The sequence below is a fragment of the Oscillibacter ruminantium GH1 genome, assembly GCF_000307265.1.
Taxonomy (GTDB): domain Bacteria; phylum Bacillota; class Clostridia; order Oscillospirales; family Oscillospiraceae; genus Oscillibacter; species Oscillibacter ruminantium.
Genome location: NZ_DF158898.1, coordinates 329719 through 387152, shown reverse-complemented (window position 1 = coordinate 387152; position 57434 = coordinate 329719). Strand labels below are relative to the sequence as shown.

Genomic DNA, 57434 nt, shown 5'->3' with positions numbered 1-57434 from the left:
CTTATCAGCCGCGCCATCGCCGCGGTATACACCGCGATGATTAACCTGCTTTATTGAGGTGAACGCTTTTTGGAAAGTCCTGTATTTAAACTGGAAAAAGTGGTCCGCGCCAAATCCCAGACAGAGATGCAGGACTTTGAAGGGCCGCTGGACCTGATCTTGTTTTTGCTCGGCAAGAACAAGATGGAGATTCAGGATATCTCCATCGCCATGATTTGCGACCAGTATCTCCAATGGCTGGAGGTACGGAAAAAGATGGATTTAGAGGTTGCCAGCGAATTTATTTCCATGGCGTCCCATCTCATCTATCTCAAGACCCGGATGCTTTTGTCCATTGAAGACGAGGAGGCCAAGGGCGAAATGGACGCTCTGATCCAGTCTTTGGAAGAGCGCCGCCGCAACGAAAATTACGGCGTGGTAAAAGCTGGAGCCAAGCGCTTGGAGCCTATGGGCGAGTTTGGACGCAACATCGTCACCCGCCACAGCGAGTCGGTGGAGCGAGGAAAAATCTATGAGTACGATCAGAATTCTGAAGATCTCATCTCTGCCATGATGGAGATTCGGGACCGGGCAGAGCGGGCGCTGCCTCCGCCCAGAACCGCCTTTGCCAACATTGTGCAGCATGAGCCCTATCCCGTTGAGAACAAGGCGAAGGAGATTGTCCGGCAGCTGAAAGAGGGAGGGATTACCCGGTTTTTGCTGCTGTTTAAAGGCAACCGGACCCGCAGCGAGGTGGTGGCCACGTTTTTGGCTGTGTTGGAACTGTGCCGTGCCCGTATCATTCATCTGGCGGGGTCTGAGACGGACTGCACTGTGAAGCAGGAGCAGGAGCTTCCGGAAAATTTGACACTGTAAGGAAACAACATGGAAAGTATCGACATGAAGGAGATCGAGTCCGCTATGGAGGGCATTCTCTTTGCCTCCGGCGAACCCATTCACATCGACCGCATCTGCATCGCTCTGGACATGGACCGTTCGGTGGCGGAGCGGGTGCTGCAAAATCTGATGGATCATTATGCCTATGACCGCCGGGGAGTCCGGCTGCTCCATGTGGAAGATACGTGGCAGATGTGCTCATCGCCGGACTATGCGGATGTGATCCGTAGGGCATTTGAGATTCGAAAGCCCGCCAAGCTCAGTCAGCCCGCGCTGGAGGTACTGACCATCATCGCGTATTACCAGCCGGTTACCCGAGCCTATGTGGATCAAATCCGGGGTGTTGACAGTTCCTATACCGTGGGACTGCTGCTGGATCGAAAGCTGATCGAGGAATGCGGGCGGCTGCAGGTTCCGGGCCGGCCCCGGCAGTACCGGACCACGAAAAACTTCCTTCGTTCGTTCCACCTCCACTCGCTGGACGATTTGCCGGAGCTGCCGGATTTCGGCGGCACGGGGCAGATGCGTTTGGGCGACAACGGGGAGATTGTGGACTCCGACAGCGAGAAGCGCGAGAGCGCAGAATCCGGCGAAGCGGAGGACGAGAAATAATTTCTGCGCACAGGGAAAACTACGGAAGGAGGAAGGCGCTGTGCTCTGGCTGAAGATACTGGCGGGCATTGTGGTTCTATTTATTTTGTTCTGTCTGACGCGGCTGGGTGTTCGCGTGACGTTTGGCGACGTGGTTTCGGCGGACGTGACCTTTGGATTTCTGCGTTTTCGGGTAGCGCCTTCCAAATCGCGGAAACCGGTAAGGGAGAAGCCGAAAAAGGAACCCGAGAAAAAAGAACCGAAGGACCTGACCAAAATACTGAAAAAATTTCCGCGACCTACAAAAGAAGATCTAAAGGCCGCGTACCAAATGCTGATGCCTGCCTCAAAAAAAGCGCTGCGCCGGTTTGGCCGCGGTATCCGCGTGCATCCGCTGTCCTTATCGCTGACCTTGCGCGGACGGAATGACCCCGCGAAGGCCGCGGAGCGATACGGCGATATCTGCGCCGTGATGTGGACGGTGATGCCCCCTCTGGAGGAGCTGATTGATATCCCGAAGCCATCCCTCCATGTGGGCGTGGACTATGATGCGGCGGCCCTCCGCATCCGGGGCGAGGTTGGCGTGTCCCTGCGAATCGGAACGATGCTGGCTATGGGCTTTGGCCTTATGATTCCCGGAATCCGCTGGATTCTGCAATTCCAAAAAGGACATAAAAAGGATAAACCGCAGCCGGACGAACAGACTGAGACGCCAAAAGCTGCCGCGTAGAAAGGAAATTGATATGGACAACAATGTTGAAAAAAAGCATCCGCTGAATGACCTGATGCGTTCCACCATGGAGAAAATCCATGAGATGGTGGACACCAATACCATCGTGGGCCAGCCCATTACCACGCCGGACGGCGTGACTCTCATCCCCATCTCCAAGGTCAGCTTCGGTTTTGGCAGCGGCGGTGGAGACTACGGGACAACGCAGCCCCAAAACTTTGGCGGTGGCAGCGGCGCAGGCGTGAAAATCGACCCAGTGGCATTTTTGGTGATTAAGGAAGGGACGACGCGGGTTCTTCCGGTATCCGTGCCGCCGGTTTCCACCGTGGACCGTGTGGTTGAAATGGTCCCGGATATTCTGGATAAAGTGGAAAAATATTTCGACAAAAAGCAGGAAAAAGAGGAGTTCTAACAGGGGTATACTAAGATCACCTGAGTAGAAAGGTGATCGTAGATGCAAACTCACTTCAAAAGATTCCTGACGCTGTTTTGCGCCATATTGACACTGTATAGCATTTTTCCTTGCCAAGTGTCTGCTGTCAGCACTTCCGCTACATCTGCGGTGCTGATTGATGTGGATTCCGGGCGGGTGCTGTATGCCCAGAACGAAAATGCAAAAATGCTGATTGCCAGCACCACGAAAATCATGACCGCGCTGGTTGCGCTGGAAAACGGCAACCTGAACGGCATGGTAAAGGTCTCGGCGGAGGCCGCCAATACAGAGGGGTCTTCCATGTATCTGAAGGCTGGGGAGAAACTGTCGCTGGAGACGCTGCTATACGGCTTGATGCTCTGCTCCGGAAATGACGCGGCCGTGGCCGTGGCACAGGGCGTGGCAGGGAACACAGACAAATTTGTGAAGCTGATGAACCAAAAGGCGAAGGAACTGGGCATGACCCACACCTCCTTTGCAAACCCCAACGGGCTGGACGATGAAAAGCACTACTCCACCGCCATGGACATGGCGGTGCTGGCTTGTGCAGCCATGAACAACGAGACGTTTGCCCGTATTGTATCTACCCGCACTGTGAACGTGAATGGGCGGACGCTGACAAATCACAACAAACTCCTGTCCTATGTGGATGGCTGCATCGGCCTGAAGACCGGGTATACAAAGGCTGCGGGCCGCACGCTTGTCTCCTGCGCCCGGCGCAACGGACAGCGGCTGGTGGCGGTGACCTTGCAGGACGGCAATGACTGGGCGGATCACGCTGCACTGTATGACTACGGCTTTGCCGCCTATCCCGCCCGGCGGGCCATGACCATAGGTGAGACGGTGGGGACGCTGGCGGTGATCGGCGGACTGACGACCTCGGTGCCGCTGGTGGCAGCGGACAGCTTTTCTTGGCCGCTGGCTCAAGGGGAAAAACTGGACATCCGTTTTGACCTGCCGGAGAGTTTACAGGCCCCGGTATCGGCGGGAACCTCTGCCGGACAAGCTGTTTTCAGTTTGGCAGGCAAGGAGGTGGGACGGGTCGAATTGCTGTGCGGCAGTGATGTGCTGCTGGCGATTCAAACACCGCCCAGTCTGCTGCGCCGTCTGCGGTCACTGCTGGGAAACGGCTGAACACGCGTGGAGAGATAAAAGCCGCGCCTCAAGGGCGCGGCTTTTATTGTTTCAATTACGAAAGGAGGGAAGCTGCTTGGAAGAACGATTACAAAAGTTGTTGAGCGCCGCGGGCCTATGTTCCCGCCGCACAGCGGAGGATTGGCTGGCGGCAGGACGGGTGCGTGTCAATGGCCGCACGGCCCAAATCGGAGACAGGGCCGATCCGGACCGGGACGATGTGCAGGTGGACGGTGTGCCGCTCCGGAAAAAAGAGAACAAAACCTATATTTTGTTGAATAAGCCTCGGGGATATGTGACCACGCTTTCCGACGAAAAGGGCCGTCCCACGGTAGCGGAACTGGTGCGGGATGCAGGGACCCGGGTTTTTCCTGTGGGGCGGTTGGACATGGATTCGGAGGGGCTGCTTCTGCTGACCAACGATGGGGAACTGATGCAGCGGCTGATCCATCCCAGCTTTCAGATTGACAAGACCTATCAGGTGGATGTGAACGGTTTCCAAGCGGATTCCGCTGTCAAGCTATCTTCCATCACAGAACTTGATGGAGAAGCAATCCATCAAGCAACGGTAGAAGTGATTTCTAAGGCAGCGGATCGCGCTCGGCTATCCGTGGTCATCCACGAGGGAAAGAACCGTCAGATTCGGCGTATGTGCGCCGCCTGCGGTCTTACAGTCCGCCGCCTGCGGCGGGTGCGGGAGCACACGCTGGAACTGGGGGACCTGCCGGTAGGGAAGTGGCGGCATCTGACGGCGGCGGAACTGACTGCACTGCTGGGCGAATAAAATACATCGACAGAACCGTCTGCATTTGTGCTGGACGGGTTCGTTTTGCGGCGCAGTAGTCCGCTGCCATTTTGTCGGCATTAAGCGCCTGTCAAGTTGGAAGTTGACAGATCACACAGCGGGAAATTTCAGTTCTCGGAGCGGACGGAAAATTACGGCGTCAGGCAACTAATGAAAACGGCGGAATATCTTTTGACGGGATGAATTGCAGGATTTTTATAAATCCTGCAATTTTTATATTGTCTTAAAGAAGCAGACGAGCACATTGAAAACCCAATGTTTTTTATAAAAAAATTAGAAATTTTACATCTATTGCTGCAAAAAAAACAGCAGATTTGTATTGAAAAATGCAGGAAATGTGGTAGACTATTCAAAGCAAGCGCGTAGTGCGCTGAATCGGAAGAGCAACGGAGGAAAAGAATCGTGGCTAAAAGCATTCTATATACCTTGGAGAGCGGCATGAGCGGCTTTTCAAAGGGACAAAAGCGCATTGCCTCCTATATTGTGGGGAATTACGACAAGGCCGCGTTCATGACGGCCAGCAAATTGGGCGAGCTTTCTGGCGTCAGCGAGTCCACGGTGGTTCGTTTTGCCTATGAGTTGGGATTTGAGGGTTATCCAGCCATGCAGCGGGCACTGCAGGAGATGATTCGCAGCCGTCTCACCTCAACCCAGCGCATTCAGGCGGCGGGCAGTATGTTGAGCGGACAGGATGTACTGTCCTCTGTGATGAGGTCTGACATTGATAAACTTCGGCTGGTGGCGGACAAGGCAGACCGCAGGGACTTCGATCAGGTGGTGGACGGACTGGTAAAGGCGCGCCACATCTATATTCTCGGTGTGCGGTCCTCCTCGTTTGTGGCGGGGTATCTGAACTTTTACATGCATCTGCTGCTGGAAAACGTGACGCTGGTGCAGTCCAACGCTGCGGGAGAGATTTTTGAGCAGATGTTCCGCATCGGTCCCGGCGACGTGATGCTGGCTATTAGCTTTCCCCGGTATTCCAAGGTCACCATCAACACCGCGAAATTTGCAAAGGACCGGGGCGCGACGATTATGGCCATTACGGACAATGAACTGTCTCCTCTGGGGCAGATGGCCAGTGCGTCTGTTCTGGCGCCCAGCGAGATGATTTCCTTCGTGGACTCCATGGTGGCGCCCATGTCTATGGTCAACGCTTTGCTGGTGGCGCTCGGTTTCCGGATGGGGAAGGACGTGTCTGCCACATTCTCCGAACTGGAGGATATCTGGGATGCCTATGGTGTGTTTGGGAAGTCGGACGATGACTAAAAAGATTGTAGTAGTCGGTGGCGGAGCCGCCGGCATGATGGCGGCCATTTCCGCCGCGGAGCGGGGGGCATCTGTGACGCTGCTGGAACCCAACGAGCGTCTGGGTAAAAAGCTGAACATCACCGGTAAGGGCCGGTGCAACGTCACCAACAACTCGAATACGGAAGAGCTGCTGGCAAACGTACCCCGCAATGGAAAGTTCCTGTACAGCGCCTTTTCCCGGTTTGAGGGACAGGATGCCATGGCCTTTTTTGAGGAGCTGGGTGTGCCGCTGAAGGTGGAGCGGGGGAAGCGGGTCTTTCCCGTGTCTGACCGGTCCTTTGATGTCAGCGGCGCGCTGGAGCGGCGGCTGAAAAAGCAGAAGGTCATCTTGTCCCGCAAGCGGGCAGTCCGGCTTTTGATTAAAGACGGTGCAGTCCGTGGCGTAGAGACAGAGCAGGGGACCCTGCCCGCCGATGCGGTGATCTTGGCCACCGGAGGCGTGTCCTATCCCGCCACCGGCTCTACCGGAGACGGGCACCGCCTTGCAGCGGAGGCGGGCCACACAGTCACGCCCTTGCAGGGTTCCCTTGTTCCGCTTCAAGAGGAAGAGGGTGGTGTCTGCCGGGACTTACAGGGCCTGTCTCTGCGAAACGTGGGTCTGACGGTTTTTGAAAACAACAAGAAAATTGAGACGGATTTCGGCGAGCTGCTGTTCACCCATTTTGGCGTCAGCGGCCCCCTGGTGCTGTCCGCTTCGGCTCACATGCGGTATTTTGGGAAAAAGACATATCGGCTGGAAATTGACCTGAAACCGGCGCTGGACGAGGGTCAACTGGATAAACGGCTGTTGAGCGACTTTGAAAAGTATGCCAATAGTGACTTTTGCAATGCGCTGAACGATCTGCTGCCGCAAAAGTTGATTCCGGTGATGGTGGCGCGCAGCGGGATTCCCAAGCATCAGAAAATTCATGATGTCACCCGGGAGCAGCGGCAGGGCTTTGGACGGCTTTTAAAGCATTTTTCCATTAATATTGCCGCACCCAGACCTGTGGAGGATGCCATCGTCACGTCCGGTGGAGTCAAGGTATCGGAGATTGATCCCCATACCATGGAATCAAAGTGTGTAAAGGATTTGTACTTTTCGGGCGAACTGATTGATGTGGACGCCTATACCGGTGGATTCAACCTGCAGATCGCTTGGGCTACCGGGCGGGCCGCCGGATTTGCGGCGGCGGAGAACAAGGAATAAGGAGCATTCCAATGAAAAACGTAAGCATCGCCATCGACGGACCCTCCGGCGCGGGGAAAAGCACCCTTGCCCGGGCGCTGGCGAAGGAAAAAGGATATTTGTATGTGGACACCGGGGCCATCTATCGGACTTTGGGCTATTATGTCCGGCGCAGAGGCGCGGACCCAAAGGATGAGGTGGAGGTGTTGGAGTTGCTGCGGTCGGCAGAGGTGGAGCTGCGCTATGGCGAGGACGGCTTGCAGCACATGTTTTTAAACGGAGAGGACGTGTCGAGAGAAATCCGTCTGCCGGAAGTTTCTAAATACGCCTCCATTGTCTCTGCCCACGCGGGTGTTCGAGCGTTCCTGCTGGAAATGCAGCGGGAGCTGGCCCGGAAGCACAGCGTGGTGATGGACGGACGGGACATCGGTACGGTGGTGCTGCCTGACGCGGACGTAAAGATTTTTCTCACTGCCTCGGCAGAGATGCGGGCGAAGCGGCGGTGCTTGGAGCTTCAGCAGCGGGGAACGCCGGAGCCGCTGGATCAGGTGCTCAGTGAGATCGTTCAGCGGGACTGGGACGACACACACCGCGCTGCCGCGCCGCTTCGGCAGGCGGAGGACGCCGTCGTGGTGGACACCACGACGCTGAATTTTGAGGAGAGTCTGACCGCTCTTCTGCGCGTGATTGAGGAGAAGATCGGATGAAGCCGTTGAATCGCTTTTTTGTATTTATTTACTATTTTGTGGGTCTAATTGCGGGCCTCCTCCACCCGGTGAGTGTGGAGGGGATGGACAAGCTGCCTTCCGGCGGCGCACTCCTCTGCCCCAACCACTCCAGCGACTGGGACCCGGTGCTGATAGCGCTGAATCTGCCGGTGAATTACCGACTGCACATCATGGCGAAAGAAGAGCTGTTCCACAATCCGGTCTTGGGCTGGATTTTACGGAAAGTGGGGGCGTTCCCCGTCAGCCGGGGGAACAACGATATCCAATCCGTCAAGACCGCCATGCAGGCTATCAAGTCGGGCGACAATTTGCTGATGTTTCCGGAAGGAACCACCATCCGCAACGGCGTGGGCTATGCCGATGGGCTTCCACCCCACGCACACGGCGGCGTGGCCATGATCGGAATTCGCACCGGAGCCACGCTGATCCCGGTGTTCGTAGATGGGGAGAAGAAACTGTTCCATCAGACTCGCATCATCTTCGGCGAACCGTATCAGCCCCAGATTACCGGGCGGCACGGCACGGCGGAGGAGATTCAGCAGGTTGCCGACGGCGTTTTGGCGGCGGCCTATGCACTGGGCGGCCAGACCGTGGGAGGAAAACCGCTGTGCGAGTGATTTTGGCAAAAAGCGCCGGATTCTGCTATGGGGTCGAACGCGCGGTGGAGTTGGCAAAAAAAACCGCCGCAGAGTGCGGCGGCTGCGTCATGCTGGGCGATCTGATCCACAACACCCACGTCATTGCGGAACTGGAGGATTTGGGCGTTCGAAAGGCCGCTGTGCCTCAGGACGTGAGGGAAGGAGAGACGGTGGTGCTCCGCTCTCATGGAGAGCGGCGTGAGGTGGTCGCCGCACTGGAGGCGCGGAATATTCACTGCGTCAGCGCGGCCTGCCCCAATGTACAGCGCATTCAATCCCTTGTGGCGCAGGCGGAAGCGGAGGGACGGCAGAGTATCATTATTGGCGAGCCGCACCACCCGGAGATTCTGGGCGTGGCCAGCTATTGCTCCCATCCGCTGATTTTCAGCGGGCCGGAAGATGTCTGGGCATGGCTGGCGGAGGACTCCGGGCGGCGGGAGGTTCCCGTCACCGTGGTGGCGCAGACCACCTGTATTCGTGAACTTTTTGAAACTTCTGCAAAAATCTTAAAAAAAGAGTGTACAAACTCGAAAATATTTGATACAATATGCAATGCTACGCATAAGCGTCAATCCGAGGCGGCATTCATTGCCGGACAGGTCGACGCGATGGTGGTGGTGGGAGACCGTAAAAGTGCAAACACCAAACATTTGACGGAAATTTGTATTGAGAGATGCCCGCGCGTCCTTCAAATCGAGAAGGCGGACGAGCTCTCGCCGGATTTTTTCAATGGTTGCTCTGTTGCAGGTCTTACGGCCGGCGCCTCTACGCCTGCGGGCATCATTAAGGAGGTATATGCAACGATGAGTGAAGAAATCAAGACCGCTGAAAACGGCGAGGAATCCTTCGAGGAACTGCTGAATCAATCTTTTAAGACTTTAAATACAGGGGAAAAGGTAACCGGCATCGTCACGGCCATTGGCCCCACTGAGGTTCAGGTGGATGTGGGCGCGAAGCAGGCCGCGTACATCAAGTCCAGCGAGCTGAGCGACGATCCCAATGTCAAGCCTGAGGAGATTCTGAAGGTTGGCGACGAGATCGAGGCCTATATTGTCCGCGTCAACGACGTGGAAGGCTTTGCCGAACTGTCTAAGAAGCGTCTGGACGCTGTCAAGGTCTGGGAGAACATCGAGCAGGCCGTTGAGGACAAGACCGTTATGGAAGGCATCGTTACCGAGGTCAACAAGGGCGGTATCGTGGTTTCTGTCAAGGGTGTGCGCGTGTTTGTGCCCGCCTCTCAGAGCGGCATGCCCCGCGGCGCTGATCTGGAGACCATGGTCAAGTCCAAGGTTCAGCTGCGCGTTACCGAGGTGAATCGTGCCCGCCGCCGCGTGGTGGGTTCCATTCGTTCTGTGGCGGACGAGGCCCGCAAGGCTGCGCAGGAGGAAGTTTGGAACAGCATCGAGGTCGGTAAGCACTATACCGGCACCGTGAAGTCCATGACCGCTTACGGCGTGTTTGTGGACATCGGCGGCGTGGACGGAATGGTTCATATCTCCGAGCTGAGCTGGAGCCGCATCAAGACTCCCGCCGAGGTCTGCAAGGTGGGCGACACTCTGGAAGTGTATGTCATTTCCTTTGACCCCGAAAAGCACAAGATCTCTCTGGGCGTGAAGGATCGCAGCGTCAATCCTTGGGATATGTTTATGAGCAAGTATCATGTGGGCGATGTGGCCACTGTTCGGATCGTCAAGCTGATGACCTTCGGCGCGTTTGCCGAGGTTGTTCCCGGCGTGGATGGCCTGATTCACATCTCTCAGATCGCTGACCGGCGCATTGAAAAGCCCGGTGACGTGTTGAGCGAGGGGCAGGAAGTGGATGCTGAGATCATCGCTGTGGACGAGGAGAAGAAGAAGATCTCCCTGTCTATTCGTGCGCTGCTGGCTCCTGCTGCTGAGGAAAATGCTCCCGTCGATGCTGAGTAAGCAGACCTTCACTGTTTAATATGCAACATGAGCGCTGGGAATGCGAAAGCATTCTCAGCGCTTTTTTGTAAAGCGCTGTGGGTTTTGTCAAAAAACAATCAAAAGGCGTTCGGCAAATTGCTGAAAATTTTCGGGGTTTGAAGCGGAACTGACGAGGATCTGCGGTGCTGCTCGGGTTTCCTCCTGCTTTTTAATGAATAAAAGCAGGGGTTAAGCAGTGTTTCTTCTTCTTTTCATGCAGTTTTGCGTTGTCTGACAACGCACTGCGAAAAATGACAACAAATCCCACAGATTGGATTGCATTTCAAAAATGAATATGTTACAATATTGACAATCTTACAAATACAGGCTGGTATCTACGAAAAAACGGGGAGGAACTTTTCATGAGCTATCAGGAGATATACAAGCAGAAGCTGACCACGGCGGATGAGGCCGTCAAGGTCATTAAGTCCGGAGACTGGGTGGACTATGGCTGGTGCGTATGCACGGTGGACGCTCTGGACAAGGCGTTGGCGAAGCGCATGGGCGAGCTGACCGATGTGAAGGTTCGCGGTGGTATTCTGACCCGCCGTCCCGCCATTGCGGACATACCGGATGCGGCGAAGCACTTTACATGGAACTCCTGGCACATGAGCGGCATTGAGCGGAAGATGATCAAGGAGGGGCTGGCATTTTACTGCCCGATCCGCTATTCCGAGCTGCCCCGCTATTATCGGGAGAATCTGGACGATATTGACGTTCTCATGATGCAGGTTAGCCCCATGGACAGCCATGGCTGGTTCAACTTCGGCCCCAACGGAACCCATCTGAAGGCTGCCTGTGAGCGGGCCAAGTGCATCATTCTGGAGGTGAACACCTCCATGCCGTACTGCTTCGGCGGGTTTGAAAACTGCGTTCACATCGACGATGTGGATATGATCGTGGAAGGCGACAACAAGCCGCTGGACGAGATGGGCGGTCCTGTGCAGCCCAGCGATACAGACATGGCTGTTGCGAAGCTGGTGATGGAGGAGATCCCCAACGGGGCCTGCCTCCAGCTGGGAATTGGCTCCATGCCCGGCGCTGTGGGCAAGATGATTGCTGAGTCCGATCTGAAAGATCTGGGCATCCATACGGAGATGTACGTGGATGCGTTCGTAGATATGGCCAAGGCCGGCAAGATTACCGGCATTCACAAGCCCTTTGACAAGGGCCGTCAGACCTATGCGTTCGCCGCCGGCACCCGGAAACTCTATGACTTCCTGGATGGCAACCCTGAGTGCATGGTTGCGCCGGTGGACTATGTCAATGACGTGGCGCGCGTCTCTCAGATTCCCAACTTTATCTCTATTAACGGCGCAGTGGATATTGACCTATTCGGACAGGTGTCCTCCGAGTCCTCCGGTACCGGCCATATTTCCGGCGCGGGCGGTCAGCAGGACTTTGTTTTGGGCGCATACCTGTCCAAGGGCGGCAAGAGTTTCATCTGCTGTTCCTCGGCCTTTAAGGACAAGAAGAGCGGCGAGCTGAAATCCCGCATCCGTCCTACTCTGTTGGAAGGCTCTATCGTTACCGCAACCCGCACAAACCTGAACTATCTGGTTACAGAGTACGGCAAGGTGAACGTAAAGGGTATGTCCACATGGCAACGGGCAGAGTCTATCATCAATATCGCCCATCCTCAGTTCCGGGATCAGCTGATTGCTGAGGCAGAGAAAATGCACATCTGGCGTCAGTCCAACAAGAAATAAGATTCTTCTTTATTCAAGAACCCGTCTTTCACGTTTGTTTGAAAGACGGGTTCTTGTTATTTCTTGCTTCTTAAAGAACATTTTTTGGAAAATACTTGTAAAAACAATAAAAATGTGCTATAATTCATTTGTGATTCTTTGAAATTTAAACAAATACGGGGAGATATACAGGGGCAGGAAAGGAGACTGAAATGTTCAGTGTCGGAGATATGGTAGTCCATCCCATGCACGGTGCCGGAGTGATTGACAGTATCGTCAACGAAAAGATCGGCGGTGCGGCGCAGGATTATTATGTCTTCAAGATGCTGGTGGGCGGCCTGCTTTTGAAAATCCCAACGGCAAACAGCGATGTGATTGGTCTTCGCCCTGTGTCGGACCGAAAAACGGTGGAGGATATGCTCAATGCGCTCCCCACTATGGAAACCGACAACAACACCAACTGGAACAAGCGCTATCGGGAGAATCTTCAGCGGCTAAAAAGCGGGGATCTCTATGAACTGGCCCGGGTCATCAAGAGTCTGACACGCAGGGACAAAGAGCGGGGGCTTTCTACCGGAGAGCGAAAGATGCTTCACAACGCCAAGCAGATTTTAATCTCCGAGATCGTGCTTACCGGAGTCGGAAATTACGAACAGGTGGAGCAGCGGCTTGACGGAGCCATGGAAGGATAAAACCGACATAGGAAAGGGGACCGGCATGGGCCGTTTCTTTCATAAATTCAGGGACGCACAGCGCCCCTTTTGCACGGCGATTGTCGCCGCTGCGGGAAGCTCCTCCCGGATGGGAGAGGGCATCAACAAGCTGCTGGAGGAGCTTGACGGCGTCCCCGTTCTGGCTCGGACGCTGATGGCTTTGCAGCAGGCGCAGTGGGTAGACTCCATTGTTGTCGCCGCCCGGGAAACGGACATTCTGCCGTTTTCCGATCTGTGCCGTACATATGAAATTACAAAGTGCGCCAAGGTGATCCGGGGTGGTGAGTCCCGGGAGCACTCCGTTCTTTTGGCGGCGCTGGAAGCGGACGAGAAAACGGAGCTTCTGGCGGTGCAGGACGGGGCCCGCCCACTGGTCACGCCGGAGCTGATTGACGGTGTGATTGAAAAAGCGGCCCGGTGCAATGCCGCGGCACCGGCAATTCCCGTGAAAGACACTGTAAAGACAGTCCAAGATGGGCTGGTCACGCAAACGCTGGACCGCAGTGCGCTGATGGCTGTGCAGACGCCTCAGGTGTTTGAGGCAAACCTATTGAAGGCGGCGCTTCAATCCGCGCTGGAAGCCGGCGCGGCGTTGACGGATGACTGCTCCGCCGTGGAGCGGCTGGGAAAGGCTGTGTACTTGATTGACGGCGACGAAGAGAACCTGAAGATCACCACACCACTGGATTTTATTGTGGCGGAGGCGATTTTGGACGCGAGAGAGGATCGGATATGACAAGGCTGCGAATTGGACAGGGCTACGATGTCCATCGGCTGACAGAGGGACGAAAGCTGATTTTGGGCGGCGTGGAAATCCCTTGGGAAATAGGGCTGCTGGGCCATTCCGACGCGGATGTGCTGACCCACGCAGTGATGGACGCTCTGTCAGGCGCGGCAAAGCTGGGGGATATCGGAAAGCTGTTTCCCGATACCGATCCGCAGTACGCAGGGGCAGACAGCCTTGATCTTTTGCGCAGGGTTGCGGCACTTTTGAGGGAGCGGGGTTTCGCGGTTGTTAATGTGGATGCCGCGCTGATTGCCCAGCGCCCGAAAATCGCCCCGTACCGGGAGCGGATGGAGGAAAATCTGGCCGCCGCTTTGGGTGTGGATCGGGAACAGGTGAATGTGAAGGCCACCACGGAGGAAGGCCTCGGCTTCACGGGGGACGGCTCCGGTATGGCGGCGCAGGCCGTGGTGCTGCTGGAAAAGGAATAGAGATTGCTCACTGGAGATCCGTCTGAGAGGACGGATCTCTTTTTTCACGTCGTTAGATCCTTTGCATAAGATATTTGGAGAGGAGGAGTGTCCGTGGAACAATACTGGATTATCGCCCGTTCTGTGACCTACGCCCAACGGATGGAGAGAGTGCTGACAGCAGCGGGTATCCGGACGCGCATCTTCCGCGCGCCCCGGGAATTGAGCGACCGGGGCTGCGCGTATGCTGTGGAGTTGACCGGTGGGGTGGTGCGTCCCGCGTTGGCGATTCTTCGCGGCGCGGGATTTTACCCTACGAAACTATATCTGCTTCAACACGGAAAGTACGTGGAAGTGCCCCTGTAAACCCGGCCCGGCGGCATTGCCGCCGGGCTACGGAGACCGCCTGAATTTGGAATGGCGGCCCCTGCTTAAAAATTTATGAGGAGGTTGACTATGATCTATCTGGACAGCGCGGCCACCAGCTTCCAAAAACCAGTGGCGGTGGGCCGCGCGATGGAGACGGCCCTGCGGGAGATGAGTTCTCCCGGACGGGGTGGCTATCCCGAAGCCATGCGGGCGGCGGAAACACTGTTCTCCTGCCGCACAGAACTGGCCGAGCTTTTTCACGTATCGGAGCCGGAGCGGGTGGTGTTCACCATGAACGCTACCCACGGACTGAATATCGCCATTAAAAGTCTGGTCCCCTACGGGGGAAAGGTTGTAATCTCCGGATATGAGCATAACGCCGTCACCCGTCCGCTGGCGGCGTTGGGCGCGGATATTCGCGTGGCGAGCGCGCCGTTGTTCCAGCCAGACATGACGGTGGAGGCATTTGAAAAGGAGATTACGCCGGATATCGACGCGGTAATCTGTACCCATGTGTCCAACGTTTTCGGAGCTGTTCAGCCGGTGGAGGCCATAGCCGCCATCTGCCGGAAAAATGACGTCCCCTTTATCATCGATGCATCCCAGTCTGCCGGAATGCTGCCGCTGGATATGACGGCACTGGGGGCTGCATTCATTGCGATGCCGGGCCACAAAGGACTTTATGGCCCACAAGGTACCGGCGTTCTGCTCTGCTGCGAAAAGACAGAGACAAGTCCCCTGATAGAAGGCGGTACCGGCAGCGTATCGCTCCAGCAGGATATGCCGGAGTTCCTGCCGGACCGGCTGGAGGCCGGAACCCACAATGTGCCGGGCATTGCGGGGCTGCTGGAAGGCGTCCGCTTTGTCCGCAGACTGGGAGAGGACACCATCTGTATGCACGAGCGGCAGCTGGCTCTGCGTGCGTCCGAGGGATTGCGGCAGATTCCCGGCATCAGTGTGTGCGCACGGCGGGATCTGTTCTCCCAGACCGGTGTTCTCAGCTTCGTCCCAGAGGGACTGGATTCCGAGCTGGTGGGCAACGCTCTGGCGGAGGAAGGTTACGCGGTTCGCGCCGGAATGCACTGCGCGCCTTTGGCCCATCGCACCGCTGGGACGCTGGAAAGCGGAACGGTCCGTCTCAGTTTCTCCGTGTTCAACCGGGTAGAAGAGGTAAGCCAATTGCTGACTGCTCTCCCCGAAATTCTGAAGCGCCTTTCCGCCTGATTTCGACAAAGCCTCCCACGCCCTGAAAACCGGGCGCGGGAGGCAAGGCCGCGTTTGGAGGAAAAAACCTGAAAAGCAGTGAACATACTATGAATTTTGGCGTAGTTTACCTTGCAATCTCTCACTATTTTTTATATAATATAAGCATTCTTGTAATTTGGGCGTTCCCTGTGCGCCGCGGTCCGCGCCGCTTACCGGGAGCCATCCCGACCAGGGAAGGAAGCTGATGCAATTATGAGCGCGAAGCTCTCAGTCCTGCTGGGCGAGATCGTCCGATATCTGATGACCATTGAGATCACGGATATTCTGGATGTCCTGCTTATGGCTATTGTTTTGTACAAGCTGTTAAAATTCGTCAAGACCTCTCGGGTGGCAAACCTCCTGAAAGGCGTGCTGATCTTTTTGGCGGTGCTGTGGCTGTCTTCCATTTTCCATCTCAACGGTATCAGCTATATCATGGGCCGCATGGTGGAGTGGGGCGTTCTGGCCCTTATCATTCTATTCCAGCCCGAAATCCGCCGGGTGCTGGAGCAGGTGGGCAGCCGCCGTCTGGCGTTGTTTTTCACAAAGGGAGAGACGCAGAGCGCTCTGGAACGCATGGTCGGACAGACCGTTCTGGCCTGTACAGAGATGTCCAAATCCCGAACCGGTGCGCTCATCGTGTTCGAGCGGGAGATCATGCTGGACGATATGGTTCGCAGCGGCACGATTCTAAACGCGGACGTATCCAACGAACTTTTGAAAAATATCTTCTTTGTGAAAGCCCCCATGCACGATGGCGCGGTCATTGTTCGCAAAGGCCGTATTTTAGGCGCGGGATGTATGCTTCCGCTGAGCAAAAACGTGAATCTGTCCCGTGACCTTGGTATGCGGCATCGGGCAGGTATCGGCATGAGTGAGAATTCCGACGCTGTGGTGGTGATCGTCTCGGAAGAAACGGGGTCCATCTCTGTGGCCATCGGCGGGATGCTGAAGCGGCATCTGATGCCGGAGACATTGGAAAATCTCCTGCGCAATGAGTTACTGCCGCAGGAGAAAGAATCATCAGACCGGAAGCTGGGGATTTTGAGCCTTCTGCACATCCGGAAGGAAGGAGGCGAGGATCATGGAGAATAATCAGTCCAAGTGGAGCAGACGCAAGATTCTGCACATCCTTCTCTCCGTTGCAATTGCATGTGCCGTCTGGATGTACGTGGACAGCGCGGACAATTCCGAGGGCAGCGAAAAAGAAAAGATCATCAGCGACATTCCCATTGAATACGCAGGGGAAGATACGACGCTGGCGGATCGGGGGCTGATGCTTCTGCCGGACAGTGACCAGACCGTCACACTGGAGATTAAGGCCCGCCGCCGCATTCTTGCCCGGCTGGACCCCAGCAAAATACGCATTCAAGCCGACCTGTCGGATATCACCTCCACAGGAACTCACAGTGTCAGCTACACGGTCTATTACCCCGACGGCATCACCAGAAACTCCATTACCATCGTGAACGCCAGCTCTTATACGGTGCAGGTGGAGATCGGTGAGCTGTACAGACGGAGTGTTGGTATCCGTTGTGCGCTGGAGGGTACGGTTGCCGAAGGGTATATCGCCGGCGAACTTCAGTACCAGCCGGGGATGCTGGAGATCCGCGGACCGCAGGAAGAGGTTGACAAGGTGTCTTACGCCAAGGTGAACCTCTCGGTGGAAAATGCCACGCAGACCGTTTCTCAGACGCTGGATTACCAGCTCTACGATGAAAACGACCAGCTGATTCAAAATACCGGCAATCTCCACGCCACTGCCGATCAAATTCAGGTGACGCTGCCGGTGAACGTGGAGAAGGAACTGCCTCTGAAGGTGAACTTTATCGAGGCAGACGGCGCTCGAATCAGCAATTTGGAATACAGCATCACGCCCGCCAGCGTCACCGTTTCGGGAGATGCAGAACTGCTGAAAAATATAGACGCGATCACCTTGGATGACTTTGAGCTGGAGGATTTCTTCGTCCCCACCACCTATCGGTATACCATTACCGTCCCGGAGGGGTGCGAGAATCTAAGCGGGACAACCCGGGCCACCATGAACGTCAAATTCAAGGATATGGCCACAGCCACTGTCAACGCCGTGAATTTTACGTGTGAAAATATACCGGAAGGGAAAACTGTAACAGTATTGACCACAGAGCTGCCGGTTTCCCTGCGGGGAACCTCGGGAGCGGTCAAATCTGTGACGCCGGAGGACATCACGGTTATCGCGGACCTGACGGACGTTACTGCCGCCAGCGGAAGCTATACGGTTCCTGCGCGGGTGCAGATCGGCAACGGTGCGGATGTGGGTGTCCGGGGAAATTATCAGGTGCGGGTCACCATTTCCGAAGGCACAAGCCAGCCGGAGGAACCTCTGCCTGAAAACAATGAAAATACGCCTACCGATGGGACAGCGTAAAGAAATTTAGGAGCGTTATCATGACACAAGTTGCAACGATTGAAAAACTGTTGGACGCGGACCACGCGGAAATTGCCGTAGCTCGGCAGTCCGCCTGCGCACACGACTGCGCGGAGTGCGCCGGGTGCGGATCCACCGGAGCGTCGGTTTATGCCCGGGCCAGCAATCCCATTGGGGCACAGCCCGGTCAAAAGGTTGTGGTGGAGAGCAGCACCAAAAACATGATGGGAATCATTCTTTTAGTTTATATGGTGCCGGTAGTGCTGTTTTTCCTGGGGTATTTCCTCACCATGCCCTTTTTCTCCACGACGATACAGTATGTCGTCGCTGCGGCGGCATTTGGGCTGGGTTTGATTCCGGCAGTGGTCTATGACCGCCGTCTCCGGCGGCGGGGCGGGATGGACTTCACCATCGTCAGACTCTTTTAAGAAAACCAGCCCATGTTTGGTTACGTGAGGCCGCCTCTCGATCAGCTGCCCGAAGAAGAAAGGGAGCGATTCCGCCGGCTCTACTGCGGACTGTGTCACACTCTGCGCCGCCGCTGCGGACTGCCCGCCCGGTTCATTTTAAACTATGACTTTGCGTTTTTGGCCATCCTGCTCTCAGGCGGGGAGGAGCCGGAGACGCTCTGCGCCCGGTGCGTGGCAAGTCCGGTGAAAAAGCGAACCTATTGCGGTGGGAATCCGGCGCTGGATTTAGCGGCGGACGAAAGCGTGATTCTGGCCTATTGGCAGGCGAAGGACGGCGTAGCTGACCACGGCTTTCGCAAGGGGCTGAAATATCGCGGCGTGGCGTTGGCCTTGGAGAACAGCTACCGGAAAGCCGCTGCGGCCAGACCTGAGTTTGACCGCGTGACCCGAGAGCAGCTAAAGCGTCTTGCGGCCATGGAAGAGGCAAAAGTTCCCTCGTTGGATGAGCCTGCGGACGCATTTGCCCAGCTGTTGGCGGCCGCTGCGGACGAAGCGGAGGGCGAAGCCCACCGCCGCATTCTGCGCCAGATGCTCTACCATCTGGGTCGGTGGGTTTATTTGATGGATGCTGCGGACGACCTGAAAGAGGACGCAGTCAGCGGAAATTATAACCCATTGATCTACCGATACGGTCTTGCGGACGGGGTTTGGACACCGGAGAGTCGCGCGTCTTTTACCCAGACCGTGGACCATTCCATCCGTTTACTCGCCACGGCTTATGAGCTGTGGGATTTTGGGTGCTGGGCGCCTATTTTGGAAAGCACCGTGTATGCGGGGCTGTTTCAGGTCGGAAAAGCTGTACTTTCCGGCACGTACCGGGCGGAACGTCCGGCGCGGAAGAAAGATAGAAATGTTGAGGAGACCACATGAACGATCCCTACAAGGTTCTTGGCGTTCCCGAATCCGCAACAGATGCGGAAGTGAAAAAAGCATATCTGGAGCTGGCGCGGAAGTACCATCCCGACAACTATCACGACAACCCTCTGGCGGATCTCGCGCAGGAGAAAATGAAAGAGATTAACGCCGCTTATGAGGAGATCAACAAGCGTCGGGGCAGCAGCCGGGGCGGCGGAAGCCGCAGCTCTGCGAGCTATGGCGGTTCCTCTGCCGGCTATGGATATGGTTATGGCGGCGGTGGGTCTGCCCAGCAGTCCGGCAGCTCTGTTTTGCAGCAGGTGCGTATGTCCATCAACGCCGGTGACCTGAGTCGGGCTGAGGCACTGCTGGGCAATTATGCGGACCATAGCGCGGAGTGGAACTTCCTCAAGGGGGCTGTCTGCTACCGCCGGGGCTGGCTGGATGAGGCCAAGCGGTATTATGAGACTGCCGCGCAGATGGACCCGGGCAACCGGGAATATCAGCAGGCGCTGGATTTCATGGACGGCGCGGGCCGCTCGGCCTACAGTCCTCACGGCAGCTTTGGAACGGATTTGTGCGGCGGCAGCAGCCTGTGTCAGCAGCTTTGCTGCACGTATTTGCTGTGCAACGGATGCGGATTTATGGGGTTCCGGTGCCTGTGAGATTTACTGTCCCTGCTGAACAGCGGAACCAAGCAGGGATTTTATTTGGGAGGGGTCAAAGTTGATTAAAAGCATGACCGGCTACGGCCGGGCAAGAGAGACGCTGGAAAAGCGGGATATCACTGTGGAGGTTCGATCAGTCAACAACCGGTATTTGGACTGCACGGTGAAGCTGCCGAGAGCTTATGCTTTCGCGGAGGATACGGTGCGCAAGCATGTGCAGCAGACCGTCTCTCGGGGTAAAGTGGATGTCCTTTTCACGATTGATTCTACCGGCGCGGACACCGCAAAGGTGATGGTGGATCGCGGTCTTGCGGCGGGCTATGCCGCAGCGTTGCGGGAGTTGGCAGAGGTCTGCGGCACAGAGCCGAAAATCACGCCGGAGGTGCTGGCCCGATTCCCGGACGTGTTGAGCGTGACCAAGGCGGAAGAGGATTTGGATGCGTTAGGCGCGGATATCTGCACGGTGCTGGATAAAGCACTGGCGGCTTATAACACCATGCGGGCTGTGGAGGGTGAAAAGCTGGCCGAGGACATTGGCGGTCGGCTCACCACCATCGAGACTCTGACGGAAAAAGTGGAGGCGCGTTCTCCGGAAACCGTTTCCGAATACCGCCAGAAGCTGACGGCGCGAATGGAAGAGGTGCTTCAAAGCACCACCATCGACCCCCAGCGGATTCTTACAGAGGCCGCGATTTACGGCGACAAGGTGGCCGTGGACGAGGAGACTGTCCGGCTTCACAGCCACGTTGCCCAGCTGCGGGAAATGCTGAAGGCCGACGAGCCTATGGGTCGAAAGATGGACTTCCTCATTCAGGAGGTCAATCGCGAGTCCAATACCATTGGTTCTAAATGCTGCGATGTCTCCATCGCTCAGATAGCAGTGGACTTGAAAGCGGAGGTCGAGAAAATCCGCGAACAGGTCCAGAACGTGGAGTGAGGCCGTGAAATTGATTAACATCGGCTTTGGGAGCTTGATTTCTGCCGACCGTCTGGTGGCGGTGGTCAGTCCGGATTCCGCGCCGGTGAAGCGCCTGATTCAGGAGTCCCGGGAACGGGGCATGCTGATCGACGCCACCTATGGGCGGAAGACCGCCTCTATTTTTATCATGGACAGCGACCATGTGGTGCTCTCCGCGCTGCCCAGCGAAAAGCTGGCGGGGCGCCTGGGGACTGAAATCATGGGGGAAGAGGAAGAATAGGATGCAAAAGGGAAAGACTTTTATTATTTCAGGCCCCTCGGGCGTGGGAAAGAGTACGGTTTTGAAGGCACTTTTGGAAAAGCGGCCTGATCTGTACTTCTCCGTCTCCGCCACCACGCGGGACCCCCGTCCGGGTGAAGTGGATGGCGTTCACTATCACTTTATGGATGTGGACGCATTCCGTCAGCGGATTGCAGAGGATGCGTTTTTGGAATATGCGGAGTACGTAGGCAATTTTTATGGAACGCCGAAGCGGTACGTGGACGAGGCCATGAACGCGGGCCGGGATGTGATTTTGGATATAGAGATTCAGGGTGCGCTTCAGGTCTGCGGCAAGCGACCGGAAACGGTCCGCATTTTCATCTCACCGCCCTCTTGGTCGGAGTTGGAGCGGCGCTTGACCGAGCGGGGCACCGACTCTCCGGAGAAGATTCAAAAGCGTCTTCTGCGGGCCAAGGTGGAATTCCAGACGGCACATACCTACGATTATTTCGTCATCAACGACACCGTGGAAGATGCCGTGGAGGAACTGGACGCCATCATGACGGCAGAGCACTGCAAGCCTGCTGAACGCATGGAGATTATCAGCGGACGTTGACACACAGCGATCCATTCATTTATTTTAAGCCGAAAGGCAGATAGGAAGATAACTACTATGATGCTTTATCCTGCAATGAGTAAGCTGAACAGCTACATTCCCAACCGCTATATGCTGGTGAACGTGGTGGCTCGCCGGGCACGGCAGATTTCTGAGGCCGCCGAGGAGATGGGTGAACCCCTGAACGACAAGCCGGTGACATTGGCCATTCGCGAGGTTGCGGAGGGCAAACTGGACGCCCGGGGTATGGACCTGACCATTGAGGAAGATGTCGTCGATCAGGAGACGGAACAGCTCTAAGCCGTCAATCGGGGAGGGATGCAGATGGAGTGCGCAGAAATTGCAAAGGTCGCCGTCAGCGCCGCGACATATTCCATCGACAAGCCTTACGACTATCTGATTCCTGAACCGCTGCTGGAAAAGGCACAGGTGGGTGTGCGGGTAATGATTCCCTTCGGCATGGGAAACCGCAGCTGCGAGGGTGTGATTCTGGCTCGGGAAACGGGCGCAAAACGCGCCGGTGTGAAAGCGCTGGAATCCGTTTTGGACGATGGGCCGGTGCTGGACGGGTGGGGCGTGTCCTTGGCGCTGTGGATGCGCCAGCGATATTTTTGCACCATGTACGAGGCGGTGAAGACCATTCTGCCCGCGGGCCTCTGGTATCAGATGAAGGAGAACTTCACCGTGGCGGAAGGATTGGACCGCGCCGCCGCGGTCGTTCTTGCCGGAAAAATTCGGGATGCGGACTGCGCACTGAATGCGTTGTTCGCCGCCGGAGGCAGCGCAGAGTTGTCTCAGCTGAAGGCCAGCTGCGGCGACGGGGTGGAACCGACGCTGCGGGCGCTTTGCAAAAAGGGCGTCCTGACTTCGGATATCACCGCTATGCGGCGCATCGGAGACAAAAAACGCCGTATGGCGGAGCTGACCATGGATGCGTCAGAGGCTCTGGCTCTGGTGGAGCCGCGAAAAAAATCCGCACCGATGCGCTATGAGGTGGTTTTGCTGTTGTCCGCCACCGGTCGCGCCTCGGTGCAGGACATCTGTTATTTTACCGGAGCTTCCGCCAAGACCCTGAAGGGACTGGAGAAGTCCGGTATTGTGGCGTTTTCAGAGGAAGAACAGCTTCGTGTCCCGGAGCCGAAAACAGTGCAGCCCGGAGTGCCCATCATTTTAAATGAGGAACAGCAGTCTGCGTTTGCCCACCTGTTGACTCTGACGGAATCCGCAAAGCCGGAGGCAGCACTCTTACAAGGTGTTACCGGCAGCGGAAAAACCCAGATTTACATCCGTCTGGCGCAAGAGGTTTTAAAACGCGGAAAGTCCGTGATTGTGCTGGTTCCAGAAATTGTGCTGACACCGCAGATGATGGAAAAGTTCTCCTCTTATTTTGGCGCGCAGGTTGCCATGCTCCACAGCGCTTTGCGCATGACGGAGCGATATGACCAGTGGAAGCGCATCCGCCGGGGCGAAATTCGGCTGGTGCTGGGAACCCGATCTGCTGTGTTCGCGCCGATGGAGAATCTGGGACTCATCATCATGGACGAGGAGCAGGAGGGGAGCTATCAGTCGGAAAACGCGCCCCGGTATCACACCCGCGACATTGCCAAATTTCGCTGTGCCCAGTGCGGTGGACTGCTGGTGCTCGGTTCTGCCACCCCCACGGTGGAGACTGCGTGGAACGCGAAACAGGGTACGTATCGCTACGAGTTGCTCCGTAGACGGTACAATGAAAAGAGTCTGCCGGAGGTTACCATCGTGGATCTGCGGCAGGAGATCAAAGCTGGGAATGCCAGCGCGATCAGCAGCCCACTGGAGCGGGAACTGCGGGAAAATCTGAACCGGGGTGAGCAGAGCATCCTTTTTCTAAACCGGCGAGGTAACAGCCGAATGCTGGTATGCGGCGAGTGCGGCAACGTCCCTACCTGTCCCCGATGCAGCGTCTCCATGACCTATCATTCTGCCAATGGACGGCTAATGTGCCACTATTGCGGCCACTCCCAGAGAGCCAGCGACATCTGCGCGGAGTGCGGCGGAATCATGAAGCACATTGGGGCAGGAACCCAGCGGGTGGAGGAGGAGCTGCGGGATCTGTTTCCCGGCGTGGGCATTTTGCGAATGGATGCAGACACCACCGGAGGAGATCACGAAAAGCTGCTGAATCAATTTGAAAAAGAGAAAATCCCCATTCTTTTGGGTACCCAAATGGTGGCAAAGGGATTGGATTTTGAAAATGTGACGCTGGTTGGTGTGCTCAGCGCGGATTCGTCTCTGTATCTGGACAACTACCGCGCTGCCGAACGGACTTTCAGCCTGCTGACGCAAGTGGTGGGGCGGGCCGGAAGAGGTGAGAAGCGGGGGCGGGCGGTTATTCAGACCTACACCCCCGGGAACGAGGTCATTCAAAGCGCAGCGCAGCAGGATTATGAGCGGTTTTACGAAGGCGAAATTATTATGCGCCGCTTGCGGCGCTACCCGCCCTTTGCCGACTTGATTACTCTTACCGTCTCTGGTGGGGACGAGGGAACGGTGCTCCGGGCGGCAATGGCCTTGCGAGACGAGCTGCGGGAGCTGATGGCGGACGAGACGATGTGCGCTTCAGAACCGGAAATTCTCGGTCCTGCCCCCGCGCCAGTGCTGAAGGTGAACAACCGCTTTCGATACCGAGTCTTTCTCTCCGGCAAAAACGACAAACCCACCCGGGACCGGGTGGCATGGCTGCTGCGCCAGTTCGGCAGGCGGCGGGAAAACCGCGGGCTGAACCTGTTCGCGGACTGCAACGCGATGGATTGATCGCAATTTTCAATTGGGAGGTCAACACAAATGGCTTTAAGAAAAATCGTGGAGGTAGGCGAGGAGTGCCTGCTGAAAAAGTGCCGTCCCGTGACGGAGTTTAATAGGCACCTCAGGGAACTGCTGGACGATATGGCGGAAACCCTGACCGACGCTAGCGGCGCAGGACTCGCCGCGCCGCAGGTGGGCGTGCTGCGCCGGGTGTGTTTGGTGCTGGACGAGGGGACGGAGGAGTATCTGGAGCTTATCAATCCGGAGATCATCGCCCAGAGCGGAGAGCAGACCGGAATTGAGGGCTGCTTGAGCCTGCCGGGAAAGTGGGGCATTGTCTCCCGTCCCAACGTGGTGCGTGTCCGGGCACAGGATCGGGACGGCAATTGGTTTGAGGCGGAGGGCGAGGGTCTGACGGCCCGGGCATTTTGCCACGAAATTGAGCACCTGGATGGACATCTCTTCTCTGAGCATGTGGACCATTTCCTTTCCGATCAGGAACTGGAGGACTATATGGAAGCCGAGGCGGAGGAATCCTCCGAAGAAGGCGAAGAGACGAAGGAGTAATGTCCATGCGCATTTTGTTTATGGGGACCCCGGAGTTTGCCGTGGCGTCCCTGAAACGTCTGGTGGAGGATGGACACGAACTGTGTGGCGTTCTCACTCAGCCGGACAAGCCAAAAAATCGAGGGATGAAGCTGATTCCAACACCTGTAAAGGAATATGCTTTGACAAAAAATCTGCCCGTTTTTCAGCCTCAGAAAGCGCGGGACGGGGAGGCTATGAGCATCGTTCGTCAGCTGGATCCGGAGCTAATCGTGGTGGCGGCCTACGGTAAGATTCTGCCGGAAGAGCTGCTGAACTACCCGAAGTACGGCTCCATCAACGTCCATTCGTCCCTTTTGCCGAAGTACCGGGGTGCAGCTCCCATCAATTGGGCGATTCTCAATGGAGAGGCGGAAACCGGCGTTTCCATCATGTATATGGCCGCCGCGTTGGATGCAGGGGATGTGATCGCGCAAGCGCGCACACCCATCGGACCGGACGAGGACGCGCAGACGCTTACCGCCCGCCTTGCCGAGCTGGGCGCGGTGACGCTGTCCGAGACGGTGACGGCCTTGGAAAACGGCTTTGCCACCCGGACACCGCAGGACGAGAGCGCGTTTACCTACGCGCCGATGCTGTCCCGAGAGCTGTCTCCCATTGACTGGACCCGCAGCGCTCACGCCATCAACTGCCAGATTCGGGGCCTGATTCCATGGCCGGCCGCGTCTACCGACGCAGTGAGCGGAGAGGCGATGAAGGTTTTCCGTTCGGTAGAGACGGGAGAGCAAACCGCAGCCAAGCCCGGCACCGTTCTTACCGCTGACAAGCGGGGAATTGCTGTTGCCTGCGGAGATGGCAAGGTTCTTTCCTTGACGGAAATACAGGCCGTCGGCGGCAAGCGGATGTCTGCCGCGGATTATCTGCGGGGCCACCCCATCCAACTTTGAAACGAGGGATTCGATGCACTACGACTACGCTTACTTTTTCGCGAACAATCTGTACTGGGTTCTGCTGATTCCGGTATTCATCCTGTCTTTGTATGCACAGATGCAGGTTTCCGGCAGCTTCAGCCGGTACAGCGCCGTGAATAACCGCCGCCGCATGACCGGCGCTCAGGCCGCCGAGGCGGTTCTGCGGGCCCACGGTGTCTCCAACGTGGCGATCCGCCCCACCCGGGGCCGTCTCACCGACCACTATGACCCCCGGGACAACACCATCTATCTCTCCGAGGATGTATACGGTGCGCCCACGGTGGCGGCGGTGGGCGTGGCCTGTCACGAGGCGGGACACGCGGTGCAGTACGCCCAAGGGTACGGTCCCGTGCGGCTGCGCAGCGCAATTATCCCAATCACCAATCTGGGTTCTAAATTCTCCTTTATTCTCCTGATTATCGGTCTGTTTCTGTACAGCCAGATGCTGTTTCTGGTTGGAATCATCTTGTTTGGCGTTACTACTTTTTTTCAGTTGGTAACGCTGCCGGTGGAATTTAATGCCTCCGCTCGGGCGATTGAGACAATTGAGGGGCAGGGGCTTTTGGAGGATGACGAGCTGCGGGGCGCGAAAAAGGTCCTTCGTGCGGCGGCGCTGACTTATGTGGCCGCGCTGCTGACCAGCCTTTTGCAGCTTTTGCGGTTTGTGACGATCTTCGCCTCTCGGGGCGACAACGGAAACCGCCGGGGAGGCGGACGATGAGCGCCCGGGACACCGCCCTGCGGGTGCTGAGTGCTGGACGGACGGCCTCTGCTTGGGCAGATGCCAGCCTGAAGGCCCAGCTTCAGCGGGACGGTCTTTCCGGCGCGGAGGCGGGCCTTGCTACGCGCATGGTGTACGGCGTTTTGCAGAATCGGGCATTGTTGGACTTCTATCTGGGGGCCTACTGCACTCAAAAGGTGGGCCATTTGCAGCCGCCGCTGGCGGATATCCTTCGGCTGGGTGCGTATCAAATCCTGTTTTTGGACAAGGTTCCGGATCGAGCTGCGGTAAATGAGTCCGTGGAACTGGCAAAGCGGAATAAGCGGGGACAAGCCGCAGGGCTGGTCAACGCTGTTTTGCGAAAAGTTTCTCTGAATAAAGATACCTTACCTCCCATCCCACGCCGGGACGAGGCCCAGTATCTCTCCGTGCGGTACAGCCATCCCAAGTGGCTGGTAAAGCGGCTTTTGACCCTGCTGGGCCGAGAGGAGGCAGAGGCATTCCTCGCTGCTGATAATGGCATCGTGCCGCTGACCGTGCAGGTCAACACGCTGAAGACTACTGCGGAAGATTTGGCGGCAGAACTGACCGCCGCAGGCGTAACCGCGGCCCCGCACCCTTGGGTTCCGGATTGTCTGGAGTTGTCCGGCTCCGGCGATCTGACGGCGCTGGAGGCGTTTCAGACCGGGAAATTCTTTGTGCAGGACCCTGCCGCCAAGCTGGTGAGCCTGATTTCCGCGCCTAAAAAGGGCCAGCGTGTCATCGACGTGTGCGCCGCTCCCGGCGGAAAGTCCTTTGGCGCGGCCATCGCTATGGAAGACCGAGGCGAAGTTCTTGCCTGCGATCTCCACGAAAATAAGCTGAGTCGTATCGAGGCAGGGTCCGCGCGGCTGGGCCTGAAATCCATCTGGGCCTTTGCCGCTGACGGAACGGTTTTCCGCCCCGAGTGGGCGGAAAGCGCCGATGTGGTGCTGGTGGACGCTCCCTGCTCAGGTCTTGGAATTATCCGAAAAAAACCGGATATTCGGTATAAATCTCCCGATGATCTGTTTACACTTACCGTGGCGCAATCCACCATTTTGGAAAACGCCGCGCGGTATGTAAAGCCCGGCGGCACGCTGATTTACTCCACCTGCACCATCCTGCCGGAGGAAAATGGTCAGGTTGTGGATGGTTTCCTCTCCGGGCATCCGGAATTTTCCCGGGAAACCTTCACGCTGCCCGCGCCGATGGGCGAGCAGCCGGGAGAGTTGACGCTCTGGCCCCACCGCCACGGAACCGACGGCTTTTATATCTGCCGTCTGCGGCGGAATTAAGAGGATCTTTGTATGACCGATTTGAAATCACAAACGCCGGAGGAACTGACCAAGACCTTGAAAGCTATGGGAGAGCCCGCTTTTCGCGGAAAACAGGTGTTTACATGGCTCCACAAGGGCGTTGGCTCCTTTGACGAAATGACGAACCTGTCCAAGGCCCTCCGGGAAAAGCTGGCGGGTACCTGTGCCTTCACGCCGCCAAAGGCGGTGCGTAAACAAGTCTCAAAGCTGGACGGTACGATCAAATACCTCTGGGAACTGGCTGACGGAAACTGCATCGAATCCGTTTTGATGCAGTATCACCACGGAAACACCGTATGCATTTCCTCTCAGGTGGGGTGCCGGATGGGATGCGCATTCTGCGCGTCCACTATTGCTGGAAAGGTTCGGGACTTGACGCCCGGAGAGCTTTTAGATCAGGTGATCTTCACCCAGAAAGATTCGGGACTCCCCATTTCCAACATCGTGCTGATGGGGATTGGAGAACCGATGGACAATCTGGACAACGTGCTGAAGTTCTTGGAGCTGGTGAATCACCCTGATGGACTGAATATCGGGATGCGCCACATCAGCCTGTCCACCTGCGGCGTAATCCCCGGGATTGAGCGCTTGGCGGAGCTGGGTTTGCAGCTGACGCTGTCCGTATCCCTTCACGCGCCGGACGGGGAGACTCGCTCCAAAATCATGCCGGTGAACCGGGCGTATCCTGTAGAGGACCTGTTTGCCGCATGCCGCCGATATTTTGAGCGGACCGGACGGCGCATCTCTTTTGAATACGCCATGATCGACGGGGTGAACGATCACGATTGGCAGGCAGATCTCATCGCCGAGAAGGTTCGCGGGATGCCGGGCCATGTGAACCTCATCCCGCTGAACGATGTGGTGGAAAGCCCGTTCAAGCCGTCCAAGCGGACGGCTGCGTTTCAAAAACGGCTGGAAACCCACGGACTCACCGCCACGGTACGGCGGAGTCTTGGTGGGGATATCGACGCTTCCTGCGGACAGCTCCGCCGGAAGGCCATGGAAGAACAGAAAGGGGAGTGATCGACATGCAGGTCTGGGGCATCACGGATATAGGTCTGGTCCGCAGAGACAATCAGGACGCTTACGCCGTACGTGAGCGGACAGATAGCGGCCACACCGTTTGTGTGGTCTGCGACGGCATGGGCGGCACCGCCGGCGGCAGTCAGGCCAGCCACATCGCGGTAAATACCTATGTAGGGGAGCTTGAAAAGATCCTCGTACCGGACATGACGCCGCAGCAGCTGCGGGAGGCATCGTCCTTTGCAGTGAGCCTTGCCAACCGGGCCGTCCGGGAGGCGGCGCAGCAGAGCGAGGAATACGCCAACATGGGCACAACGCTGGTCTCCGCCATCAGTTGCGCGGAGGGCGCGGTGGTCAGCAATGTGGGCGACAGCCGAGCCTATCACATCACGCGGTCGGCCATCACCCGCGTGACACGGGACCACTCTCTGGTAGAGAGCATGGTGGAGCGGGGCGACATCACCGCTGAGGAAGCCCGCCGCCATCCCAACCGCAATCTCATTACCCGGGCGCTGGGGCCGGACGCACAGATCGAATGCGACGGTTACATATGCCCGCTGGAGCCGGGAGAATTTCTCCTGCTGTGCAGCGACGGACTGGTGGACACCGTGACCGATCAGGAGATGCTGGACGAGGTGAATCGCGCCCAAACGGGAGATGTCTGCCTTGCAAGGTTGCTGGAAATTTCAAAGAGCCGGGGGGCCAAAGACAACGTGACTGCGGTTTTGATGCGCAGGACGAACGAGAAGGAGGCGATGTGACATGGTAGATCCCTATATTGGAAAAATGCTGGACAACCGCTATGAGATTTTAGAGCGGATCGGCACGGGAGGCATGGCCGTCGTCTATAAAGCCAAATGCCATCGTCTGAACCGACTGGTGGCGGTGAAGATTCTGAAGAGTGATCTGGCGCAGAACGAGGAGTTCCGCCGTCGGTTCCACGCGGAGTCCAAGGCAGTTGCCATGCTGTCCCACCCCAACATCGTCTCCGTGTACGACGTGTCTCAGAGCGACGATGTGGAGTACATCGTCATGGAGCTGATCGACGGTATCACTCTCAAGCAGTACATGGAGAAGCGGGGCAGACTGGATTGGAGAGAGTCGCTGCACTTCACCACACAGATCATGCGGGGCCTTTCTCATGCCCACAGCCGTGGTATCGTCCACCGGGACATCAAGCCCCAGAACATTATGGTTCTGCGGGACGGCAGCGTGAAGGTAGCTGATTTCGGCATCGCGTGTCTGGAAAACTCCGCCCAGACGCTAACGCAGGAGGCCCTTGGTTCCGTCCACTATATTTCGCCGGAGCAGGCCCGGGGCGACCGTACCGACGCCCGTTCCGATATCTACTCCGCTGGCGTGGTTCTCTATGAGATGCTGACCAATCGCCTGCCCTTTGAGGGGGATTCCGCTGTCTCCGTAGCGATCCAGCATCTCAGCTCTATTCCGCTGGCTCCCCGGGAGATTGATCCCAACATTCCAGAACCGTTGGAGCTGATCTGCATGAAGGCCATGGCCCCCGACCGGGACCGGCGGTACGATTCTGCCGAGGCCATGATCGCTGATTTGGATGCCTTTCGCAAAAATCCGGGCGTAGAGCTGGATATTGACCCCAAGGATCTGCATCCGGAGGAAACGGACGAACCAACCCGCCTGATCCACACCGGTGCGGTGGCAGCGGCCACCGCCCAGCACCATTCGTCTCGAGAGCTGCAGAGGGAATCCTCGCGGGATTATGACCGGGGCTATGACCGAAATTACGACCGGGACTACGACCGGGAGAACCCCCGGAAACCGGCCCAGCAAATCTCTTCTGGAAAGCGCACAGCTATGATCGTCGGGGTCGTGGTGGTCGCGCTGGTGGCAATCTTCTTCCTTGCCAGAGCGGTATTCAGCTCTATGGAAGCGGGGGAGACTTATACCGTTCCCAGGGTTGTTGGCTATACCGTGGACGAGGCACGGAAGCTGCCCGAAGTAGCCGGGATTTTTGAGATTACGGAGACGAAGTCTGTATATGACAATTCCGCCGTTGGCACCATTCTTGAGCAGGATCCGCCGGAGAATATGCCAAAAAAGAGCAACCTGATCATCAACGTTACCGTGAGTGCCGGAGTGAAGACGGACAACATGCCGGACTTGACCGGAAAAACAGCGCAGGAGGCCAAGATTGCTCTGAAAAATTTAATCCGTGATTTGGACCTAAAGGTTGAAACCAAGGATGAAAGCAACGACGATGTGACGACGAACTGTGTAATCCGCACGGAGCCGGAGGTGAATGCCCCACTGAAAAAGGGCGATACCGTGACGCTGATCATCAGCACCGGTCCAAATAAAACTCCGGTTACTGTGATTTCATTCCTCTCTCTGCCTATCGACAAGGCAAAGGAGCAGGCAACAGCGATGGGCCTCAAGGTGACGCAGAAAGACGTGGAAAGCGGCGAGGCCGCCGGAACTGTGATAGATCAGGACATTCCTGCGAATTCAAAGGCCTATGTGGGCGATACAATCACCCTCTCTGTCAGCAAGGGGCCTGCCGATACGCAAAGCCCTGGCAACGGCGCGGTGGTTACCAAACCCGCAACCTTTTCTCTGCCGCAGGACGGACGAGAGACGGTTCATATGGTGGTTCTGGTAAATGGCGTCTCCAACTATGAGGGCAATGTGAATTGCAGTGATGGGTCCGCCACCGTGGATGTGTCCGGCACTGGTATCGGATCGGTGCAGGTTTATTACGACGGTGTGCTCTTTGAGACGCGGCAGGTGGACTTCAATGCGTGAGGGCCGTATTAAAAAGGCGCTCAGCGGATTTTACTATGTGGAGGGCGATGGCGAACTCCTCCAGTGTCGCGCCAGAGGAAAGTTTCGCAAAGAGGGGATTTCTCCTCTGGTGGGGGACTGGGTGGAGGTTCGGGAGCTGGGAAATGGCGAAGGCTATGTGGAGGCTGTAAAGCCCCGGAAAAATGCCTTTCTCCGTCCCGCCGTGGCAAATGTCGATCAGATCGTCATCATTGCGTCGGAGGCCATTCCCAAAACCGATCCATATCTCATAGACCGGCTCTCCGCCATCGCGGCACTGAAAGACTGTGGTGTGGTGGTGGTGCTGAATAAGTGCGATCTGAACAGCGCGGAGGACCTCTATCATATTTATCGCGCCGCCGGGTTTCCCACCATCCGCGTCAGCGCGGAAACTGGGGAGGGCCTTTCGGAACTGAAGCCTCTGATTTGTGGCAAGCTATCTGCCTTTACAGGGAACTCTGGCGTAGGAAAATCCAGCATTCTAAATGCGCTGGATTCGGAATTTCACCTGCAGGTGGGCGAGATCAGCGAGGCTCTGGGCCGCGGGCGGCACACCACCCGCCATATTGAACTTTACCATCTGGATTGCGGCGCGGACGTGGTGGATTCTCCCGGCTTTGCCTCCTTTGACTCGGAGGAACTGAATCTGGAGTTAAAGCGTCGCCTGCCGGAGACATTCCCGGACTTTGAGCCGTATTTGTACAGCTGCCGGTTTGTGGGATGCAGCCACACGAAGGAAAAGGGCTGTGCAGTGCTGGCGGCACTGAAAGACGGAGTGCTCCAACGCAGCCGCCACGACAGCTATCTCCGGCTTTACGAGGAATTAAAGCCCCTGAAAGAGTGGGAAGAAGCAAAAAAGTAAGTCTCATAAAAACAAAAAGTGCGGATACCGCTTGATGGTATCCGCACTTTATATATTTACCGCCCTGTCCCGAAATTTCTTCGCTATTTTTTTCCCTGTGGCCCGCACGCTTTTTCCCTTCTGCGTATATACTGAACTATGAGAGGGGGTGCGGCGGAGATGTGGTGTGGCCGCGGCGGTGGAGGCTGGCTGGGCGTATGCGCGGTGGCGCTGGGCGTGGGAATTTTGATCGCGGTGATCTTTCCGACGGGATGTCTGCTGTTTCTCGTCGCCTTCCTTTTGATCGCCTGCGGAAGCGCCTGCTTGCGGCGCTGATACGATGCTAATATGAAAAAAGGGGTGCATTTTTTATGAAAATCGTCGTTTGGAAGTCGCCCAAAGCGCTGTGCGGTCTGCTGCGCCGGTTGTTTGGGATCAAGGAATAACCGCCCGTTTCCCGGCATAGGATACGCCAGAATCACAATGGCCGGGAAAGGATGGTCTGAATGGAACTGGAATTGAAAAAAGCCCGCTTCGACGCCTATGATGTGGGCGGCGAGCTGACGCTGACGCAGGAGGAGACGGCAGAGACGATTGTGCCGGATTACTGTCCCGACATCGCCCGCATCATCGACACGGAGGGTAAGGTTTATCTCCACAGCCGAGAGCTGCGGGAAGGCAAGGCAGAAGTCTCCGGCACTGTGCGGGTTACGGTGCTCTATACTCCGGATGGGGAGAGCGGTGTCCGCACGCTGGATTTTGCCATGCCCTTTTCCGCCGAGTCGGACGCTAAGGCCATGCCGGATTGCGTGGCACTTTTGGCGGAGACAGAGCCGGAATTTCTGGAGACGCGGGCACTAAACCCCCGCAAGGTCTTTACCCATTGCAAGCTGGTGACTCGTCTTACCGGCTACCGCCGCGCGGCAACAGAGTTTTGTACGGACGCAGAGGCGGAGGCGCCGCTGTGCATCGAAAAGCGGCAGGAGGTCCAGCATACCACCGCCCTGACACATATTATTGAGAAGGACTTTACATTTTCCGATGAGTTGGACCTGTCTCCGGGCAAAGACGGCGCTGCCGAAATCCTGTCCAGCCGGGTATCCAGCTCCGTGACAGAGACAAAAATCGTGGGCAGTAAGCTGATTTTGAAGGGCCTTTTCACGGTGGCCCTACTGTACCGTTCCCCGGAGGGAAAGTGCTGCTCTTCCTCCGGTGAGCTTCCATTTTCTCAGATTATGGAGGTGGATGGGGCCGCCGAAGGCTCCGTTGCCACGGTTCGGCTCCAACTTACCGGAACCGACATCCAGGTAGACGGAGATCACGACAACCGGAAGATTGCCGTGACACTCTATCTTCATGCCGCGGCGCTGCTGCGTCAGGAACAGGACGTGACGCTGCTGTGCGATCTGTACAGCACGGCCTATGATCTGAATTTCGACGCCCAACCTCTGCAATTCTGCGATTTTGCGGAGACACTGACCCGCCGTCAAACAGTGCGGGAGGTGCTGGAGATCGGCGTAGTGGCGGATTCCATCCTTTCTCTTTCCGCCATTCCCGGTGCGGTATCCGTCAATCGAGAGGGCGGCAGCATCACGCTGCGCACTGCAGTCGCTATTCGTGCGCTGTATCTGGATGAAGGCGGCGCAGCACTGGTGGCGGAGCGGAGCATCGACGTGAGCTGCCAGTTGGAACTGCCGGAGGAGTGCCGCGTTTCCGCCCATGCCTTCTGCGCAGAGGAAGCGCAGGGAAGTCTGGGCGACCGGGGTATCGAGGTTCGCTTCCCGGTGGAATTCCGGGCAGAGGCCGTTTCCCGGAAAAAGCGGGTGTGCGTCTGCGGCGCAAAGGTCAACAGCGACACACCCAAGGATCTCACCGGCGCACCGTCTCTTGTGCTGCGGTGCAAGGGAAAGCAGGAGACGCTGTGGGATCTGGCAAAGCGGTATAACACCACCATTTCCACCATCCTCGCTGCAAATGAACTGGAAGGGGAGGATGGCGCGTCGGAGGATAAGCTGCTGCTGATTCCCCGAAAGCGGGCGTAACACAGTCAAAAAACAAGGAGCGTTCCGGCATCGCCGGAACGCTCCTTGTTCTTATGGTCAAACGACATGCGCTCCTGCGTGTGGAGACGAGGCGTTAGTTAGAAAACCGGGATAGGAACTGCTTTGTACGCTCCTCCTTTGGATCGCCAATGACACTTTTAGGGTCGCCTTGCTCCACGATGACGCCGCCATCCATGAAGATCACACGGTCTGCCACATCCCGGGCAAACGCCATCTCATGGGTCACAATTACCATGGTCATTTTTTCTTCGGCCAGCTGCCGGATGACCTTTAGAATCTCGCCGGTCAGCTCCGGGTCCAGCGCGGAGGTGGGTTCGTCGAAAAACAGAATTTCCGGTTTCATGGCCAGCGCACGGGCGATGGCAACCCGCTGCTGCTGCCCACCGGAGAGCTGGCAGGGGTAGCAGTTCGCCTTGTCGGAAAGGCCCATCTTCATCAACAGGTCCCGCGCCGCGGCCTCCGCCTCCGTCTTGTTTCGGCCCGCCACGCTGATGGGTGCGTCTATCAGATTTTTCAGGACGGTGTAATGGGGAAAGAGATTAAAATTCTGGAAGACCAGACCAAAATAGCTGCGAATTTTCTTTAAATCCTTGGCGTAGACTGTTTTGCCGTTTTCATCGTTCCATGCGGCTCTTTCCCCGGAGTAAGACAGCTCACCGCCATCCATCTCCGTCAACAAAGTGGCGCAGCGCAGCAGAGTGGACTTTCCGGAGCCGGAGGGGCCGATGATGGCCACAACCTCGCCCTTGTCCACTTCGATGGAAATGTCTTTCAAAACCTCTGGTGCGCCGGCAAAAGATTTGCGGACGTTGTTTAGTTCCATAACTTTCATTTCCGACGCCTCCTCAGTCATAATAATTCATGCGCTTTTCGATGCGTTCCATGATCCAAGCCACCACGCTGTTGAAAAGGAAGTAAAACACTCCCGCCACGAACAGAGGCATCACGGTGGTTTTGGCGGCGGAAATCTGCTTTGCAATGGTAAACAGCTCCTGATAGGCAATGACAAATGCAAGGGACGTGTCCTTCACCAGTGTGATCACTTCGTTGGTGACGGAGGGGAGGACCCGCTTTACCATCTGCGGCAGGATGATCTTAAAAAAGGTTTGGCTCCGGCTGTACCCCAGTACCTGCGCCGCTTCATACTGCCCCTGCGGAATAGACTGGATGCCGGAGCGGTAAATCTCAGCGAAGTAGGCGGCGTAGTTAACAGAGAACGCGATCACCGCTGCCAGCAGCCGGGAGTATCCGGAAAGGCTGACGTGGAATACGTAATACGGCCCAAAATACACCACCATCATCTGAAGCATCAGCGGTGTGCCCCGAAGGATGGAGATAAAGAGTTTGACGATTAACTGCACGGGCCGAAAATTTCTCAGCGCAAGCACGAGTTTGCCGTTTGCTTTTCCGGCGAGTTCCTGTTCTGTTCCCAGATGGCGCAGAGGCGCCCAAGAAGACATCCGTCCCAGCGCCACCAGAAGACCCAGCGGCAGGGAAAATACCAGCGTCAACGCAAACAACTGCACGGCGGCCCACAGGCCCACCAGCAGCTGTTGAAGCACACTGCCTAAATCCATTCCCAATTCTCCTTTTCAATCGATGAAAAGGGCGGCGGGGAAGCCCGCCGCCCAAGTATGTAAGCGCTTACTCGCCGTAGCAGATCATACCCGCCAGTTCCGGCGCGTCGTAATTCTTGGCGGCGGCGGTGGCGATCTTTGTAAAGGTGCCGTCAGCCCACATCTCGTCCAGCGTGGCCTTCACCTGATCCGCCAGCTCCGTGTTGCCCTTTTTGAAGCCGATGCCGTATTGCTCCGTAGAAAGAGGCTTTTCCAGCATCACAAACTTGTCGCTGCCTCGAGTTTTCAACTGGTAATTAGCAACGCCGATGTCTACCGCAATGGCGTCGTCCACCCCGGACTCCAGATTCATGAACGCGGTGTTGTAGTCGGGAACCTCATCCAGCGCCGAAAAGGAAGCCGCCAAAGTCAGATTTTCATCGTTGCTGCCGTCGCCGGGGTCATCGGTCAGGGCAGTGAGGGCAGAGGAACCGGACTGGGTGATCACGGGGCGGCCCGCAAGCTCCGACGCATCGGTAATACCGCTGTCGGCGTTTACCACGAACACGATCGAGTTGTTAACGTAGGGTCCTACCCAAGTATAGCTGTCCTCCCGGCCGGTCATTGTGAAGCCGTTCCAAATGCAGTCGATGTTGCCTGCGTCCAGCTCCATGTCCTTGGAGTTCCAGTCGATGGGCTGGCGGACCAGCTCCCAGCCGTTGCGGTCGCAGACCTCCTGTGCCAAGTCCAGATCAAAGCCTACATAGCTGCCGTCGTCGGCCTTGTATCCATAGGGGGGATATTCCGCGTCAAAACCCACGGTGAAGGTGGTGCGTTCCGCGCTGCCGGACGCGGATGCTGCGGCGGTCGAAGACGTGGACCCGGAAGCCGCGCTGGACGAGGGAGCGGAGGTCCCGCAGGCGGCCAAAGAGCCCACGACAGCCGCCGCGCTGAGCAGAGCCAAAATCTTTCTTCTATTCATCTTAAATCCTCCAAAACTGAGGGCATTGCCCTCTGATTTAATGCACTATCAGTTTACCATGATAAATTAATCCTGTAAATATTGCATATCGTTAATTTTTTTCTGGAAGAGCTGTACCCCTTTGTGTACTGTCTACAAAAAAATGGGGATCAGAAGGTCCCGCAAATCTTTCCGACCCTAGGCCCAGCTGGAATAGGCGGTATTTTACAATGCTGATTTTCCGAAGACCCAGCCTGTCATACTTGGCAGGAATCGGACATAGAGTGGGAACAGGATTGCAAGAAGGACGGGGGATGCTATGAATACGACCATCTATCAAAATATTGCCACCCGGACCGCCGGTGATATTTACATCGGCGTGGTAGGCCCGGTACGCACGGGAAAATCCACCTTTATCAAACGGTTTATGGAGACGCAGGTGATCCCCAACATCGAAAACGTCTACCGCCGGGAACGGGCCAGAGACGAGCTGCCCCAAAGCGGCTCTGGACGGACCATCATGACGGCGGAGCCAAAATTTGTGCCGGAGGAGGCCGTTCAGGTTCAGCTGCCTGATGGGGCGGCGTTCTCCGTGCGGCTGATCGACTGTGTGGGGTACATGGTCCGAGGGGCCATCGGTTCCACGGAAGACGACCAGCCTCGAATGGTGACTACCCCATGGTATGACCATGAAATTCCCATGACGGAGGCGGCGGAGATTGGCACCCGCAAGGTTATCGCAGAACACTCCACCATCGGGATCGTCGTCACCACGGATGGGTCCATCGCGGACATTCCCCGAGAGGACTATCTGGAGGCGGAGGAGCGAGTTATCCGGGAATTGCAGGAGCTGGGAAAGCCCTTCATTGTCCTGCTGAACTCTGACGCACCCAAATCCGAACGGGCGCAGGCAGTGGCAAAGGATGTTGCCTCTCGATACAGCGTCAACTGCATCGCGGTGAACTGCTTGGAACTGGACGAGGCGGCAGTGGCGGATATCCTCAAGGCTGTACTGTACGAGTTTCCCATGCAGGAATTGGACCTGTTCCTGCCCGCATGGGTGGATGCGCTTCCGGCGGATCATCCCATCAAGGCGGGGCTGTACGGCGCGGTTCGAGAGGGAACGGCGGCGCTGCACCACATCCGGGAGATCGACAGCGTAATCACCGCGCTGGGCCAGCGGGAGAGCATCAGCGCCGCCAAACTCACCGGTATTGACCTTGGAACAGGTGTGGCCACAGCGGAATTGCGCCTGCCCAGAGAGCTGTTCTATCAGACGCTTTCCGAGCAGTCCGGCTTTACGGTTGGAGACGACGGGGATCTGATGAGCCTTTTGACCCGCCTTGCCACGGTGAAAGCGGAGTATGACAAGGTGGCCGGAGCGTTGCATGACGTTCGGGAGACGGGCTATGGCATTGTGGTTCCCGGCATCGACGAGCTGCAATTGGAGGAACCGGAAATCATGAAGCAGGGAGGCCGGTACGGCGTTCGCCTAAAGGCCAGCGCTCCCAGTATCCATATGATTCGCGCCGACATCGAAACTGCCGTCAGCCCCATCGTGGGCAACGAGAAGCAGTCCGAGGACATGGTGAACTACCTGCTGCAAGAGTTTGAGGGGGATACCAGCAAAATCTGGCAGTCCAACATCTTCGGCCGCAGCTTCCATGAGCTGGTCAGCGAGGACTTGCAAAACAAGCTCCAGCGGATGCCGGACGATGCCCGAAAGAAGCTGCAGGAGACTTTGACCCGCATTATCAATGAGGGCAGCGGGGGACTGATCTGTATCATTCTGTAATCTGATGATCCGGCGGAGGCCTTTTGGGCATCCGCCGGATTTCTGTCTGTTAAAACGGCACTAAAGTCTGCATCCCATCATGCAGTTTCCCTTGCAAGCCGGGGCGGGACGTGATACCATAGAACCATCAGACAGGAGGGGGCCGCGCTATGCTTTTGGCAATTGATATTGGAAATTCCACCACATCCGTGGGATTGTTTGGTCTGGACAGAGAGCTGAAGTTTTTGGCTACGCTGGATACGGATAGCCGCAGAACCGCGGACCAGTTCAGCATTGATCTGATGAACGTATTTGCGCTGTATCACTACGATCTCAAGGACGTCAGCGGGGCTATCGTGTGCAGTGTGGTTCCGCCGCTGAATTTTATGCTGGAAAAGGCGGTGGGTCGGCTCTTGGGAAAGCCCCCCATGGTGGTTGGCCCCGGCGTGAAAACCGGGCTCAACATCCGCATGGACTTTCAGACGCAGATGGGAGCCGATATCGTGGCAGATGCGGTAGCCGCACTGGAAAAATTTACGGCACCCATTGTCACCATCGACATGGGGACCGCCACCACCATAGGAGTGATTTCCCACGACCGCACCTATGAGGGAGGACTGTTGCTGCCGGGGGTGAACGTCTCTCTGGAGGCACTGAGCCGCAGAGCCGCGCAGCTGCCCGCCATCTCCCTTCAGCACCCCAAAACGCTGATTGGCAAGAATACAGAGGACTGTATGCGCTCCGGCATCATCTACGGTACTGCCGGGATGCTGGACGGCGTTTTGGACCGCATCCGGGAGGAATTTCCCGGAAAGACCGTCAATGTGGTGGCCACCGGCGGCAGCGCACCGGTGATCGTGAAATACTGCCGGAACAAGATCGTCTACGACAAGTATCTGTTGATGGACGGACTGTGGGCCATCTATCAGAAGAACCAGTAATCGGTAAATCAAAAAAAGCATGCGCGGGAAATTTTACCCGCGCATGCTTGCTGTTTTTTACCGGAGTTTATTTTGCCAGAACCTTCTTGAGCTTTGCGAACCGGGGCAGGGAATCCTGCTTCGGCAGCTTCGGTTCGCCCTGAACCAGCGGTAGCACGTAGTCAACGAAGGCTTTCTCCACGCCGTTGCCACGCTGATTGATCCACTCCCGGGGAACCTTCTTCTCCGTATTGGCAACGTCGGTCAGGTTCAGCAGTTCCGTCTTGCAGACGTAGTGGCCGTCCCGCTCGGTCCGGGTAAAGCCCACCATCTTGTCGGTGATGCCGTTGACCGCATTCTCCACGGCGGCTTTACCGGCCATAAAGGACTCCTCAATGTCGGTTTCAGAGGCCAGATGCGCGCCGCAGCGCTGGAGCAGGCTCAGTTCGATGCCCCGGACCTTGGCCCCGGTCTTTTGCTTCACCGTCTCCGCCAGCATAGCGGCAAGGCCGCCCAACTGGGCGTGACCGAAGCCGTCGGTGGAAGAGGTCTTTGCCTCGGAGACGAAGGTGCCGTCCGCGTAGTGGATGCCCTCAGACACGGCCACCATGCAGTTGCCCTTCTCCTTATAGGTGCGATCCACGTCCTCCAAAAATTCTTCCATGTTAAAGTCAGTCTCAGGGAGGTAGATCAGGTCGGGGCCAGCGCCGTAAGCGGTGGCAAGACCCGCGGCACCGGCCAGCCAGCCCGCGTGGCGGCCCATAATTTCAATTACGCACACCATGCCGGTGTCGTACACCCGGGCGTCCTGATAGACCTCCATGCAGCTGGTTGCAATATACTTGGCGGCGGAGGCGAAGCCGGGGCAGTGATCCGTGCCGAACAGGTCGTTGTCGATGGTCTTGGGCACACCCATCACGCGGCACTCGTAGCCGACCTTCTGCATATACTTGGAGATTTTATTGCAGGTATCCATAGAGTCGTTGCCGCCGTTATAGAAGAAATAACGCACGTCATACTTCTTGAAAATCTCCAGAATCCGCTTATAATCGGTGTCGTCCACATCGGGGTCCGCGATCTTATAACGGCAGGAACCGAGAGCGGAGGAGGGGGTGTACTTCAGAAGCTCCAGCTCCTTGGGGTCCTCCTTGCTCATGTCGAACAGACGGTCGTTCAAAACGCCCTTGATTCCGTGCTCCGCGCCGTAGACAGCGGTAATGCTGGAAGATTTCAACGCGGTGGCGATCACGCCATACGCGCTGGCGTTAATAACGGAAGTGGGGCCGCCGGACTGGCCCAGAATGCAGGCGCCTTTCAGTTCACTCATGGATTGTTCCTCCTGATTTGTATCCCGGAAAAACCGGGCTTGATTTTGTGCACATCAGCAAAAATATCTTACCATGATAAAATGTGATTGTAAATACTTGCAATTTAATTTTTTTGTGATATTATCATAAAAGAAAATCGTTTTCCTCCGTTTTTATTGCCACTGTAACGGATTTCTTTGCCAGAGCGATAATTCAGGCGTTCAAGCAGCGCCGATCGGTGAGGAAAACTGATAATTTTAACAGGAGATGATTGATATGCCACTGGTCACATCAACCGAAATGTTCAAGAAAGCCTATGATGGCGGCTACGCCATCGGCGCGTTTAATGTCAACAATATGGAGATTGTTCAGGGTATCACCGAAGCCGCCCGCGATCTCAGCGCTCCTCTGATCCTTCAGGTGTCCAAGGGCGCCCGGGCCTATGCAAACCACACCTATCTTTTGAAGCTGGTTGAGGCCGCAGTCATTGAGTGCCCCAACGTTCCCATTGTGCTCCATCTGGACCACGGCCCCGATTTTGAGACTTGCAAGAGCTGCATTGACGGCGGCTTTACCTCCGTCATGATTGACGCTTCCGGCAAGCCCTTTGCCGAGAACGTGGAAATCACCAAGAAGGTCGTTGAGTATGCGCATGACCACGGTGTGGTGGTCGAGGCGGAGCTTGGCACCTTGGCCGGCGTAGAAGACGACGTGAAGGTCAGTGCTGAGGATTCCTCCTACACCCGCCCCGAAGAAGTTGAGGAGTTTGTCTCCAAGACCGGCTGCGACTCTTTGGCCATCGCCATTGGCACTTCTCATGGCGCTTACAAATTCAAGCCCGAGCAGTGCACCCGCAATGCGGACGGTCTTCTGGTGCCGCCCCCCCTGCGCTTTGACGTGCTGGAAGATGTCTCCAAGCGTCTGCCCGGGTTCCCCATCGTGCTCCATGGTTCCTCTTCCGTGCCTCAAAATTTCGTGAAGATCATCAACGAGCACGGCGGTAAGATGCCCAACGCTATCGGCGTACCCGAGGAGGAACTGCGCCATGCCGCCGAGCTGTCTGTCTGCAAGATCAACATCGACTCCGATCTGCGCCTTGCCATGACGGCCTGCATCCGTGAGCACTTTGCGGAGTTTCCTGCCCACTTCGATCCCCGTGAGTATCTCAAACCCGCCCGTCAGGCCATCAAAGAGATGGTCTCCCACAAGATCGTGAACGTTCTGGGCTGCGACCACAAGGCATAAGCCGTTTTTCGCGTTGTCTGACGGCCGACGAGATTGTAACGGCAAAATTGGTTAATATCTAAAAAACAGCCAACCCACAAACTTTTTGGTTTGTGGGTTGGCTTTCTTATGGGGATTATTCCGTTAGTCTCGGACAAACACTTTTGGTTTATTTTTTAAAATTTGACTTTGCTTTATGTTTGTGGTATACTGAATTTAACTTCATAAAAAGAACCGTCTTTTGAAGAAGGGCTTTTAGTATTACACCGTTTGGTGCTATATGAAAAGCCCTTCTTTTCTTTTTATATCCAACGGCAGAAATTTGCAGCCCATTTTGCAAATTAAGCATAAATCAATCTGACAGGAGGAACATACGATGAACACAATCACTGTAGAGAAGAGAGATTTCTCTGTAAAGGCAAAACACCTGAGACGGAATGGTCATATTCCCGGCAGTGTTTTTGGCGGTCCCTTGAAGGAGTCCATCTCCCTTCAGATCGATGAATCCACTGCACGGCAGCTGGTACGCCACAAACGGGAAGGAAGCAAGCTCAAACTTGAACTGGACGGGAAGGTAATCCCGGTGCAGATTCGAGAAAAATCAATTGATAATCTGAACAACGAGATCCTCCACTTCCGTTTTCAGGCATTAGCACCCAATCAGCTCGTTAGTAGCGTCATCCATATCATCTTAAAAAACATGGAAAAGGTAACAGCGTCTCTGGAAAGGATGGTTTCCGAAATCCCATACACATCTTTACCGGAGGACATGATCGACACAATTACAATTGATGTGGATGGAATGCCCGTAGGCAGCGTTTTAACCGTGGGGGATATTCCTGAACTCAACAATGAGAAAATAGACTTGAAAATCGACAAGGATGAGATCATTCTGCGGATCAAGGATGCAAAACGTATCGGCGCTTCCACAGTAGAGCAGGCAGCTGAGTAATTGCAGATGATTCTTTTGTAACGATATTGGCTGTTAAAAGTCTGCGCTGCTCTTACTTGCTTTTTAGTTTGAGCGGTGCAGGCTTTCCTTTTTATAATTATTCTGAATGGAGGGGAAAAAATGCAATTGGTTGGGCAAGCGGTAAAGCATATTTCTTTTGGGAAAGGGATAGTGACCGGCCTTTCCAGCGATGGCACTATCATTTCTATTCTCTTTTCAAAGGGAGAAAAGCGTTTCTTCTACCCAGAAGCGTTTGTCCGTTATCTGACCTTGAAGGACGCTGAAAAGCAAAAAAAGATCACTGCCAAATATAATCAGCAGCTTCAGGCAGAGGAAGCAAACTGGAAAGCGGAATGTGAGGAGCAGGAACGGCGCAGGCAATTGAAAAATATAAAAATTCTACCAAACTCTCAAGCGGCTTTTCATGTCTCGATTGATGACTTTAATGAAATCTTTGAAAGTGGAGTGATCTCAACCGGCTGTTATTTAAGTGGACATTCCAAAGGAGAGCCACGAATTCCAAACAGACTAAAACCAAATTCCGGGTGTCTGCTGACGGGAATTCCCAAAGGTGGGCAGGAAAAAGACAGGCTCATATTGGGCGCCTTTATGGTTGCCGAGGACTTCTTAGGGGAGTATTGCCACGACGGATTTGTAAACGTGCATGAAACATACAGGATTCTATTGCCTTTAAAGTTTGCTTTACCCTATTGGGACTATTTTGAAAATGACGGGGTATTTCCGCGCTGGGGAAACATTCCGTTTAAATACTTTTCAAATAGCATTATGCAGCAGGTTCTGCTTCAAATTACGAGCCTGTTCGCAGAAACCGAAAAAGAAGAAATTGCAACTGCATTCTATCAGTATTTTTGCAGGATCAACCACTTATCAGTTAGTTAGACAAAGGAAGCGGAATTTCTGCAATTTACCGTTTCCAGTCTCTGAAAATAGCATGGAGATTTAACTTTAGGGGGAAATCAGTATTTGAATATTTTTGAATGGCCTGAGTTCAATTGCGTGTTATTCCGTGAGATCAACGGCCTTTCTATAACGCTGCGAATCGTTCTCGCCTTGCTCGTGGGAGGTATCCTTGGCACAGAGCGTGGTTTGCGAAATCGTCCCGCCGGTTTTATGACCTATGTACTGGTTTGTATCGGTTCAACCATAATCATGCTGACAAATCAATATATATCAACTATTTACCCCGAAACCGACCCTACGCGTCTTGCTGCGCAGGTAGTCAGCGGAATTGGCTTTCTGGGTGCTGGAACAATCATTGTAACCCGGAATGATGAGGTGCGCGGCCTTACTACAGCGGCGGGACTTTGGTTGGCGGCAGGGCTGGGGCTGGCGATTGGAGTTGGATTCTATATGGGAGCCGTGATTGGTTTTGGTTTCTCATTATTTGCTCTTGTAAGTTTGAAAAAAGTAGATATCTACATCAAGCAGCACGCCAAGACCATGGATATTTATTTGGAATACAATTCCTCATTTTCTCTGCGCAGACTGTCTGAATATACGCAAGAGCAACATTTTGAACTGTTTGATATGCAAAGAGGGAATGTAAAAACGCTGAATCAGGAGCTAGGAACTTTGATCTTCTCCATTGGTCTTACTCAAAAACTGAATCATAACGATATCCTTGATAATCTCTATGCACTGGACGGTGTAGAATACATACGAGAAATAGCCTGATATACTTGAAAAGGTAGGAGGTTCAAATGCCCGACGATTACTCTGTACCTATAAACCAAACGGACACTGCCGCTACGAGTGCTGTGCAGCATTATTTGAAGCAAGCGAGTGCGTCACCTTTGCTTGACCAGGAAGAAGAACGCCAGCTTGCGATTCGTTCATCCAATGGAGATCAAAACGCAAAAGAAAAGCTGATCTGTTCAAATCTGCGCCTCGTCGTCAGCTTGGCAAAGAAACATACATCGTATACGCAGTCAATGACCTTTCTGGATCTCATACAGGAGGGGAATCTGGGTCTGATGAAAGCTGTGGAGCGTTATGACTATACTCTGGGGTTTCGTTTCTCTACTTATGCAACATGGTGGATTCGACAGGCGATTACAAGAAGCATAGCCGATCAGGACAAGACGGTACGACTGCCCGTGCATTTCAACGAAGACCTTCGGAAAATCAATAAAGCTGCACAGGAAGTTTATCAGCAGAAAGAAACGGTTACTGAAAAAGATTTATCTGAAGCCACGGGTCTTTCCATTGAGAAAGTGGAGCAGTTGATGCAAAATTCTGCACCAACAGTTTCACTGGAAACCCCTGTTGGTGGTGATGAGTCTACTATGTTAGGAGACTTTATCGAAGACTCCACTATCGCTTCTCCGGAAGAAGAAGTAATAGAAACTATGATGCGTCAGGAAATTAACAAGCAACTCTCCTATTTGCAACCACGAGAGCAAATGGTCCTCAATATGAGGTTCGGATTAAATGGATATGAACCCCATACACTAGAAGAGATTGGCAACTATATTGGTGTTACCAGAGAGCGGATTCGTCAAATAGAGGCAAGAGCGCTGCGCAGACTTCGGCATCCGAGCCGAAGCAAGTATTTGCGCGAATTTGTATAATTACGCCGCAAACCACCCTCTACTGCAAAATGCAAGTAGAGGGTGGTTTCTATTATCGCTCTTTCTTCGAAAGAAAGCATCGCCATCCCGGTCCTTATGCTCACACGTCCGCCCCTTTTGGCATACTCTGAAGAGAGGGAAGGGGGGCCTATTATGAAATTTTTGCAGGATTATGACCGCCGGGCGGCTGTGCAGTATGCCCATCGGTGGGCCTTTGGTCGAAATCCGGATTTTTACGACTATGAGAACTTGGGCGGCGACTGCACCAATTTCGCGTCCCAGTGTGTCTTCGCCGGGTCCGGCATCATGAACTTCCTGCCGACCTTTGGCTGGTATTACATTGATGCGAATCAAAAATCCCCGTCTTGGACGGGAGTGGAGTATTTCTTCAATTTTCTCGTCCGTTCCCAGCCCTCCGTGGGGCCGGTTGGACGGGAGTGTACCCTGCAGGAGATTCGCCCCGGCGACGTAATCCAGCTCTCTTTTAAAGGGGACGTCTACCAGCACACGCCGGTAGTGGTTGCGGCTTGGCCGCCGTTTAGACCGGAGAACATTCTGGTGGCTGCCCACAGCTACGATGCAGATAACCGGCCTCTTTCCAGTTATGAATACCGCATGATTCGCCCCATCCAGATCATCGGCGTCACTCGGCCCTAAAGTCTTGAATTGAGATTTTAACGGTGTTATACTAAAAAAGTCTTCGACCGGCTTTTGATGCTGAGGTGCTGAAAGCGGCCGAATTTATCAGTTATTTTTACAGAAGAAAGGCGAAAGCAATGAAAAAATTATGCGCGGGGGTTCTGGCTGCAGCGTTGGCGGCATCCCTAACTGTCCCAGCGGCGGCAGTCGTCTCCTTTACCGACATTCCATCTGGAAGCTCTCTGACGGGTGCTGTGCAAAAGGCCGTGGATTACGGCCTGATGAGCGGTTACAGTGCCAGTACCTTCGGGTACTCCGACTCCATGACCCGGGGGCAGTTTGCAGCTGTACTGGCGCGAATGATGGGGTGGGGGACGGAGACTCCTGCAACCCCGTCCTTTGCAGACGTACCCGCTTCCCACAGCTGGTATTCCGCGGCGGAGACTGCGGCGGCTCACGATGCGGTAGACGGGGGAAAGAACTTCCGTCCGGACGACGCCATCACCCGGGCGGAGATGTCCGAGATGCTGGTGCGTGCGCTGGGGCTGAAGGGGGCCGCCGCCAACGAGGAAAAGCAGGCGGCCCTGCCATTCACGGATGTAACGGCGGGAAAGGGGTATGTGGCCGTGGCCTATCAGATAGGCATGACCACCGGCACCAGCGCCACCACGTTTGCACCCTCAGCCTCCGCCACTCGGGCGCAGGCAGCCGCCATGCTGGTACGCATCTATGAAAAGCTGCACCAGAAGACGGACTTTGTCCATGGATTCTACGCCATCTCTTCTTACAGCCAGATAGGGCTGACGAGCGGGATGGAGGCAGTCAGCGCCGGATGGAGCCGGATGACTTGGGACGGGACATCGGCCCTGCTGTCCACCACCAGCGCAAGCAGCAACGAGTACGCCATACCCAGTGGCTATCAGGATGTGATAAGCTATCTGGAGAGCAACGGTACACCCCTGAACCTCACCGTATTCATGGATGCGGCGGGCGGCGTGAAGGAATTGATTTCCTCCACCAGCGGAAGGGAAGCGGCAGTGACGCAAATCGTCAATGAACTGACGGTTTCCTACAATGCCATTGGAAAGAATCCCTACAACGGCGTGACCATTGATTTTGAGGGTCTGCGCAGCACCCAAAAGGCGGATTACACTGCGTTTCTCACTGCGCTTTCCGGTAAAGTGCATTCCCTTGGCAAGAGCTTATATGTCTGCGTTTCCCCGGCTTTGACTACCGGCAGCTACTACGACGGCTACGATTACCGTGCCATCGGACAACTGGCCGACAAGGTGATCTTGATGGCCTATGACTATGACGCTCGGGACCTGAGCTCCTACGTGGGGACGGAATACCATAAGACCGCCGCTCCGGCCCCCATGGACCAAGTGTATGCGTCTTTACTGGCGATTACCAACGCCAACACCGGTGTGGAGGACGTTTCTAAGATTCTGCTGGGCTACTCCAGCAAGCCGGTGGCTTGGAAAATCGACGCGGCTGGCAAACTGCTCTCCGGCACGCCGGTCTATCCGTCGGCAGAGACCGTTTACCAGCGGCTGGGTCAGGCTGGGACGCAACTGGGCTGGTCGGATGCGTACCAGATGCCCTATGCGACCTACGCCGCAGAGGATGGCAGTCGGTATTTCATGTGGTATCAGGATGGGGATAGCGTGCAGGCATCGTCGAACGCCGCCAAGCTCTTGGGAATTACCGGAGTATCTCTGTGGCGGCTTGGAATCCTGCCGCAAAATCATGGCTGGAACTGGAACAGTCTGCTGAGCTGATTGCGAAAATTAAAGCATTACATATAAAAAGCGCACCGCCGCCGGAAGCCTCCGGCGGCGGTGCGCTTTTTTCAAGGAAGGGGGAAGGCGCAAAAAAGGCGGCCCCGCAAGGCGGGACCGCCGAAGGTCAATCGCTCAGTACAGCACTAGTGGCACTGTAAGTGCGAGCCGTAAGTTCTGTGTCAATTAGCAGCCAAAGCCGAAGCACTTGCTCAGCATCTGGAAGAGAGCGCCGCAGTCAAAACCGCCGTTGGCACCGTTGAAATCGCAGTTGAAATTAGAATTACAAAACATGTACGGAAACCTCCTATATCGAATTTGTCTCGCGAAGACAAGAGTCATTGTAACCGATTTGTTACCGTTTTGCAATGGTAATGTCTTCCTCACGGCAATCTTCAAATCAAGAATCCTGTTTCCGTTGATGCTTAACGTGTGACAAGGGATTTGCCTTTGCGGCAACGCGGAGGGCATCGTTGTCGATATGGGTGTAAATTTCGGTAGTATTCAAATGATCGTGGCCTAAAACCTCCTGCACGGCTTTCACATCCACACCGTTTTGGAGCATCAGTGTGGCGGCGGTGTGGCGGAGTTTGTGCGCGGAGTATTCCGTCGCATCCAGACCGGCATCACCCAGATGTTTTTTCACGAGCGCGTGAACACCGGATCGGCTGATGCGTTTGTTTTGCGCTGACAAGAAAAGAGCGTTCTGATCCCGGCCCACGATGGGCTGCCGCACAGCTTTATATTGGCGCAGGGCATCCTTGCAGGCATCGTTCAGGTAGACGATGCGGACTTTGTTGCCCTTACCGAGAATTCGGAGCGCCTCGTCTTGGATGTCGTTTAAATCCAGCCCTACCAGCTCTGAAATTCGCAGGCCGCAGTTGAGAAACAGCGTCAGAATGCAGTAGTCGCGCTCCCGGTTTTTGCCATCCACAGAGTCTAAAAGCTGGATACTTTCGTCTAAGGTCAGATATTTGGGTAATGTTTTCATGGTTTTTGGGGAGTCAATGTCCTTCACGGGGTTTTCGGAGATCAAATGGACTTTATTCGTTAGATAGTTATAAAAGGAACGCAAAGTCGCAATTTTTCGCGCTCTGGACGCAGCGTTCAGTCCATAATCAGATGCAGAGCTGTTCTGATGCTGTACACGGTCGCGGCTGAGATAGGTCATATAGCCGTAAACATCCGTAAGTGTTACAGATTTAACAAAGTCAAGATCCACGTCCAAGATAGAGATTTCGTCAAGACGCTTGTCCTTTAACGATGGGTCACGAACCTGCTTTATGTAGCGAAAAAAGTTCCGCAGATCCAAAAAATATTCGTCCACAGTCCGCTTGGAGTGGGCTTTGATCGTCTCGTGGTACGCCAAAAAATCCCGCAGGACTGGTGGCGCTTCGGTACGATAATCGTTCAAAAAATCACCTGCAATCGTTTTACAATTTCACATGGAAAAATTTCAGCTGCTGGAGCGGGCTGCAATCAGAGAAGTCATCATAAGGAGGTGTTTAAATCGCTGGAAACCGGTCTGCGGAGTAGATTGCAAAGCTGTGTCTGACGCAAAAGTGCCAAAGCCCACAGTAGATACGGCCGATCCGCGCGTAAAATACTTATGGTGAAATTTTCGCACTGGGATCACTAGACAAAATCAATGCCGACAAAAGATGCAGAACAGAATCTGTAAATGAAGAGCATTATAAAAAACGTACAGAGCCTTAAGATTGTCATGGCAACAAGCACTTGGCTGTACATAGGCGGAAAAACGGCCAAAAACGGCCATTTCGGGGAACTGGTCTACCCCACTTTGAACAAAATTTTTATTTTGTTCAATCTTGCCTGCATTTAAAATCTCCGTTCCCCTGTGGGGTCACGGAGTATCCTTGTAGCAGACAAGATTGTTCGCCCTCCGCCCCGGCGTTCCGCCGGGCTGCGCGCGCTGCGTGTCGTAGCAGCGCATCGGGAGCGCGCCCCGCGCCGCGCTTGGGCCGTGACCGCTCCGGGCAACAAAATAAACGTTATTGTTCCGTTCCGGCAACCGATGGCATGAACCTTTTCCGTCGCCGAACCTAGCTTGCCTCCCTCCTTCCGCGCCGTATTGACCGTGTCAAAACAGCCCTCATTCCTGTGCAGGGTTGTTTTGACACAAGTATAGAACGGCGCTAATCAGTTGTCAACCAAAAATTTCCGTCTCCGCTGCTCGGCGAGGACGTTTTTGCGGTACAGCAGCGCGTCAGCCATCACGTAAATCGCCGTCACGGACGGGCTTGCGTGCTCCATGGCCCGTTGAACACGTCGGATATCGCCGTAGCGCTGCATGAGTTCCACGGCGTAGATTTTGCGGAAACTGTGTGGCGCAACGTTCTGCTCAAGGCGAAACGCCTTGGCTGCGCGCTTCACATCCTTCCAGACAGCCTGTCTGGTCTTGTGATTTCCCGGCTTCGCGCCGGGAAACGCCCACACAGGCCCGGCTTGCTGCCGGACGGCTTCCAGAAGCGGCTTTGTCAGGCCGCAGCGGTGGCGCTTCCCCGTCTTCTTTTCCACCACCCACATGCTGGGCTTCAAGTCCTCTGTGTGTAGTTCCAGCACGTCGGAAATGCGCAGCCCGGTATGTAAAACGGTCTGAATGATGAGCGCGTTTTGCTTCGTAAGCGCGGACAAAACATGGTTTACCTGTTCGTGCAGCAGATATTCTGTGGTCAATTTTGCGTCCTCCTATGTCAATTTTTTTGGGGTCATTTTTTTGGCCCCGTGGACGGGAGCCGCTGGGGCGGGCGGCGCGGCGGCGGCGGTGGACAGTCCAAAAAATGTCAACCCGTCCCCGTTTTCGCAAATTTTCGCGGGCGGCTGGTTGACATCACAGAAACCCTGTGATGTCAACGCCGCAAAGCGGATGTTTGGCAGCTGGGGAACCTCGAAGCGGCGGGCCTCCGGTGCGGCTTCCATGTCTTCGATATTCGCGTCGGTCAGCTGGATTTCCGGCTTACGCAGCGCGCCGCCGGAGTAGTACCAGCGCCCGCCTATCTTCTCCCGCTGCTTGCTGACGTACTTACACACATAGCCGACGGCGGACTGCTTGTTGCCGTACAGCGCGATAGCCGTAGTAAAGCCTAGCGTCCATTGTGGCAGATTATAGACCCTGTGACCGTGTCCATCCTTGTGACGGCTGTCAACGGCCCTCAGAGCGTCGTTAAAGAAGCCGTGGAAGTGGACGGCTCCATCCTTGTGCCGCTCCGGCACAAGGACGTAGGCAAGGCCGTGCCGCCGGACGTGGTTGTCCAGCCAGTTATTCATCTTCCGGGTAATGGCGGTCATGTCGTAGCGGTCTACCTGCCGCGCGTCCAGCGTCAGGGTCACGAACCATGCCCAATCGTTGGACATGGCAATGTCGTGGACGGCAGAGCAGGCGCGCCTCATGGCGCGGTCAAGGTTGTCGGCCTCGTCCGGCTCTGCACCGGACGGCAGCGGGCGCGGTTCGCGCCGTTGTGCCTCCCAGCCGGGTTCCCGAAAAAGCTGGCGATTGCAGCACAAGACCTCCGACGTTCCGTCGGGATAGGTCTTGATTCGACAATTGTGGTAAATTTGGTTTTGAGATGGTGTCATACCTTGCGCGGCAAGGGACGAGGAACTTTCAGGTGGTACAGTCTACCCGTCGCTTCTGACGGAATACTGTCCCTATATCAAGTATGAGGCCCGGCGGTCTACCGGGGGGCTTCCGGGCGCTGCGCGCCCTGCCCCGCTGTGGCGGGGCCGTGGCGGCGTAGCCGCCACGTGTGGGGCTGCGGCCCCACACCCCGAAGGGATGCGTTCGGGCCCCTGCCCCCGCTCCGTCCTGCGGGCCGTCGGGGGGCTTCCCGTCCGCTTGCCCCGTCCTACGGGCCGTGGCAGCTGCGGTATGCGGCGCGGTCGCGGGCAAGCCTGCCCGCGACCCTTTTTGCGTCTGCGGGCGGACTGCGGCCTCGCCCCGCCAGCCCCGCCGTCCTTGGTCTGGCTGTGTGTGGCGGCGTGGTGGCGGCTGGGGCGGCGGTTCGTGGCCTTGCCGCCCTTGCGCGCGCCGCCCGGTGGGGCGGTTGGGCGACAGCCCCCCGCCCCCATACCACAGAGCCACGCCGTGGGGCAAGGGTCGAGCCGGGCGCGTTCCGCGTCCTTGCCCCACGGCGGGTTCTGTGGTGTTAGCGTTGTCCGCGCCGCTGCGCGGCGCTACCCGGCGGGTCCCCCCAGTCGCCCCAAGAGCCGCCCCGCCTCCGCCCCGTGGGCTTGGTCGGGTGGCGCTCCGCGCCCCATGAAGCAATCGCGCCCCGGGGCTTTTTCCCCCTCTCCCCCTCCCGTCCCCCTCCCCCTGTGGGGGTGGGGGAAGCGCAGGGTTTACGCGCTGCGGCGGACGAGGGCTTGACAAACCAATGGGACGGTGCTATTATACTTAATGCAGGGTTAACGAAAGTTAGCTTGAAAGCGTCCAGAGGCTTTGGCCTCTGGGCGCTTTCTTTTTCGCTTGTCCCCGGTTCGGCGGCTCAACATCCATCCGCCGAAAAGGAACAAAACGGGTATTTTGTTCAATCTTGCTTGCATTTAAAATAATTCTACGCATGGTGTAGTAAAGTATCTCTTTTAAAATCGCTTTCTTCTACACCGATCCCCTGCTGAACAATAAAACACAGTTTGTGGGACGAAGCCATTTGGAAAACGGGCAGGCTTGTCCTCAGTCCTCCCGAACGTGCAGTGCATAGTTGTTCCGCACCACGGAATTGATAAATTCGTTCAGGCCATATCCTCACTCCGCCAGAGTCTTCATATACTCCACTGGGCCGGGCCCGGTGCTCTCATAGCTATACAGTATAGATTCCGCCAGTCTTAAAGCGCACCTTGACGTAAGGTTCGCCGTAATCATAGGATGCAATGCCGGACTGCCCGCTCAAATTCAAATATGCGAACATACGTCCCTCCTTCAAGCTGTCCCGATGCGCGTGTCTACCCTTCCCTGCGCGACCCACCGTCTTGCGTGACGGTTCCTTTGCATCAGTCAAACATATGGTATTTCACTCTTCGTCGGACATAAACGGCCCGGTTCCGGTGCATCCTATCTGAAGAATCAATTACTCGGGGACACTCAAAATAAAAGGAAATGGACTGATTTGCATGGGCCTTATTCCCTGTACCTCTCCCTGCATCTACCAGAAAGACGGACTGTGCGATCTGGACTGCGCAGCTGCCGCAGGAGTGCTGCCCGCCGGGGGCGGCTGTGTCCACTTCATCCCTGTTTGCGCATCACTGCCCGCAGAGCCTCCCCAATATTCCGCACCGGAATTAGCTCAAGACCCACCGGAGCAGAAATTGTCTGAGAACGGCGCTCAGGAATCAGGCAGCGCTTAAAACCCAGCCGCTGCACCTCGTTCACCCGCTGGCCAAGCTGGTTGACGCTGCGCAGTTCCCCCGTCAGCCCCACCTCCCCGATGGCCACCAGATCGCTTGGGATCGGCTGGTCCAAATAACTGGATGCCAGTGCCACTGCGGCGGCCAAATCAGCGGCAGGCTCGTCCAGCGACAGTCCGCCAATGATGTTCAGATACGTGTCGCAGGTGGAGAGCTTCAGCCCGCCCCGCTTTTCCAGCACTGCGAGCAGCATAGCCGCCCGGTTGTAATCAAAACCATTACTGGTACGGCGGGGTGTGCCGTAGCTGCTGGGAGCGATCAGGGCCTGAATCTCTGCCAGCACCGGACGAACCCCCTCCATCACACAGGTGACGCAGGTTCCCGGCGCATCCGCCGGACGGCCCGCCAGCAGCATTTCCGAGGGGTTCTCCACCTCATGCAGTCCCGCGTCCTCCATCTCGAAGACACCGATCTCGTTGGTAGCACCAAAACGGTTTTTCGCCGCCCGCAAAATGCGGTAGGAACTGTGCTGGTCGCCTTCGAAGTATAGCACACAATCGACCATATGTTCGAGAACCTTGGGTCCTGCGATAGATCCCTCCTTATTAACGTGGCCGATAACGAACACGGTGATCTCCCGCCCTTTAGCCAGCTGCATCAGCGCCATGGTGCAGTCTTTCACCTGCCCCACGCTTCCGGCGGGAGATTCCAACGCGTCGTTGTAAAGGGTCTGGATGGAATCGATGATAAGAATATCCGGCTGTTCCTCCGCCACAGTCTCCAAAACGTCTCCCAGACAAGTCTCAGAGATCACGAACAGTTGTTCGCTTTCCACGTCCAACCGCTTGGCTCGGAGCTTAAGCTGGTGTTCCGATTCCTCGCCGGATACATACAGCACCTTGGAAAACTCACACAGCTTGCTGCAAATTTGCAGCATTAGCGTGGACTTTCCAATGCCGGGCGCGCCGCCCACCAATACCAGCGACCCTTTGACCGCTCCCCCGCCCAGAACCCGATCCAGTTCTCCCATTCCAGTGGGAAACCGGATTTCGGACGCAGTTTCCAAGTCCGTGACCGGGCGGGCACGGTGAGAATTGCCCGCAGAGGAAATGGCGGCGGTCGCCGCTGCCTTCCCCAGTCCCCGGGACTTTTTTGGCGCGGCTTCCGCCGGACGCTCTACCACCGTGTTCCACGCGCCGCAAGCCGGACACTTTCCCGCCCACTTTGGTGTTTCATTTCCGCACTCCGTGCAGTAAAAAGTTGTTTTTGCCTTCATTTATGGCGTTTCCTCCGTAGAAAAATATCCGGCGACCACCGCTGTAGCCAGCCGCAGCTGATACCCCGGTTCCTGTAAGCGGGCCGTGTCCCCTGTGTTTGAGAGGAACCCACATTCCACGATGATGGCCGGAGCGGTCACATTTTTGGTGAGATAGATGGAATTTGAAATGCGCTTGGGTGTTTTTCCACTCCCGGCATTTACACTCTGATTCAGCCGCTCCTGTGTGGACGCGGCCAGAGTCGAAGCAGGCTCCACCCCGTTATAGAACACCTGTGCACCGTGAGTCTTGGGAGAACCGGGAAGACTGTTTTGATGGATGCTGATGAGAACCGCGTTTGGAAGTCCGTTTACCAGCGCCACCCGATTTTTAAGATCGGATACTTTCTTCTGATGAAGCGTCTGCGCCCCGTCAGAATAGATGGAGATATCCTCTCGCCGGGTCAGCACGGTGTCCTGCCCTAAAAAACGGAGCAGATCGTTTACCCGCAGAGCCACTTGCAAATTCAGCCCGCTCTCCACCGTGCCGTCTCTCGCCACGGCGCCACCGTCCTCTCCGCCGTGGCCGGGATCCACCACCACACACGCGGACTCGCCGCCTGATGCGGACGAGAATGTGGAAATACTTTCGCTTCCCTGCCACAGGATTGCCGCCATCCCGGCCACCGCCGCCAACAGCAGTGCGGAAAAACCCAGATGGGATTTACGTATCAACACGATCATGGCTATCGCCTCCCGTGCAGGATATGACGGACGGCTTTTCCCATATACCCCCTGAGGCGGTGCTTTTGTGTATAGTTTATTATAGCACCGCTTTGTTCCCCCCTGCAAGATGTACCTGCGTAGATTCTCCGGCATACAATGGGAATGAGCGCGCGACGCCGCGCGCGACCTGTGCAATGGAAGGAGTCTAGTTGCAGATGGAAAAACCTGAAATGAATTCCTGCGGCCAGAACGCCGGAAATCTTCCCGGCAAGTGCGCGCCGCTGGCCTTTCCCTATGTCCCGATGCAGGAGCAGGATCCTCCCCGCTATGAAAACGCCTTGGCCCTTCAGACCGGGACGCTGTTTCCGGGGCTGGACCTGCCCTTTAAGGCGGCCATGACCGACCAGTTGAAAACCAACAACACCGCACTGGCGGAGTTGATGGCGTTGGATTTTGCCATTGACGAGTTGGGACTGTATCTCACCACACACGCGAAGGATCAGGAAGTTCTGAACCTCTATTGGTCCTATATCAAGCTCTCCCGAGAGGGTCGGGAGAAGTATCAGAAGATGTACGGCCCCCTGCTTCAGACCGATATTACAGAGGATGGAAAGTACACCTGGCTGAATGACCCGTGGCCCTGGGATGAAGGAGGGAACAGCTGATGTTTGTCTATGAAAAAAAGCTGCAATACCCCGTTAATATTAAAACCACCAATCCAAAGCTTGCGGCGTTGATCATCAGCCAGTACGGTGGTCCGTATTTCACTGAACTGCAAAAATCAGGCTGTGCCGCAGTATCCGGCGCCAAATAAGGTAAAAAAATATCAACGCATTTGTTTTTCAGCGTGTTCAGATCATCTGTGAATGGGGCATACTAAGCCCGGAGGTGATAAAATGGCAAAGAAGGGAATGGCGCGTCCCGACTGGACGCACACGCAGCCCCGCAACGACGTTTTGCCCGTCCCGGTGATTCAGGGCAAGGCCAAGCATGGGAAGGAACACGCAAAGCCGATCATCGGCGGTACGACCGGCCCGGAGCTAAAGGTTTTTCATGAATTGAAGGGCGACGGCTCTGTCGGAGATCCGAATCCCTGATTCTCGCACCCGCCCCGTCACCGGGGCGGTATTCTTTTACTTGACTTTTGGTTTGAAGTAGTGTATTGTAAAGTAATCGCCTAAGGCGAACTAACTTTTAAGAGGTATTACATGTATCAAGACAAAACACTCGTCTGCAAGGACTGCGGTCAGGAATTCCCCTTCACCGCCAGCGAACAGGAATTCTTTGCTGAAAAAGGCTTTACAAACGAACCCCAGCGTTGCAAGTCCTGCCGTATGGCCCGTAAGGGCATGACCTCCAATCGCGGCGACCGCCAGATGTACGATGCAGTCTGTGCGGAATGTGGAAGACCCTGCAAGGTTCCTTTCCAGCCCCGTGATGACCGTCCTGTGTACTGCAGCGATTGTTTCAGCAATAAAAGATAACCTCGTTACCCTTTCGACCGCCCCTCACGGGGCGGTTTTTTCTATTCTCATAGGA

Annotated in this window: 59 protein-coding genes and 1 pseudogene (1 of these 60 running past the window's edge); 51 read left to right on the top strand and 9 right to left on the bottom strand. The window is 55.7% G+C overall.

From position 1 onward, the window contains the following. From ON16_RS09535 to ON16_RS09355, 38 genes are all read left to right on the top strand, one after another. Window positions 1-57: the 3' portion of a site-2 protease family protein gene (locus ON16_RS09535; protein ID WP_040661481.1), read on the top strand. 600 nt of this gene lie to the left of the window's left edge; only the last 57 of its 657 coding nucleotides appear in the window; the start codon falls outside the window, past its left edge; the stop codon is at window positions 55-57. A 12-nt stretch (window positions 58-69) separates the two neighbouring features. After that, window positions 70-855: a segregation and condensation protein A gene (locus tag ON16_RS09530; RefSeq protein WP_040661479.1), complete on the top strand. Its 786-nt coding sequence runs from the start codon at window positions 70-72 to the stop codon at window positions 853-855. Window positions 856-864: 9 nt separating this feature from the next. Then, window positions 865-1488, top strand: coding sequence for an SMC-Scp complex subunit ScpB (gene scpB / locus ON16_RS09525; RefSeq protein WP_243441807.1), 624 nt, complete (start codon window positions 865-867; stop codon window positions 1486-1488). A gap of 40 nt (window positions 1489-1528) precedes the next feature. Then, window positions 1529-2197, top strand: coding sequence for a hypothetical protein (locus ON16_RS09520; RefSeq protein ID WP_040661476.1), 669 nt, complete (start codon window positions 1529-1531; stop codon window positions 2195-2197). Between the two features lie 13 nt (window positions 2198-2210). Beyond that, on the top strand, window positions 2211-2609 hold the full coding sequence (ytfJ, locus tag ON16_RS09515; RefSeq protein ID WP_040661473.1) for a GerW family sporulation protein: 399 nt from the start codon (window positions 2211-2213) through the stop codon (window positions 2607-2609). A 117-nt stretch (window positions 2610-2726) separates the two neighbouring features. Beyond that, window positions 2727-3764, top strand: coding sequence for a D-alanyl-D-alanine carboxypeptidase family protein (locus ON16_RS09510; RefSeq protein WP_243441806.1), 1038 nt, complete (start codon window positions 2727-2729; stop codon window positions 3762-3764). 76 nt (window positions 3765-3840) lie between these two features. Continuing rightward, complete coding sequence (locus tag ON16_RS09505; RefSeq protein ID WP_040661469.1) at window positions 3841-4548, top strand: pseudouridine synthase; 708 nt, start codon at window positions 3841-3843, stop codon at window positions 4546-4548. A 423-nt stretch (window positions 4549-4971) separates the two neighbouring features. Further along, window positions 4972-5838: a MurR/RpiR family transcriptional regulator gene (locus tag ON16_RS09500; RefSeq protein WP_040661467.1), complete on the top strand. Its 867-nt coding sequence runs from the start codon at window positions 4972-4974 to the stop codon at window positions 5836-5838. Then, the gene (locus tag ON16_RS09495; RefSeq protein ID WP_040661465.1) at window positions 5831-7069 is read left to right on the top strand and encodes a BaiN/RdsA family NAD(P)/FAD-dependent oxidoreductase; all 1239 of its coding nucleotides are present in this window, start codon (window positions 5831-5833) and stop codon (window positions 7067-7069) included. The genes ON16_RS09500 and ON16_RS09495 overlap by 8 nt, the downstream gene beginning before the upstream one ends. Before the next feature lie 11 nt (window positions 7070-7080). Continuing rightward, a complete protein-coding gene (cmk, locus tag ON16_RS09490; RefSeq protein ID WP_040661464.1) occupies window positions 7081-7755 on the top strand; it encodes a (d)CMP kinase in 675 nt (224 codons plus the stop codon). Then, window positions 7752-8393, top strand: coding sequence for a lysophospholipid acyltransferase family protein (locus ON16_RS09485; protein ID WP_040661463.1), 642 nt, complete (start codon window positions 7752-7754; stop codon window positions 8391-8393). The genes cmk and ON16_RS09485 overlap by 4 nt, the downstream gene beginning before the upstream one ends. Beyond that, the gene (locus ON16_RS09480) at window positions 8384-10339 is read left to right on the top strand and encodes a bifunctional 4-hydroxy-3-methylbut-2-enyl diphosphate reductase/30S ribosomal protein S1 (protein ID WP_040661462.1); all 1956 of its coding nucleotides are present in this window, start codon (window positions 8384-8386) and stop codon (window positions 10337-10339) included. Before ON16_RS09485 ends, ON16_RS09480 begins: the two co-directional genes overlap by 10 nt. A gap of 383 nt (window positions 10340-10722) precedes the next feature. Next, window positions 10723-12069, top strand: coding sequence for a butyryl-CoA:acetate CoA-transferase (locus tag ON16_RS09475; RefSeq protein WP_040661461.1), 1347 nt, complete (start codon window positions 10723-10725; stop codon window positions 12067-12069). A 191-nt stretch (window positions 12070-12260) separates the two neighbouring features. After that, window positions 12261-12740 (top strand): CarD family transcriptional regulator, encoded by a 480-nt coding sequence (locus ON16_RS09470; RefSeq protein ID WP_040661459.1) that lies wholly within the window; start codon window positions 12261-12263, stop codon window positions 12738-12740. 25 nt (window positions 12741-12765) lie between these two features. Then, window positions 12766-13497: a 2-C-methyl-D-erythritol 4-phosphate cytidylyltransferase gene (ispD, locus tag ON16_RS09465; RefSeq protein WP_040661458.1), complete on the top strand. Its 732-nt coding sequence runs from the start codon at window positions 12766-12768 to the stop codon at window positions 13495-13497. Continuing rightward, complete coding sequence (ispF, locus tag ON16_RS09460) at window positions 13494-13976, top strand: 2-C-methyl-D-erythritol 2,4-cyclodiphosphate synthase (RefSeq protein WP_051131660.1); 483 nt, start codon at window positions 13494-13496, stop codon at window positions 13974-13976. The genes ispD and ispF overlap by 4 nt, the downstream gene beginning before the upstream one ends. Window positions 13977-14069: 93 nt before the next feature. Further along, the gene (locus ON16_RS09455) at window positions 14070-14321 is read left to right on the top strand and encodes a putative Se/S carrier protein (protein WP_040661456.1); all 252 of its coding nucleotides are present in this window, start codon (window positions 14070-14072) and stop codon (window positions 14319-14321) included. Window positions 14322-14411: 90 nt separating this feature from the next. After that, a complete protein-coding gene (locus tag ON16_RS09450) occupies window positions 14412-15548 on the top strand; it encodes an aminotransferase class V-fold PLP-dependent enzyme (RefSeq protein ID WP_040661455.1) in 1137 nt (378 codons plus the stop codon). Between the two features lie 234 nt (window positions 15549-15782). Then, window positions 15783-16664, top strand: a complete 882-nt coding sequence (gene cdaA / locus ON16_RS09445; protein WP_051131659.1) for a diadenylate cyclase CdaA — start codon at window positions 15783-15785, stop codon at window positions 16662-16664. After that, window positions 16654-17976: a CdaR family protein gene (locus ON16_RS09440; RefSeq protein ID WP_040661453.1), complete on the top strand. Its 1323-nt coding sequence runs from the start codon at window positions 16654-16656 to the stop codon at window positions 17974-17976. The genes cdaA and ON16_RS09440 overlap by 11 nt, the downstream gene beginning before the upstream one ends. A gap of 20 nt (window positions 17977-17996) precedes the next feature. Next, window positions 17997-18404 (top strand): SoxR reducing system RseC family protein, encoded by a 408-nt coding sequence (locus ON16_RS09435; RefSeq protein WP_040661452.1) that lies wholly within the window; start codon window positions 17997-17999, stop codon window positions 18402-18404. Window positions 18405-18416: 12 nt separating this feature from the next. Next, window positions 18417-19316, top strand: a complete 900-nt coding sequence (locus tag ON16_RS09430; protein WP_040661451.1) for a DUF5685 family protein — start codon at window positions 18417-18419, stop codon at window positions 19314-19316. Beyond that, window positions 19313-19966 (top strand): J domain-containing protein, encoded by a 654-nt coding sequence (locus ON16_RS09425; RefSeq protein WP_040661450.1) that lies wholly within the window; start codon window positions 19313-19315, stop codon window positions 19964-19966. The genes ON16_RS09430 and ON16_RS09425 overlap by 4 nt, the downstream gene beginning before the upstream one ends. Window positions 19967-20027: 61 nt before the next feature. Further along, entirely contained in the window at window positions 20028-20906 is an 879-nt protein-coding gene (locus ON16_RS09420; RefSeq protein WP_040661448.1) for a YicC/YloC family endoribonuclease, read from the top strand. A gap of 4 nt (window positions 20907-20910) precedes the next feature. After that, window positions 20911-21168 carry a DUF370 domain-containing protein gene (locus tag ON16_RS09415; protein ID WP_040661444.1) on the top strand — a complete coding sequence of 86 codons (258 nt, stop codon included), beginning with the start codon at window positions 20911-20913 and terminating at the stop codon, window positions 21166-21168. A gap of 1 nt (window position 21169) precedes the next feature. Then, window positions 21170-21766: a guanylate kinase gene (gene gmk, locus ON16_RS09410; protein ID WP_040661442.1), complete on the top strand. Its 597-nt coding sequence runs from the start codon at window positions 21170-21172 to the stop codon at window positions 21764-21766. 57 nt (window positions 21767-21823) lie between these two features. Beyond that, the gene (gene rpoZ, locus ON16_RS09405) at window positions 21824-22066 is read left to right on the top strand and encodes a DNA-directed RNA polymerase subunit omega (RefSeq protein ID WP_040661440.1); all 243 of its coding nucleotides are present in this window, start codon (window positions 21824-21826) and stop codon (window positions 22064-22066) included. Window positions 22067-22090: 24 nt separating this feature from the next. Next, window positions 22091-24556 carry a replication restart helicase PriA gene (priA, locus tag ON16_RS09400; protein ID WP_040661437.1) on the top strand — a complete coding sequence of 822 codons (2466 nt, stop codon included), beginning with the start codon at window positions 22091-22093 and terminating at the stop codon, window positions 24554-24556. A 30-nt stretch (window positions 24557-24586) separates the two neighbouring features. Continuing rightward, window positions 24587-25114, top strand: a complete 528-nt coding sequence (def, locus tag ON16_RS09395) for a peptide deformylase (RefSeq protein WP_040661434.1) — start codon at window positions 24587-24589, stop codon at window positions 25112-25114. A gap of 5 nt (window positions 25115-25119) precedes the next feature. After that, complete coding sequence (fmt, locus tag ON16_RS09390; RefSeq protein WP_040661955.1) at window positions 25120-26040, top strand: methionyl-tRNA formyltransferase; 921 nt, start codon at window positions 25120-25122, stop codon at window positions 26038-26040. Between the two features lie 13 nt (window positions 26041-26053). Further along, window positions 26054-26785, top strand: coding sequence for a zinc metallopeptidase (locus tag ON16_RS09385; protein ID WP_040661431.1), 732 nt, complete (start codon window positions 26054-26056; stop codon window positions 26783-26785). Beyond that, the gene (gene rsmB, locus ON16_RS09380) at window positions 26782-28101 is read left to right on the top strand and encodes a 16S rRNA (cytosine(967)-C(5))-methyltransferase RsmB (RefSeq protein ID WP_040661428.1); all 1320 of its coding nucleotides are present in this window, start codon (window positions 26782-26784) and stop codon (window positions 28099-28101) included. The genes ON16_RS09385 and rsmB overlap by 4 nt, the downstream gene beginning before the upstream one ends. Window positions 28102-28113: 12 nt before the next feature. Next, window positions 28114-29145: a dual-specificity RNA methyltransferase RlmN gene (rlmN, locus tag ON16_RS09375; protein WP_040661426.1), complete on the top strand. Its 1032-nt coding sequence runs from the start codon at window positions 28114-28116 to the stop codon at window positions 29143-29145. 5 nt (window positions 29146-29150) lie between these two features. Beyond that, the gene (locus ON16_RS09370; protein ID WP_040661424.1) at window positions 29151-29906 is read left to right on the top strand and encodes a Stp1/IreP family PP2C-type Ser/Thr phosphatase; all 756 of its coding nucleotides are present in this window, start codon (window positions 29151-29153) and stop codon (window positions 29904-29906) included. Between the two features lies 1 nt (window position 29907). Beyond that, window positions 29908-31923: a Stk1 family PASTA domain-containing Ser/Thr kinase gene (gene pknB, locus ON16_RS09365; RefSeq protein WP_040661422.1), complete on the top strand. Its 2016-nt coding sequence runs from the start codon at window positions 29908-29910 to the stop codon at window positions 31921-31923. Beyond that, window positions 31916-32803: a ribosome small subunit-dependent GTPase A gene (rsgA, locus tag ON16_RS09360; RefSeq protein WP_040661420.1), complete on the top strand. Its 888-nt coding sequence runs from the start codon at window positions 31916-31918 to the stop codon at window positions 32801-32803. The genes pknB and rsgA overlap by 8 nt, the downstream gene beginning before the upstream one ends. Before the next feature lie 159 nt (window positions 32804-32962). After that, window positions 32963-33118 (top strand): hypothetical protein, encoded by a 156-nt coding sequence (locus tag ON16_RS15925; protein WP_162829302.1) that lies wholly within the window; start codon window positions 32963-32965, stop codon window positions 33116-33118. A 170-nt stretch (window positions 33119-33288) separates the two neighbouring features. Continuing rightward, window positions 33289-34824 carry a DUF3794 and LysM peptidoglycan-binding domain-containing protein gene (locus tag ON16_RS09355; protein ID WP_040661415.1) on the top strand — a complete coding sequence of 512 codons (1536 nt, stop codon included), beginning with the start codon at window positions 33289-33291 and terminating at the stop codon, window positions 34822-34824. 94 nt (window positions 34825-34918) lie between these two features. On the opposite strand, the gene ON16_RS09350 is transcribed toward ON16_RS09355, so the two are convergent. The 3 genes from ON16_RS09350 to ON16_RS09340 all read right to left on the bottom strand — a co-directional run bounded on the left by ON16_RS09350 (window position 34919) and on the right by ON16_RS09340 (window position 37383). Further along, on the bottom strand, window positions 34919-35677 hold the full coding sequence (locus tag ON16_RS09350) for an amino acid ABC transporter ATP-binding protein (RefSeq protein ID WP_040661414.1): 759 nt from the start codon (window positions 35675-35677) through the stop codon (window positions 34919-34921). A gap of 13 nt (window positions 35678-35690) precedes the next feature. Then, window positions 35691-36422 (bottom strand): amino acid ABC transporter permease, encoded by a 732-nt coding sequence (locus tag ON16_RS09345; RefSeq protein ID WP_040661412.1) that lies wholly within the window; start codon window positions 36420-36422, stop codon window positions 35691-35693. 67 nt (window positions 36423-36489) lie between these two features. Continuing rightward, window positions 36490-37383 (bottom strand): amino acid ABC transporter substrate-binding protein, encoded by an 894-nt coding sequence (locus ON16_RS09340; protein WP_040661410.1) that lies wholly within the window; start codon window positions 37381-37383, stop codon window positions 36490-36492. 298 nt (window positions 37384-37681) lie between these two features. Here ON16_RS09340 and spoIVA point away from each other — a divergent pair, with 298 nt between their 5' ends. After that, complete coding sequence (gene spoIVA / locus ON16_RS09335; RefSeq protein ID WP_040661409.1) at window positions 37682-39157, top strand: stage IV sporulation protein A; 1476 nt, start codon at window positions 37682-37684, stop codon at window positions 39155-39157. Window positions 39158-39306: 149 nt separating this feature from the next. Next, a complete protein-coding gene (locus ON16_RS09330) occupies window positions 39307-40077 on the top strand; it encodes a type III pantothenate kinase (protein ID WP_040661408.1) in 771 nt (256 codons plus the stop codon). A 67-nt stretch (window positions 40078-40144) separates the two neighbouring features. Here ON16_RS09330 and ON16_RS09325 read toward each other — a convergent pair whose 3' ends face one another. Further along, complete coding sequence (locus ON16_RS09325; RefSeq protein ID WP_040661406.1) at window positions 40145-41383, bottom strand: 6-phosphofructokinase; 1239 nt, start codon at window positions 41381-41383, stop codon at window positions 40145-40147. 256 nt (window positions 41384-41639) lie between these two features. Between ON16_RS09325 and fba the strand changes: the two genes are divergently transcribed. From fba to ON16_RS09290, 7 genes are all read left to right on the top strand, one after another. After that, a complete protein-coding gene (gene fba, locus ON16_RS09320; RefSeq protein WP_040661405.1) occupies window positions 41640-42608 on the top strand; it encodes a class II fructose-1,6-bisphosphate aldolase in 969 nt (322 codons plus the stop codon). Window positions 42609-42963: 355 nt separating this feature from the next. Beyond that, the gene (locus tag ON16_RS09315; RefSeq protein WP_040661403.1) at window positions 42964-43539 is read left to right on the top strand and encodes a 5S rRNA E-loop-binding protein; all 576 of its coding nucleotides are present in this window, start codon (window positions 42964-42966) and stop codon (window positions 43537-43539) included. A gap of 120 nt (window positions 43540-43659) precedes the next feature. Then, window positions 43660-44439 (top strand): hypothetical protein, encoded by a 780-nt coding sequence (locus ON16_RS09310; RefSeq protein ID WP_040661402.1) that lies wholly within the window; start codon window positions 43660-43662, stop codon window positions 44437-44439. 84 nt (window positions 44440-44523) lie between these two features. Beyond that, window positions 44524-45234, top strand: a complete 711-nt coding sequence (locus ON16_RS09305; protein WP_051131658.1) for an MgtC/SapB family protein — start codon at window positions 44524-44526, stop codon at window positions 45232-45234. Between the two features lie 26 nt (window positions 45235-45260). Next, window positions 45261-46130 (top strand): sigma-70 family RNA polymerase sigma factor, encoded by an 870-nt coding sequence (locus ON16_RS09300; RefSeq protein ID WP_040661401.1) that lies wholly within the window; start codon window positions 45261-45263, stop codon window positions 46128-46130. Window positions 46131-46283: 153 nt separating this feature from the next. Continuing rightward, entirely contained in the window at window positions 46284-46787 is a 504-nt protein-coding gene (locus ON16_RS09295; RefSeq protein ID WP_040661399.1) for an amidase domain-containing protein, read from the top strand. A 119-nt stretch (window positions 46788-46906) separates the two neighbouring features. Beyond that, entirely contained in the window at window positions 46907-48550 is a 1644-nt protein-coding gene (locus ON16_RS09290; RefSeq protein ID WP_040661398.1) for an S-layer homology domain-containing protein, read from the top strand. Window positions 48551-48950: 400 nt separating this feature from the next. Here the strand turns inward: ON16_RS09290 and ON16_RS09285 are convergent, their stop codons facing one another. The 5 genes from ON16_RS09285 to ON16_RS09260 all read right to left on the bottom strand — a co-directional run bounded on the left by ON16_RS09285 (window position 48951) and on the right by ON16_RS09260 (window position 55913). Then, window positions 48951-49964: a tyrosine recombinase XerC gene (locus ON16_RS09285; protein WP_040661397.1), complete on the bottom strand. Its 1014-nt coding sequence runs from the start codon at window positions 49962-49964 to the stop codon at window positions 48951-48953. Window positions 49965-50710: 746 nt separating this feature from the next. Beyond that, a complete protein-coding gene (locus ON16_RS09280) occupies window positions 50711-51247 on the bottom strand; it encodes a tyrosine-type recombinase/integrase (RefSeq protein WP_040661396.1) in 537 nt (178 codons plus the stop codon). Window positions 51248-51259: 12 nt separating this feature from the next. Then, a complete protein-coding gene (locus tag ON16_RS09275; RefSeq protein ID WP_144032077.1) occupies window positions 51260-52147 on the bottom strand; it encodes a rolling circle replication-associated protein in 888 nt (295 codons plus the stop codon). Between the two features lie 1645 nt (window positions 52148-53792). Further along, on the bottom strand, window positions 53793-55190 hold the full coding sequence (gene radA, locus ON16_RS09265; protein ID WP_040661391.1) for a DNA repair protein RadA: 1398 nt from the start codon (window positions 55188-55190) through the stop codon (window positions 53793-53795). Beyond that, window positions 55191-55913 carry an N-acetylmuramoyl-L-alanine amidase gene (locus ON16_RS09260; protein WP_040661389.1) on the bottom strand — a complete coding sequence of 241 codons (723 nt, stop codon included), beginning with the start codon at window positions 55911-55913 and terminating at the stop codon, window positions 55191-55193. 197 nt (window positions 55914-56110) lie between these two features. Between ON16_RS09260 and ON16_RS15045 the strand changes: the two genes are divergently transcribed. From ON16_RS15045 to ON16_RS09245, 4 genes and pseudogenes are all read left to right on the top strand, one after another. Beyond that, window positions 56111-56560, top strand: coding sequence for a spore coat protein CotJB (locus ON16_RS15045; protein WP_051131657.1), 450 nt, complete (start codon window positions 56111-56113; stop codon window positions 56558-56560). Further along, a pseudogene (locus ON16_RS16150) lies at window positions 56560-56655 on the top strand (manganese catalase family protein); the annotation flags it as partial. The gene ON16_RS15045 and the pseudogene ON16_RS16150, both read left to right, overlap by 1 nt. 136 nt (window positions 56656-56791) lie before the next feature. Continuing rightward, on the top strand, window positions 56792-56992 hold the full coding sequence (locus tag ON16_RS09250) for a hypothetical protein (protein ID WP_040661388.1): 201 nt from the start codon (window positions 56792-56794) through the stop codon (window positions 56990-56992). Window positions 56993-57103: 111 nt separating this feature from the next. Next, complete coding sequence (locus ON16_RS09245) at window positions 57104-57379, top strand: zinc-ribbon domain containing protein (protein ID WP_040661387.1); 276 nt, start codon at window positions 57104-57106, stop codon at window positions 57377-57379. The last annotated feature ends 55 nt before the right edge of the window (window positions 57380-57434 follow it).

Bases quoted from the DNA above. Each gene is read 5' to 3' on its own strand.
- ON16_RS09250 (WP_040661388.1), top strand. From the start codon at position 56,792: ATGGCAAAGAAGGGAATGGCGCGTCCCGACTGGACGCACACGCAGCCC.
- ON16_RS09425 (WP_040661450.1), top strand. From the start codon at position 19,313: ATGAACGATCCCTACAAGGTTCTTGGCGTTCCCGAATCCGCAACAGAT.
- scpB (WP_243441807.1), top strand. From the start codon at position 865: ATGGAAAGTATCGACATGAAGGAGATCGAGTCCGCTATGGAGGGCATT.
- ON16_RS09290 (WP_040661398.1), top strand. From the start codon at position 46,907: ATGAAAAAATTATGCGCGGGGGTTCTGGCTGCAGCGTTGGCGGCATCC.
- ON16_RS09315 (WP_040661403.1), top strand. From the start codon at position 42,964: ATGAACACAATCACTGTAGAGAAGAGAGATTTCTCTGTAAAGGCAAAA.
- ON16_RS09440 (WP_040661453.1), top strand. From the start codon at position 16,654: ATGGAGAATAATCAGTCCAAGTGGAGCAGACGCAAGATTCTGCACATC.
- ON16_RS09370 (WP_040661424.1), top strand. From the start codon at position 29,151: ATGCAGGTCTGGGGCATCACGGATATAGGTCTGGTCCGCAGAGACAAT.
- priA (WP_040661437.1), top strand. From the start codon at position 22,091: ATGGAGTGCGCAGAAATTGCAAAGGTCGCCGTCAGCGCCGCGACATAT.
- rsgA (WP_040661420.1), top strand. From the start codon at position 31,916: ATGCGTGAGGGCCGTATTAAAAAGGCGCTCAGCGGATTTTACTATGTG.
- gmk (WP_040661442.1), top strand. From the start codon at position 21,170: ATGCAAAAGGGAAAGACTTTTATTATTTCAGGCCCCTCGGGCGTGGGA.
- ON16_RS09340 (WP_040661410.1), bottom strand. From the start codon at position 37,383: ATGAATAGAAGAAAGATTTTGGCTCTGCTCAGCGCGGCGGCTGTCGTG.
- ON16_RS09300 (WP_040661401.1), top strand. From the start codon at position 45,261: ATGCCCGACGATTACTCTGTACCTATAAACCAAACGGACACTGCCGCT.
- rsmB (WP_040661428.1), top strand. From the start codon at position 26,782: ATGAGCGCCCGGGACACCGCCCTGCGGGTGCTGAGTGCTGGACGGACG.
- ON16_RS09385 (WP_040661431.1), top strand. From the start codon at position 26,054: ATGCACTACGACTACGCTTACTTTTTCGCGAACAATCTGTACTGGGTT.
- ON16_RS09345 (WP_040661412.1), bottom strand. From the start codon at position 36,422: ATGGATTTAGGCAGTGTGCTTCAACAGCTGCTGGTGGGCCTGTGGGCC.
- rlmN (WP_040661426.1), top strand. From the start codon at position 28,114: ATGACCGATTTGAAATCACAAACGCCGGAGGAACTGACCAAGACCTTG.
- cdaA (WP_051131659.1), top strand. From the start codon at position 15,783: ATGAGCGCGAAGCTCTCAGTCCTGCTGGGCGAGATCGTCCGATATCTG.
- ON16_RS09330 (WP_040661408.1), top strand. From the start codon at position 39,307: ATGCTTTTGGCAATTGATATTGGAAATTCCACCACATCCGTGGGATTG.
- ytfJ (WP_040661473.1), top strand. From the start codon at position 2,211: ATGGACAACAATGTTGAAAAAAAGCATCCGCTGAATGACCTGATGCGT.
- ON16_RS09470 (WP_040661459.1), top strand. From the start codon at position 12,261: ATGTTCAGTGTCGGAGATATGGTAGTCCATCCCATGCACGGTGCCGGA.
- fmt (WP_040661955.1), top strand. From the start codon at position 25,120: ATGCGCATTTTGTTTATGGGGACCCCGGAGTTTGCCGTGGCGTCCCTG.
- ON16_RS09450 (WP_040661455.1), top strand. From the start codon at position 14,412: ATGATCTATCTGGACAGCGCGGCCACCAGCTTCCAAAAACCAGTGGCG.
- def (WP_040661434.1), top strand. From the start codon at position 24,587: ATGGCTTTAAGAAAAATCGTGGAGGTAGGCGAGGAGTGCCTGCTGAAA.
- rpoZ (WP_040661440.1), top strand. From the start codon at position 21,824: ATGATGCTTTATCCTGCAATGAGTAAGCTGAACAGCTACATTCCCAAC.
- ispF (WP_051131660.1), top strand. From the start codon at position 13,494: ATGACAAGGCTGCGAATTGGACAGGGCTACGATGTCCATCGGCTGACA.
- ON16_RS15045 (WP_051131657.1), top strand. From the start codon at position 56,111: ATGGAAAAACCTGAAATGAATTCCTGCGGCCAGAACGCCGGAAATCTT.
- ON16_RS09495 (WP_040661465.1), top strand. From the start codon at position 5,831: ATGACTAAAAAGATTGTAGTAGTCGGTGGCGGAGCCGCCGGCATGATG.
- pknB (WP_040661422.1), top strand. From the start codon at position 29,908: ATGGTAGATCCCTATATTGGAAAAATGCTGGACAACCGCTATGAGATT.
- cmk (WP_040661464.1), top strand. From the start codon at position 7,081: ATGAAAAACGTAAGCATCGCCATCGACGGACCCTCCGGCGCGGGGAAA.
- ON16_RS15925 (WP_162829302.1), top strand. From the start codon at position 32,963: ATGTGGTGTGGCCGCGGCGGTGGAGGCTGGCTGGGCGTATGCGCGGTG.
- ispD (WP_040661458.1), top strand. From the start codon at position 12,766: ATGGGCCGTTTCTTTCATAAATTCAGGGACGCACAGCGCCCCTTTTGC.
- ON16_RS09435 (WP_040661452.1), top strand. From the start codon at position 17,997: ATGACACAAGTTGCAACGATTGAAAAACTGTTGGACGCGGACCACGCG.
- ON16_RS09310 (WP_040661402.1), top strand. From the start codon at position 43,660: ATGCAATTGGTTGGGCAAGCGGTAAAGCATATTTCTTTTGGGAAAGGG.
- fba (WP_040661405.1), top strand. From the start codon at position 41,640: ATGCCACTGGTCACATCAACCGAAATGTTCAAGAAAGCCTATGATGGC.
- ON16_RS09475 (WP_040661461.1), top strand. From the start codon at position 10,723: ATGAGCTATCAGGAGATATACAAGCAGAAGCTGACCACGGCGGATGAG.
- ON16_RS09325 (WP_040661406.1), bottom strand. From the start codon at position 41,383: ATGAGTGAACTGAAAGGCGCCTGCATTCTGGGCCAGTCCGGCGGCCCC.
- ON16_RS09260 (WP_040661389.1), bottom strand. From the start codon at position 55,913: ATGATCGTGTTGATACGTAAATCCCATCTGGGTTTTTCCGCACTGCTG.
- ON16_RS09485 (WP_040661463.1), top strand. From the start codon at position 7,752: ATGAAGCCGTTGAATCGCTTTTTTGTATTTATTTACTATTTTGTGGGT.
- ON16_RS09295 (WP_040661399.1), top strand. From the start codon at position 46,284: ATGAAATTTTTGCAGGATTATGACCGCCGGGCGGCTGTGCAGTATGCC.
- ON16_RS09275 (WP_144032077.1), bottom strand. From the start codon at position 52,147: ATGACACCATCTCAAAACCAAATTTACCACAATTGTCGAATCAAGACC.
- radA (WP_040661391.1), bottom strand. From the start codon at position 55,190: ATGAAGGCAAAAACAACTTTTTACTGCACGGAGTGCGGAAATGAAACA.
- ON16_RS09430 (WP_040661451.1), top strand. From the start codon at position 18,417: ATGTTTGGTTACGTGAGGCCGCCTCTCGATCAGCTGCCCGAAGAAGAA.
- ON16_RS09245 (WP_040661387.1), top strand. From the start codon at position 57,104: ATGTATCAAGACAAAACACTCGTCTGCAAGGACTGCGGTCAGGAATTC.
- spoIVA (WP_040661409.1), top strand. From the start codon at position 37,682: ATGAATACGACCATCTATCAAAATATTGCCACCCGGACCGCCGGTGAT.
- ON16_RS09355 (WP_040661415.1), top strand. From the start codon at position 33,289: ATGGAACTGGAATTGAAAAAAGCCCGCTTCGACGCCTATGATGTGGGC.
- ON16_RS09350 (WP_040661414.1), bottom strand. From the start codon at position 35,677: ATGAAAGTTATGGAACTAAACAACGTCCGCAAATCTTTTGCCGGCGCA.